Raw genomic sequence first — 57671 nt, 5'->3', positions numbered from 1 at the left:
AAATTTATCTAATTGTTCATCAAGTTTTTGCTCCATACTCTTAACATCTTTCACAATCTTAAGCTTGTTTAATAACTTGTTTAGTAAATTGAAAAACGAGTGTGTAAACTTTTTATATTTAGCAAATATAAGTAGTGCAATTATTACTCCAGTATTTACTATAAAACCTATCATGCTCAAATAAAATATATTTTTAAGCTTCCCCTGAAAAAATGGAGCTTTCCATACAATAAGCACAATAGAATATACTGTGAGCACAGATTGATAAACAATATATTTCATCATTAGAATTGATCCAGCTTCCCCAGCTCCTATGCCTTCCTTTGTTAAAGCAAAAAGCTGTGCTGGCTGTCCCCCACTGGCAAAAGGTGTTACAGAGTTGAAAAATTGTCCTATCATAGTCACCTTGAATGATTTCTTTAAACTATCTACTTTTGTCAAGGACTTCATTATGGTTTGTAAACTTTTACTCTCAAAAATCCAGTAAAGAAACATACATAAAAAAGCCCCAATTATCCATTCGTATTTTAAGGAAGTTAACTGTTTTATAAGATCGCCCCAACCTTTTGTTAGTGATATAAATATTAGCAATACAAGCCCAGATGCTCCTCCAATTATCAGGTTAAGTCTATCTTTCATTAATTTTCTCCTCTTAATGAGTTCATAGTCATGTCATAAAACTTTTTCCAAAGTTTAGTTACATTTTCCTCACTATAATAGTATGCCCCTTCCTTAGACTTTTCTACATAAAAATCATTAAACTCACAATCTTCTTTTAACCTATCAATAATTTCAATAAATTCATCATCTGAATCACCTTTAGCATAATAATCAAAAAGTATATTTTTATAAACATCAATATCTCTCAAAAGTATTGGTGTATTTGTGTTCATAGCTTCTAAAATAGCCATTGGGAATAATTCATTATAAGATGGCATGAAATATACATCACACATATTAAACAGGTCATTCATCTTTTCCCTACCAACTATTCCAGTGAAAAGAACGTTATCAGGTGGGTTATCAACTACAGCTTTTAACTCCTTATACCCAGCTGTTATATTACCGAAAGAAAATCCTCCAGCCCAAACAAATTGTATGTCTGGCCTTCTTTTTGCTATATTAACAAAATCCATTACTCCTTTTCTTGTTTGTACCTGTCCTGCAGATAGAACAACAAATTTATCTTTAGATATTTTATATTCAGCCTTTACTGCATCTTTTTTCTCTTGCTCAAACTCATAAAATCTTTCCTTTGAAACAAAATTCGGTATATATATTATTTTTTCTCTAGCTATTCCATGCTCCTCTAACTTAGCTATAAAATTCGGATTAACCGTTACTAGATAATCCATTTTCTTATAGAAATCAATCATATATTTAAAAAATACCTTTTCAGCAATCTTAGGTAATTTCAAACTACCTTTTATTGTTTCTGGAATAAAATGTACATACCCAACTGTTTTTCCACTGAATTTTGCAAAAGGAATACCCAAATAATACTTCAAATCTATTGTATGATAATGCGTTATATCTGCTTTTTTTAACTTATTAATATTTACATCATATTCTTTTAAATTATTCTTAACTAAATTCACCTGTTCTATATATGCAGATCCAACACCCTGTCCTTTTACCTTATCTGCTGATGAAAACATATTTATTGTAGGCATAAAATCACTCCAATCTTACCTAATATTATATTTCTATCTTTTATTATCCTATAAAAATTATAGTTCCTAAAGATGAATAGTTCTTTAATTAAACCTTAAAACTTCCTTAAATTTTTAATTATTCCAACAAATCAAGGTTTATATACTAATTTACCCATCCAAAAGAAAATTATAATTCTAAATTTTTCTTACGTGAATATATATTAATTAAAGTTTAAGGGTTTCAAGTTCACTATTAATACATACAAGTCTAAAAATCACAAACTCATTGATATTTCGGACAAGTATCTATTATGTTTCACTATGAAACTCTATTATTAGGGGGGAATTTATGTTTAAAAAAATTACTACTATTCTTTTATTAATGTTTGTTGTTTTCTCTTTTAGCTCTTTAACATCATGTGGTAAAGATAAAGCTGGAAATAATAACGGTAAAAAGAAAGCTTATAAAATTGGTATAATGACTGGTACTGTAACTCAAAATGAAGAAGAGTACAGAGCTGCACAAAGAGTAAAAGCAAAATATGGAGATATGATAATCCATCAGACATCTCCTGACGACTTCATGAAAGAACAGGAAGTTACCATTTCTAATGTCTTGTCTATGGCATCTGATCCAGATGTTAAAGCAATAATTATTTGTCAAGCTATACCTGGAAGCTCTGCTGCAATTGATAAAGCAAGAGAGATGAGAGATGATATCTTATTTATCGTAGGTGTTCCTGGTGAAGATCCTGATATGATAGCTTCTAAAGCTGATATCGTTCTTCAAGCAGATGAGCTTGGAATGGGTACAGCAATTATTGAACAAGCGAAAAAACAAGGTGCTAAAACTTTTGTTCACTATTCATTCCCAAGACATATGTCTTATCAACTTCTTTCAATGAGAAGAGATATATTTAAAGAACAATGTAAAGAATTAGGACTTGAGTTTGTAGATGCTACTGCTCCAGACCCAACAGGAGATGCTGGTGTTCCTGGTGCTCAACAATTCATACTTGAAGATGTCCCAAGAAAAGTTGCTGAATACGGTAAAGATACTGCATTCTTCTCTACAAACTGTTCAATGCAGGAACCACTTATAAAATCATGTCTTCTTGAAGGTGCTATTTATCCTCAACCTTGTTGTCCTAGCCCATATCATGGATTCCCAGGTGCTTTAGGAATTGCAATTCCAGAAGATAAACAAGGGGATATCCCATATGCAGTTGAACAAATCAAATCTAAAATCGCTGAATACGATGGTACAGGAAGATTCTCTACTTGGCCAGTACCTATAAACATGATGTTTATAGAAGCTGGTGCAGAGTATGCTATAGCATATCTTGATGGAAATACTGATGGAATGAATGATTCTGAAAAATTAGGAGAATTATTCAAGGATTATGCTGATAATGATATAACAATGACAACTTATACAAACAGTGAAGGAAATGAGTTAGATAACATGTATTTAATCCTTCTTGACTATCTTACATTCTAAAAAAGATCAGAATTATAATAACTTGAGGCAGGATAATATCCTGCCTCTTTAAAAAGGAGGTTAAATGACTCATGAGTGAATACGTATTGCAGATGGATAATATATCAAAATTCTATGGTGAAAATCAGGTTTTAAAAGATATAACTTTGAAAATAAAACCTGGAGAAATCCATGCACTTATAGGAGAAAATGGTGCGGGTAAATCTACTCTTATGAACATACTCTTTGGAATGCCCGTAATAAATTCAACTGGTGGTTTCAAAGGAAAAATTATATTAGATGGTGAGGAAATTAATATCTCTTCTCCTATGAAAGCAATGGATCATGGAATAGGTATGGTTCACCAAGAATTTATGTTAATCCCAGGCTTTACAGTTACTGAAAATATAAAACTTAATAGAGAACGAACAAAGGACAACCCTATAAGTAAATTATTAGGACCAAACCTTAAAACTTTGGACACTAAAAGAATGAAGGTTGAATCACAAAAAGCCTTAAATAAACTTGGAATGGATATTGACTGCTATTCCAAAATAGCTGGATTACCTGTAGGACATATGCAATTCGTTGAGATTGCCCGTGAAATTGATAAGGAGAACTTAAAACTTTTAGTATTTGATGAGCCTACAGCGGTATTGACAGAAACTGAAGCAGATATTTTATTGAAAGCCATGAAGAAGATAGCAAAATCAGGCATTGCAATAATTTTCATATCACATAGGTTAGATGAAATAAAAGAAATTGCAGATACAATAACGATACTTAGGGACGGTTCATTAGTTTGTAGTGATGTATCAACGAACTTTACTACCAAAGATATGGCTGAGAAAATGGTTGGTCGTTCTCTTGATATATCTTACTCTTCAAATGAGAAAAAAGAATTTAAGAATGATGGGGTTCTAATGACCATACGAGATTTAAAGGTTGATATGCCTGGAGAATATGTTAAAAAGGTTGATCTTGACATTTATAAAGGTGAAATTTTAGGAATTGGAGGTCTTGCTGGTCAAGGAAAGATAGGAATATCTAATGGCCTCATGGGATTATGCCATAGTTCCGGGGAAGTGAAATTTAAAGGGAAACCCTTCACATTAAATTCCCCACTATATTCACTTAAGAATAACCTTGCCTTTGTTTCAGAAGATAGACGTGGTGTGGGACTTCTTCTTGAGAGTTCTATCGAAAATAACATTGCTATGTCAGCAATGCAAATTAAGAATGAATTCTTGCTTGATTTAAAACTATTTAAATTAAATGACTGGTGGGGAATTAGAAGAAATTCTCTAAAGTACATTAAAGATTTAGATATTAGATGTAGTGGACCAACACAATTTAGTGGTCGATTAAGTGGTGGAAATCAACAGAAGGTTTGTATAGCCCGTGCTCTAACTCTAGCCCCTGATTTACTGCTTGTATCAGAACCAACTCGTGGAATAGATATAGGTGCTAAAAGATTAGTTCTGAATCTCTTAAAGGATCTTAACGAGAAATTTGGACTAACAATAATTATGACCTCCAGTGAACTTGCAGAACTGCGATCTATAAGTCATAGAATTGCAATTGTATCTGAAGGACAGGTCCAAGGTATACTCCATCCTGATTCAGATGACTATCAATTTGGACTGCTTATGTCTGGAAATTCCTTAGATGATCTTAAAGAGATTGCTCAAAAGGAGTGTGAAAAATAATGACTTCTACTATTAATTCTATTTATAAAAAACTAGGACTTCCAAGAATAATTATAATAAGTTTATTGGTTTTTGTTTATATATTAGCATACATCTTAAAGATACCCTTCTTCGGACTATTTGAAAGTCATCTAGTTCGTATGGGCATGAATGGTATATTAGTTCTTGCCATGGCTCCTACAATAATATCCGGCGTTGGAATGAACTTTGGACTACCTTTAGGCATTGTATGTGGACTTATTGGAGGGTTAGTATCCTTAGAGTTTAATTTTAAAGGCTTTGCAGCCTTGTTTGTGGCAATTATAATTGCCATTCCACTTGCTAGTCTTGCAGGTCTCTTATATGGAAAACTTCTTAACAAAGTTAAAGGATCAGAAATGATGGTTGCAACCTATACTGGATTTTCAATCACATCTTTAATGTGCATAGGTTGGCTTATACTTCCTTTCAATAATGATTTTTTAAGATGGCCTATTGGCAACGGTTTAAGAACAACAATATCACTTGTTGAATTTAACCTGGATAAATTATTAAATAATTGGTTATCCATATCAGTATTTGGTTGGTTTGATTTCCCTACGGGGTTGATATTATTCTTCCTAGTTATGTGCTTATTCATGTGGATCTTCTTCAATACTAAAACTGGAAGAGCAATGAAAGCTGCTGGAAGCAATCCAAAATTTGCAGCAGCAACAGGCATAAATGTAGATAAACAAAGAATTATAGGTACAATACTTTCAACTAGTCTTGGTGCTGTGGGTATTATCGTATATGCTCAAAGCTATGGATTTTTCCAACTTTATAAAGCGCCACTAATGATGGCATTCCCTGCTGTTGCAGCAATATTAATAGGAGGCGCATCTTCCTCTAAAGCAAACATAGCTAATGTTATCTTAGGGGTATTCCTTTTCCAAGGATTACTAGTTGTTGCTCTCCCTGTTGCAAATAAACTAATCCCTGAAGGAAACTTATCTGATGTTATGAGAGTTATTATTCAATATGGAATTATACTCTATGCCTTAACAAAAGCTGGAGGAGGTAAATAATTATGAAAAAAATATATGAAAAGATATCAAGTAATATAGTAACATTTATATTTATAATTATTTGTATTATAGGTATGATTTTCTCAAAACAGCCTCTCTCCTTTATATTTAGAGAACTAGTAAGTAGAGTTGGTCGTAACTCTTTCCTTGTTTTATCCCTAATCATTCCTGTTATATGTGGTATGGGATTAAATTTCGGAATTATTATTGGTGCTATGGCTGGTCAAATTTCAATAATAATTGTAACTAATTGGATTATAAAAGGAGCAGCTCTAGCCTCCCCTCTTGGATTGCTACTTACATTTGCTATAAGCACACCATTTGCTATAATATTTGGTATTCTATCTGGTATGCTTTTAAATAAAACAAAAGGTCAAGAAATGATTTCAAGCTTAATTTTAGGATTCTTTGCAAACGGGTTATACTATCTTTTATTCCTATTTCTTGTAGGTACTATAATTCCAGTTAATAATCCTGTAATAATAATGGCCAATGGTGTAGGTGTTAAAAACACATTAGATCTTAGCAATGGTTTGAAATATACATTAGATAACATAGCTTCCATAGGAGTATTTTCATTTGTAATACTCTTAAGTGCTCTTGCTATTCTATATTCAATATATAGATACTTAAAAAATAAAAATACAAAATTTCAAAAAAAATATATCCATCATATGATTATTTATTTAGTTGTTATAGTTGTTGCTGTTGTTATAATCGATCCTCTTGGGTTGCTAAGTGGAACCTCATCAACTTTTATTAAACAACTTAATATGATATCAAATATAAAGATTCCTCTTATTACATTGTTGGTTATACTGTGTCTGTGCCTATTCAATGTACTTATTGTTAAGACAAAAGCAGGGCAGGATTTCAGGTCAGTAGGACAAGATATTCACATAGCTGAAGTATCAGGAATCAAAGTTAATAAAGTTAGAATTAAAGCTATAGTAATCTCAACTGTTCTAGCCGCATGGGGTCAGATAATCTTCCTCCAGAATCTCGGAACACTAAATACTTACGGAAGTCATGAGCAAATTGCGATGTTCTCCATAGCAGCTATCTTAATAGGAGGTGCCTCTGTTTCTAAAGCTACGATAAAGCATGCTTTATTAGGAACTGTACTGTTCCATACACTATTTATAGTTTCTCCACAAGCAGGTAAGAACCTCTTTGGAGATGCTCAAATAGGAGAGCACTTCAGAGTGTTCATTGCTTACGGAGTAATAGGATTATCCCTTGGTCTCCATGCTTGGAAAAACCATTCAAAGAAGAATAAATCTTTAACTGAATAGTATTAACTTTATACAATAAATAATTATGAAGTGGGCCTTCTTGGTCCCCTTCTTTTTTATAGATACAGTTAATAAATAGTGATTAATCATTTTCCTAAAACTTTTTTTCAATTAAGAGTGAACAAAATTCAAACTCATACGTTAATAATATATGAGAGGAGGGTTATTTTGGAAGGTGTACACTTAAATTCAATAAAATCAAATATAAGCAATGTTAATTTCGAAGATTTTTTCTGTACAAATAAAGATTCACTATACAAACTTTGTTATAATCTTTGTAAAAATACTCCTGATTGTGATGACCTATTTCAAGAAACCTGGTTAAAAACCTACAGAAATTTCTCCTCATTCAAACCAGATAGTAATTTCAGAAGTTGGTTATTTTCAATCTGTTATAACACTTACAAAGATAAATATAGAAAAGATAAAAGATGGATAAACATTATCAATGATTTTTTATCATCAGAAGATAAAGAATGGGTAATGGATAACATTTGTGATAAGGATATGACACCTGAGGAAAAAGTTTGTTTAAATGATGAGAAAGCAATTCTTAAAGAGCACCTATCTCATTTAAAAGATAAGTATAGAGTTCCAGTTATAATGTTTTATTTTAATAATTTACAATACAAAGAGATTTCACAAATTCTTAGTATACCAGTAGGTACTGTGAAGTCCAGAATAAACAAAGGGAAAAAATTGCTTAAAGAAAAAATGGAGGGATGTGAATGACTTTGAAAAACGATAATATAGATGAACTATTATTTTCTATTTCTCAAGAAGAAAGGGTTCCGGATAAGCTTCTTGTAAAAAAAACTCTTAACAGAATACAATATTCTTCCCCTGAGAAGGAGGATAATTCAAAACTTATGTTGGGTGTAGCACTTATACTATTTACCTTGTTGACCTGTTTACTACCAATATCCCTACTCCCAATATTTAAGCATATTTCATTTAAATCACTAAGCATACTTTTAGCTTTAGCCTTTTCTTTTACATTAACACTAAATAGTATATTTGCACTTGTTATTGTTTATTTCAAAAAACCAACTATCCAGGAGGGATAATTATGAAAGAAAAAAACTTTCCTTTTAAAACCTTATTTATAGTATTAATGTCACTTATGGGACTTCTATTTTTTGTAATTTCTGCAATCTTTGTTTTTGCATCAATAAATGACCCATTCTTTCCACCATATGCGTATTTAGTCTTCGGTATAATGCTTCTTATAGTAATAGGATTATTATCAGTTATAAGTACTTTTATATATAAGGATGCACCTAAACACAATATGGAACCATGGATGTGGATGTGTATTGCTGTTTTCGTACCAAATCTTCTAGGTCTACTCATATATCTTATAATAAGAAGCGATAATAAAACTGTAAAAGTTAAATGTATCACTTGTGGAAATAATGTGAAAGAAGAGTATAATATCTGTCCTTATTGTGGGAACTCATTAGATTATAAATGTCGTGAGTGTGGAACAAAAATATCTCCTAATTGGATTTTATGTCCAAAATGTGGTACAAAAACTGAACAGGATGTGAAGTAAAATGAAAAAAAATTTTTCAGGCTTATTAATAATAATATGCTTAATTTTTGTAATCACAGGCTGTTCTACTAGAGTTATGAGTTTTAGTTCAGAATCATCCAGTTCTATGAAATCTTCATATCATAAATTCTCAGGGTCTGAATCAAAGAGAATTAACTGTAAAACTGGATATGAAGTTAAAGTAAGTTGCACCACTGAAGTTGAAGAAGGTTCTCTTACTGTTACATTAATAGAAAAAGGAAATGATGACCCTATTTATACCTTCAAAAATAATGAAGATGATAGTTACACATTTACAGCAGAAAAAGGTGAAAAATATTATGTAAAGATTATTGGAGATGACACTAAAGGAAGTTATGATATAAAATTTGATAAAATAAACTAATCTTCTTCAATGCATGTATAGGCTCTTTAATTAAGAGCTTTAGATTAATGTATAATTGAGAATGGATAATGTATAGCCTATAGTTTTGGTTTTGACTATAAATCTTAAATTTAAAAGAGAGGTCATCCTGATTTGCCAGGATGACCTCTCTTTAGAAAATTGTCAAACTATATTTAAGATATTTTGAAGAATGAAGAATATCCACCTTATTTGTTCTCTATTCTTTCTTCTCTATTACAATTTATTATATTTCAACTCTATCAGCTTCAGGTGTTTTGAATACAAATCCTAATACTACATTTAGTATAACTCCTACTAAAGCAGCAAGGCTTAATCCACCTATGCTAACAGACTCTGTTATTGGTATTGAAATGTTAAGTCCTATATACTTTTGAAAGTATGTTCCGTATAATCCTAAGAATAATATAACTCCCATAACTGTACAGTTCTTAACATTAAACTTAACTTTATTATTCTTGATTGTCTTAGCTCCTACCAGTGATATCATTGAGAATAATACTAAACTTATACCACCCATTACGAATACTGGTATACAGTTTAAAAATCCTCCAACCTTTCCTAAGAATCCAAGAAGTATTGCAAATACTGCCGCTAATCTTAATATTGATGGATCATAGTTCTTTGTAAGTGCAAGAACTCCTGTATTTTCCCCGTAAGTTGTGTTTGCAGGTCCACCCATGAAACCAGCGAATAGTGTTGCAAGTCCATCTCCTAATAGTGTTCTATTTAAACCTGGATCCTCGATAAAGTTCTTCCCTACTACTGATCCATTTGATGTTATATCTCCTAAATGCTCCATAAATACTGCAAGAACAACAGGTGCAATTACCATTATTGCTCCCATACTAAATTTAGGTAAATTAAAATGTGGTATTTGTACTATACTTGCTTGTGAAACTGTTGATAAATCTACTAATCCTAAGATTCCTGATACTGTACATCCCATTACAATTCCAATCATTATAGCTAACTGTTTTGAAAAACCTTTTCCAAACACCTTTACAATAATTACAGTTCCAAGTGTAATCCCAGCTATCATATAATTCACTGATGCCATGTCTAATGCAACTGGTACAAGATTTAATCCGATTACCATGATCATTGGTCCAACCACATGAGATGGTAATAACCTCTTAACCTTATCTACACCAACTTTGTTTACAATTAATGAAGCTAATACATATATAAGACCAGATACTACAATTCCTCCCTGTGCATATGACAAATCTCCATTATATGCTACCTTTACAGAATTAATTACCCCTATGAATGCAAATGATGATCCTAAAAATACTGGTACCTTTCCTTTTGTTACAGTGTGGAATATCAATGTTCCAACACCTGCACATACAAGTGCTACTGATGGATCAAACCCTGTTAACATTGGAACTAACACCGTTGCTCCGAACATTGCAACTAGATGTTGAAGTGCTAAAATCACCTTCTTAACTCCTGCTAATGAACTACTGCTTTCGCTGCTCTTACCTCTCTGTAATACGCTTTCACTCATTTAATTTACCTCCCTCTATTTTCTGGAGAGAGCCTCTCTCCTTCTCAGTCTCTCTGGACTGAATTAAAGACTTTAATAAAAAAACTTCTTACCTGTTGGCAAGAAGTATCAATTCGAAATTATATATTCATCCCTCTATTACACTATTAGCTATACATTATGTGGGTATGAAATATATTTACTCTTATATGATCACCTTGCCAATCTCTCGGACTGGATTAAAGATTAATTACTCTTATTGGACATAATATCATATTATCTTATGTAATACAAGCCCCTTTTTATATAAATTTTTCAAAAGAAAGAAAACTCCTTGAATCATGAAAAAGTTGAGAGTTGGAAACCTTGAAACAAATGTATAATGGATAATGATTGATTTTTCTGCTTGCGCACAAACTACATTTATTATTGGTTATGAAGCAACATATGTTTACTCGTTTCATTTAAAATGAAACATTGTATTCAAAGTACAATATTTTATCTAGAGATAAAATAAGTAAAAAACTCTTGTCCTAAAGAACAATATTAATGTAGGTTCTGACCTTAGTCAGAACCATCCTTCATTCTCCATTATCAATTATCCATTATCCATTTCTTTTTAATAAATCCTCTTAAAAGGATTTATTAGTAACGTTTCCTTCTGTATCAATTGTTACTTCTTCATATGGAATTATTGTTCCAGCTTGAAGAATGGCGCCTTTTACAGAATCAATAATTCCTCTACAACATGGTACTGACATTCTTACAACCTTAATGCTTTTAATGTTATTTTCTTTAATAATTTGAGCTAACTTATTCTTATAGAAGTCATTGTCATCAAGTTTTGGACATCCAATTAAAGTGATTCTCCCCTTGATGAAATCTCTGTGGAAATTAGCATATGCGTATGCAGTACAGTCAGCAGCAATTAGAATATCAGCATTCTCAAAGTATGGTGCATTAACATTAACAAGTTTTAATTGTACTGGCCATTGCATTAACTGTGATCCATCTATCTCAGTGTTAACTCTTGGTGTAATAGTCATTGCAGGTTTAACAAATTTACCATTATTAAGTCCATTAGCTGTAACATTAAGAAGTCCCTGTTCTTTTATTAATGATTTAATATCTTTCTTATCTCTGTTTATTGTTTTCCCCATTGTGCCTTGACAATTGCATCCTCCAGCTCCATGATCATGCCCATGTTTATGACCCTGTACAGGTACGTGCTTTTTCTCTTCAGTTTGCTTTTTCATCTCTCTCATATCCTTCATTCTCTTTTCTACAGCCTCTTCATCATATTCCACTGCTTCTCTCTCAATTATATTTATAGCATCTGTTGGGCACGCCGGTAAGCAGTCCCCTAATCCATCACAATAGTCATCTTTTATTAATTTGGCTTTACCATCTATCATCTCTATAGCACCCTCATGACAAGCCGTTACACATAATCCACACCCATTACATTTTTCTTCATTTATCTCAACAATCTTTCTTACAACACTCATGTTATTCACCTCTTATTAATTATAATTTTTCTATATTTCTATACAATATTCAAAGTTAACAAAAGCCTTATCAAACATTTTATCTTTTGTTTATGAATAAAGTATACTATAATAAAAACAAAATAATAGTAACCAAAGTTACTAAGGAGCGATTTTTTTGAAAAAAGATTTTTTGCCGTTAAAACAATGTGTTTTATTTAAGAATTTTGATGAGAACTCAATTGAAACTATATTGAGAAAAAGCAATTCACATATTGAATCTTTTGCAAAAGGTGAATCAATTGCACTAGAGGGGGATTCTATAAAATCTCTGGGAATTATTTTAGAAGGAAGCATAGAAGTACAGAAACTATTTCCATCTGGAAGATTCCTCACAATGAGTAAACTTTCATCAGGAGATATATTTGGTGAGGTAATTATATTCTCAAAACGAACTACCTACCCAGCTACCATAACATCAGTATCAAAGAGCAAAGTACTCTTTATTGAAAAAAGCGATATACTCAATCTCTGCAGTGAAGAAGATATGTTTTTAAAAGCATTCATGGGACTTCTTTCTAATAAGATACTCATGCTTAATAAGAAAGTAACTCTACTATCTCATCAATCCATCAGAGAGAAGATAGCAAACTTACTTCTATCTCTTTATTCTGAACAGAACAGCTCAACTATTACACTAAAGCAGAGCAAAAAAGAGATTGCTGAAAGTTTCGGAATTCCTAGACCTTCACTTTCAAGAGAATTCATTAAAATGAAGGATGAAGGAATTTTGGATGTTGATAAAAATAAAGTAACTATTATGGATATTGAGTTGCTTGAAAACATACTAATGTAAAAAAGCACGCGGCGCGTGCTGAGTTTGTTGACAAAGTTACAATATATTGTTTTCACTCTGTTTTTTGTCTTAAGAATTTCAGGCGTTGAAAAAGCCCAAGATCAAGGAACAAGATGAGCGAGCAGCGCAGTGTACAAACAGTACTCGAGCAGCACAGCGAGTCTTAGTGACGATGAGATTGGGCTTTTTCAACAGCCTGAGCACGCGGCGCGTGCTTTTAAATTCTATTTAATCATTCCCTTAACAAATTCCACAGCTTCTTCACAATCACTTCCAACGGCTTCAATAGTTACTGTATCTCCCATTTTTAAATTCATTGCCATAAGAGAAATTATACTCTTCATATTCCCATTCTTATTTTCATGTTTTAAAGATACATCGCTCATAAATCTTGATAGCTTTTCTGAAATTTCAATAAACTCTGTCATCTGTAAATCCTTTTCTATCTTCACTTCCATACATTTATTATTCATAATTACTCCTCCTAATCAGCCATAAAATAATCTTTTATAAATTTCAGTGCACTTCACAAAAATCTAATCGGTGATAATTATGTAACTTCTTTTGAAACTTTTGAATTTTTTTTCGATTCATAAACTTAATATCTTAAAGTTATCACATTAAAGTCCTGAATGCAATTATTAAGAGGTGAATACAACACAAAAGCATAATAAAAAAAATATTATTTAAAAAAATATTAAATATTTGAAAAATAACTCATTTAAAGCTCATTTTCTATATCCACCTCTCATTATATGTAATATAATATAAGTGTAATGTTTATATGTATGGCACATTCAAAAACTAACTAATCATCATGTATTTATAAAAATGTAACATTTGATTAGTTTATTTTTCCTACTTAATATGATATAATCATATATGTAATAAGTTAAACAAAACCATGTTCAGGAGGAAATTAAATGAATATAGCGTTCTTTCTTACCCCTAAAAAGGATGTAATCCATATTAAAGACAAAGCCACCATGAGGCAAGCTCTAGAAAAAATGGAATATCATAGATATACAGCAGTACCTATTATTGATGAAGAAGGTAAATATATTGGTACCCTAACGGAAGGTGATCTATTATGGAAAATGAAACATACTGATGATTTGACATTCAAAAACACCAGTAAAATATTCGTTAAGGATATACCAATGAATATGGTTAATAATCCAGTTAAAATCAACTCCGATATAGAAAGTCTTATACATCTAGCAAAATGTCAGAACTTTGTTCCTGTAGTTGATGACTCCGGAGTATTTATTGGCATTATTAAAAGAAGCGATATTATAAATTATTGCTACGATATAATCTATGCTAATAATCAGTTAAACAAAGTAGCACAATAATAAAGTTAAATAGAACATCCCTAAATACACTTATTGTGCACCTAGGGATGTTATTTTGTTGACAAAATTAAAATATATTGTTTTCACTCTGTTTTCTATCTTAAGAATTTCAGGCGTTGAAAAAGCCCAAGGTCAAGGAACAAGATGAGCGAGCAGCGCAGCGAGTCTTAGTGACGATGAGATTGGGCTTTTTCAACAGCCTGATATTATTTATAAAGGCTCATAAGTCTAGAAAATGCCTTTTCATCCTCTTTGAACGTCCCTTTTAGTGTTGTAGTAACAGTCTTCGTTCCTGTCTTCTTTATTCCTCTTGTGGTCATGCAACCATGCTCACCCTCAATTATAACAGCCACATCTTCACTATCCGTTATTTTGCTAACTATATATGCAATATCTTGTCCGATTCTCTCCTGAAGTTGCATACGTCTACCAACCATATCTGCAACACGAGCAATCTTACTAAGACCTATTATTTTTTTCTTGGGAATATACGCTACATTCACTTTCATATTATACATTAAAGCTAAATGATGCTCACAATAACTAAATATCTCAATATCTTTCATGAAAACCATATCATTATCATTTTCTGTGTACGTAAAGTCCTCTTCAAATGTCTTCCCATACATCTCCGCAATATCATCATTGCTATACTGTATACCCTCAAAAACCTCTTCGTACATATTAGCTACTCTCTTAGGCGTATCAATAAGTCCTTCCCTTTTTGGGTCTTCTCCTAAGGCTTCAATTATCCCTCTTACATGTTCCTCAATTTTCTTCTTATCAATCATTTATGTCGCCTCCCACTGTACCGGTTCCCCTTTGTTCTTAAAATACACTCTAGAGCATATTCAATTCATATGCCTAATTATAACACAATCCCTAAAAATTTAAATCACAATATGATAAGCAAATACAAAGAATTTATCAATTAATTTGAATTACTTATAATTCGTCACATTATATACATATTTTAATAAATAAGATAGTATAATGTTTCATAAGTAATTCAAATAAAGGAGTACAATTATATGTATAAATATATTTATGTGTCTGCAAATACATCTGGATTATTCAACAAATCAAATCATAGAGAAATGATTGATAAGTATAGTTCCGAAGGCTGGAGATTTATTGCTGCTATTCCTGTGATTTTTAGTAGTTATGGTGCAATTAAAGAGTTTGACTTGGTTTTTGAAAAGCAAGAATAAATTAATAAAAACCTATGCCAACTCATAGGTTTTAAACTTTTAAATACAATGCTAGGAATTTTTTATAAGTCTGAAAGTTCTACAAACACTTTATCAATATCAAATTTACTTTGCATAAATTCCTTACTCTCATCTTTATCTACAGTTTTGATAGGAAGATAAAATCTAATATCTGTCCCATCCCCCTCTTTGCTTCTAATCTCAATACTTCCACCATGCATATCAATCAATGATTTTACCAATGCTAGGCCAATACCACTCCCCGACAACCTTCCACTTATCTCATGTGCTTGTTCAAAACGTTCAAAGATGGTATTGAGTTTATTTTTAGGAATACCAATTCCAGTATCCTTTATCATCACGGATATCATATCATCTACTTTTGACACTGTAACCAGTATAACTCCACCATCCCCTGTAAATTTTATTGCATTTGATAATAAATTAAGCATAATACGCTCAATTTTCTCGTTATCAAAACAAATAAATTCTTCTTCAAATTCTGTATCAAAAAGAAGTTCTATGCCTTTATTTTTGGTATATTCCTTAACAGACATGGTTACATCTTCAATTAGGCTTACAATATTACCATTACGTAAAGAAATAGAGTAGAAACCCGAATCAATTCTACTAAGATCAAGCATATCATTTACAAGCTTGATTAATCTATAACAATTCTGTTGTATTATTTCAAAATATCTCATTCCTTGTTTATCCCTTTCAAGAATATCCCCAAAGGAATTTCTTAAGAGTTTCAATGAATTGGTTATCAAATTAAGTGGGGTTTTAAAATCATGAGATATATTATTAAAAAACTCTGTTGTGAGTTTATTAAGTTCTCGCTCTTCTTTAAGTGCTTTTTCACTATTCAATAGGTTCATTGAAGCACTCTTTTTATCATGAATATCTGTAATAGATCCTACTAGCTTGAACCTACCATTTATCTTTTCATGAATTGCATATGCAACTAAAGAAAACCATCTATACTTCCCTTCATAATCCTTTATTCTTATTTCTTTACAAATAATTTTATTATTTAATACACTAGCATTAAACTTATCTACAAGATCTATACCATCTTCTGGATGAATAACTTCCTCAACTCTTTCTTTAGTTGTTTCGCTGCTAAATGATTTATATCCTAAAAGATTATATATATCATATGATATCCAGAAATTTTTAAGTTCTCTATCATCTATTTCAAATATTCCTGAATTTGAACTTTCAATAACTGCATTTAGCCTTTGATTAACAGACACTAATTTCTTACTTGTAATTCTTTCTTTTGTTCTATCTTTACACAAAACCATTAGATGATTTTGTTTATCTTTATTAATCTTATTTATTTCAAAAGTAAAACATCTTAATTCATCATCAATATGAAACAGATTATTTGTAGTAATACTTTTACAACTATCTAATTCCATATTATTAATTTTATCTACAATGTCTTTCACAACCTGATTCTCTTCTATAGTACTGAATTTTGTAATATCATTTGAACTATTGGTCATTTTATAAAAAGCATTATTGCAATTTATTATTTTATTTCCGTTAAAAAATATTATACCGTCTTCACTAGATTTTATAGAATTCAGAAGTACATCATTATCTCTATCAACATGTTCTTCAATATGTATCAACATCTCATCATTTTCAAAAGTCTCTATTGGACTTTGGGCAAATAATTCATTTTTCATGAAGGAGAGTACATCATCACTACATTCTATTTTGTTGATTTTCTTTACAATAACACTATCTTTAATCCCCTTTTTAAACCCCACGCAAATTTCTATTTTGTTATTTTTAAAAATTCCACTAAACAAGAAATAATCTTCTAACACTTTACCCCCCCCAATTCATTCTACATTCATTTAATTATACCATATTTTTCAATTTACCTTCAATATTTTCCATGCAATTTTAATTTTATATAGTAAAAAAAAACACAAACAATTAGTGTTTGTGTTTTTTTAGGTCTAAAATAAATTGACTAATTACATTCTCTTGTAAATGGATTCATCATTAATGCACTATTAAATAAGAATGGAAAATGTCCTTTTAAATGTTTCATATATAAAAGCCACTGCCCTATTATGGAGCTATATACTCTTATAATATCTTCTTTGATATGTTCACTCTCCTCATGGGAAAGATTACTTATATCTCTAAAATTCAGTTCTTCTTCCAGATGGAATACAGCAGTAAGGAAATATGTAAAAGAATCATGTTCCAAGATATTTGGATTCTCCAGAAGCTTTAACAAGAAATCCCTCTTACTACATAAAAATCTCTTAATATCAAGAAGATCTTTTTCCTCAAAGGCTATTTGGAAATTATAGTTTTTACTCACTTCAATTGCTTCTTTAAAATCTCTATCAGTCCATTCCTTAGTGATTTTAAGATTAGACTTGAACTTGCACATTTTATAATCGCATAGTGTCAGCATTTCAAGAAGCTCTGTTCCAACCTCTGTGAAAAATACCCCTATAATCATATTTAATTTCTCAATTAAATGCGCCTTCTCTCTCTTCTCCATAATCTTTTCAAGTCCCAATCCTACAATAAATACTTCAAGAGGCAAAAATGCTAATTCTCCTAACATAAAAATAAATAAATGATGTGGATCATGAAAAATCACATAATGCAATGAGTATAATACAACCGAAAGCAAGACTAATCCTACTCCAAACTTCACATGCCAATCTATCTTTTTCATATAAATATCTCCTCCAAAACAGCACACTCTTTGCACTTTCTTTAGTAACTGAATATTCTCCTATTTTCACAGGAGAATACTTAAACTATCAATACTTATTATATTAATAAACCTAAACGGTTTCAACTTTTTCTATTTCCTCAGGTTCACCCTTAATAATTTTCTTTTGCCAATTCCCTGTCATAAATATTCCCAATCCAATCAAACATATAAAGAAATTACTCCCCACCATAGAGAACCAAATAGCCTTTTCTCCTAGCGCTTCAAACCTTGTTAATAATATTATCATAGGAATTCTTAATAACCACAATCTCCCCATCATAATTATCATGGCACTCAGTGTATGTCCTGATCCTTGGAATGTACCTATAAAAATCTGAAAATATCCAACCAAAGGTAATGACATGCAAATCAGTTTAAGATAATATGTCCCTGGTTCAATTATATCAGGATTATCAGCAAATATTTTAACAACATCATTGGAGAATATAAACACAATAATTCCACCAATAACCATGAATATAGTACAAATCTTAACACTTTCCCAAATAGCCTTCTTTGCCCTCTTTACATTATCTGCCCCTAAATTCTGTCCTACTATAGCTGCTAGAGAACTTCCTATCCCCATAGCAGGCATTAGAACAAGTGAATTTATTCTATTTCCTACAGTAAATGCAGCCATTATATTATCTCCGAAAGATATTATAAATCCATTCAGAACCATAAATCCAAGTGCCGACATTGACTGTCCTAAAGATGATGGTAGTCCTACTTTTACTATTTTTAATATAACTGCCCCGTCCTTCTTTAAATCACCTCGTTCTAATCTCAAGGGACCCTTACAAAAGAAAAGAGATGCTATTGAAATAAATGCGATTATCCCTCTTGAGATTACTGTAGCCCACGCTGCTCCCTCTATTCCCATATCAAACACAAAAATGAATATTGGATCTAGAATTATGTTCATAGCAACTGATATTCCCCCGAATATCATTGGTGAAACAGTATCTCCCTCCCCCTGCTTTATTGAGTTAAACACAAACATAAAGAACATGGTTGGTAATCCCATAAATATTATCTGAATATATCCTAATGCCCTTATATAAACTTCATTATTGAGATTATATAATTTCAATATAGTCGGTGCTGCAAAATATCCAACAGCTCCTAACACTATAGATAAAACTGCAGATATTATTAATAAATTACCTATTACTTTCTTTGCTTTCTCATAATTTTTTGCTCCAATATACTGAGATATTAAAGATGCTCCTGCCACACTAAATCCTACGCCAATTGCAATCATAAGAAAACTCATTGGCCATACTAAACTCATTGCAGCCAAATCCGTTCCACCTAATTTACTTACCCAATAAGTATCAATTAAATTGTAAAGTGTCTGTATAAGATTACTCACCATCACTGGAAGTGAAATGAGAATTATTGCTTTCTTTAGATTTCCTTTTAAAATCAATTCCCTTCTACCTTTTATCCCCATAAAACCCTCCATTATCAACTAATTTAATTCGATTCTCTAAATATTATACCATAATTACAAGATTTTTTCCACTTCAATAATAATTATTCTTTAACACTAAATATTTAAATTTATCAAACCTTCGGTTATAATTAATTCATGAAATATGTGTTTAGGGATAATTTCCCCCCTAAGTATTGTGCTTTTTATTTCATAATAATTGTTATTTAAAAATCTTTAGTTATATATTAAAATATACTCATATAGTTTTATATTTTACTTCTGATAATGGTATTATCTGAAAGGAGACTTTTTATGAAAAAGATATTGGATAAATTAATAAGTACTAATAACCTTACTAAAGATGAGTTGGTTTATGTACTTGATAACCTTAATGATGAATGGAGAAAATATATTTTCAAACATTCTAAAGAGGCTAAGGAAAGACACTACGGAAAGTCTGTTTACATGAGAGGTCTTATTGAAATCTCTAATTACTGTAAACAAAATTGTAATTACTGCGGAATTAGGCATGGTAATAAGAATGTAGATAGATACCGATTAAATCCTGATACAATACTTCAATGTACTGACCTAGGATATAAACTTGGTTATAGAACTTTTGTACTTCAAGGTGGAGAAGATAACTACTATACAGATGAACTTTTAGTAGATCTTATTAAAAACATAAAGGACAAACATCCTGATAGCGCTATAACCCTATCACTAGGTGAGAGAAGTTATGAAAGTTACAAAAAACTGTATGAAGCAGGAGCTGATAGATATCTTTTAAGACACGAAACAGCTACTCGAGAAATTTATGACTCACTTCATCCTGGAATGAGCTATGACAATAGAAGACAATGTTTAAATCAACTTAAAGAAATTGGTTACCAGACTGGTGCTGGATTCATGGTAGGACTTCCTAACCAAGATAACGCTGCATTAGCTGATGATCTTCTTTTCTTAAAAGAGTTAAAACCTCATATGATTGGAATCGGACCTTTCATTCCTCATCCTGAAACGCCTATTGGTGAATGTAAAGGAGGTACCGTAGAAGATACTATGGTTATGTTATCACTTACTAGATTACTTTTACCAGATGTTCTTCTACCTTCAACAACAGCCCTTGGTACTTTAGATCCAAAGGGTAGAGAAAAAGCACTTTCAGTAGGAGCAAATGTTGTTATGCCTAACCTATCTCCTGTCAGTGTGAGAGAAAAATATGAATTATACAAAGATAAAATCTGTACAGGTGATGAGGCAGCTCATTGCAGAAAATGTATAGAAGGAAGAATAAACTCTGTAGGTTATGTGGTTGATATGGGACGTGGCGATCACGTTTCTATGCAATAAGCTAAGGCTTATTGCAAATGTATAATGGATAATGAAGGATGGTTCTGCCCTTTTGGGCAGAACCTATATTTTTATTGGTCTAAAGAACAATGGTTTTTTACTCATTTTATCCATGTATAAAATATTATATTAAAGTTACAAAATATCATTCAAGATGAAATGAATATACCCCTTCATATTCTATAGTATCTTAGTCAATGCACCTTTGACTTCTTTTATAATCCGGTCTTGTTGCCAACTTATCATTTCCTGAAGCGTATATTTTTTATTTAACCATTCAACTATACAGTATCCAATAAAATATCCTATCCTTGTTGGAATTCCATCTTTAATTGAGTTATCCCCCATAAAATATTTTTTAAAATAAACAAAATCTGTACTTTGAATATTATGTATGATATCAGATTTTATATTATTAAATTGCTTATTGCACTCTGATAGCCACTCTTGACAATCAGAATCAAAACACAAATATTCTGATAGTGTAAATCCTGGATATAAATAATTTGAAACAAAACATGCTAATCCATCTATAAATATACTATCAGCAAGGGTTGATTCATAATTTTCACTAACTAACTGTGAAAAATGAAACAGATGAGTTATTTCATGTGCTAATAATATATCAATATATTCTTTTTTAAGCATTTTCTCTAAAAAATAAAATGCTGTTCTTCCATTGAACCCTGTTACAAAAGCATTTGCTGAGCACAATCCAATAATGGTAATAAAATTCAATTTTATATCATTTATCTCAAAAATCTCACTACACCTTTTGCAAACTTTATTAATATTATCAGATATATTTGTTAAGGATTTTATCTTTTCATATGACTTTTCATATTCTTGAAAACACTTTTCTAAATTGTCATCAATATTATAATTTTTGTCACTCATCTTAAATAAGAATTCAAAGTGTTGAAAAATTTCTTTGTTTGGTTCCTGGTATAATTCTTTCCATAGCTGTTTTTGTTGATCAAAGTTCATCCCTTGTCCCTTTTCCCAAAATTCACAAAACATATAAGAAATATCTTTAATGTTAACCTCCATATTTTCCTCCTTAATATCAAACTTCCAATAAATTAATATCAGTATCTAGATTAAATGACCCCAAATTCTAAACACCCTCAGTTCGTCCATTAGAAATTAGCATAATTATTCTTATTTGCGTTATGTTTAAATTTTACCATAAAACCACTTAATTCCAAATACCTGAAACCCACGAGTTTTTTACACTTTCATTATTGATGAAACATTGTGTTCTAAATACAATATTTTATCTCAGATAAAATCAGTAAAATCCTATTGTCATAATAACAATAAAATATAGTTTCTGACGAAAGGAAGAAACCTCCATCGTTCTCCACTCTCCACTGTCAACTACCAACTATATTTTTCCCCCCTCCCCCTCACCATTACAGTTACTACCAAGTATTATTACATTTTTATACTTTTTATTTTATTTTTTGATTTATATCCTCTAATCTCCCAGTATTAAATTCCCTATTTTCCAATTTTCCAATAAAACTTTATGATATCATATAAGGAGGGAGTATGAACGAAAGATAATTCTGGAGGGATTACATGATCAAAAAAATAGTCACTGGATTTCTAGCCTTCTGCTTTATATCGGCTGGTACTGCATTTGCTGATGTAAAACTGTCTTCAAACATATTTTTGAAGAAGGGTTATAGAAATTCTACAGTTACTTCACTTCAACAACGCCTTAATGAATTGGGTTATCTCACAGTTAATCCAACTGGTTACTATGGTAACTTAACTTTAAAAGCTGTTAAATCATTTCAGAGTGATTCTGGTTTATCAGCAGACGGTATTGTAGGGAGACGTACCGTTGCACAACTTAACACTTTTAATACTCAATCTAAACCTGCTTCAGCACCAGCTGAAAAAGCTCCTTCTACTGGAGCCTATAACACTTCAACACTTGATTGGACTTGGTTTGGTACAGTAAAAAACAAAGTGCCTCACGGAAGCACCATTAAAATCCTAGATATAAATTCTGGGACAACCTTTAATGCAAAAAAAACATATGGTTCAAACCACGCGGATTGTGAAACGTTGACAAAGGGAGATACAGCGACTCTTAAATCTATACTTGGTGGTTCATGGACATGGCAAAGAAGACCTATAGTTGTCTTCTATAATGGTTATGCTATTCCCGCTTCAATGGCTGCATATCCTCATGCTGGTAATGATGGAGCTAAAGCTACAGCATACACTAGTTGGAGAAGCGGTGGTTATCGTGGTGGAACTAATCTTGATGCTGTTAAAAACAATAATATGCATGGTGTAATTGATATACACTTCAAGGGCAGTAAAACCCATGGAAGTAACAGAGTTGATGCTAATCATCAAAATGCTGTAAAAAAAGCAGCAAACTATATTAAAAATAATTATTAAGTAGACAAGCCTGTAAATGTTTAATACATTTATGGGTTTGTTTTTTATTCTATAGGAAATTATTAATTCTTGAATCTAGCAAAGCGCATGAAACTCGTTTTTTTTTATAAATTCATATTTTTTCATAAACCTTAACCCATAAAAATCATCCTATTTTCACATTTTTACATTATCACACTAAAGTTTTTTCGAAATTTTTAAAATTTATTACGAATACCGTATTAATTTTTTCATAATATGCTCGATAAATATATATTAAGGATAAATAGTATGAAATTTATATATATTAGGAGGGGATTCAGTTGAAAAAAAACAAGGATAAATTTTATTACAGGGTTAAAATTAGTAATGTTCTTTTATTAATGGTTATTCTTTCTATATCTTTCTCAGCATTAATGAGTTTTTTTGGATTTACTAACATGAAAAGAATGCACGATAAGTCCGTTACTCTATATGAAGACAGAGCTAAACCACTTATCTACCTTAGCAAAGTTAGTAGTAGCTACAAATCTATTCACGCTATAGCTTTTACAGAAAGTAAGGACATAAAAAAATATAGCGGAGTAATTATGCAAAAAAATTCAATAGCTGTAGAAAATTTAGAAGCTTACAAAAATTCTTCGTTAACTAAAGAAGAAAGTGAAATCTTCAATTCTTTAGAAGAAAACTATCATAAATTTTATAACGTAGTAGATGGATTTGACATTAACCGTATTTCAAATAACAAATTTAAACTAATAGATTATAGTAAGGAAATAGATTCATGTATATTCAACCTTCTTGAAGTTAATGAAAATGCTATGAGTAGGATCAATAAAGATACGGAATCTATATGGCAAATTATTTCTATGCTTTTCATAATATTATTTGCAGTTACTTTCACTATTCAAGTAATAATCTCATATGTAATTATTAAAAGTTTAAGAGTAAATACTAAAGATATGAATTCATTGTTAGGAGAATTATCAAAGGGTAATTTCTCAATGGATATCTCTCATAATTCTAAAAGTGAATTTGGCCTTATGAAAGAAACACTGAAGGATAGTATTGAAAATATTTCATCTATGATGAAAATCCTTAAGGAAAAAACACATTCCATTGATGCTCAATCACAAAACCTATCTTCTATTTCAGAAGAAATGGCATCATCTTCTGAAAATGTTGCTAACTCAATAGGTAATGTGGCGCAAGGTGCTATTTCTCAAGCTCAGAACTTAACAAGCGTTTCTGACTCTATAGAAGATTTCGGCTACGCAATCGAGGGTATACACTCGTCACTTAACGATGTTAAGGATAACTCATTAGATATTCAAACTGAAGCCAATTCTAGCAATCAGAATATGTCTACCCTTAAAGCTTCCATGCAAAATGTTACTAGTACCTTTGATGATTTAATAATAAAAATTACAACCCTTAACGGTAATATCAATAATATCACTGAGATAACAAGCTTGATAAATGATATTGCAGATCAAACAAATCTACTTGCTCTTAATGCAGCGATTGAGGCCGCTAGAGCTGGAGAGGCTGGTAGAGGTTTTGCAGTTGTTTCGGATGAAATACGTCATCTAGCTGAACAAGTTAAAGAATTCTCTGAGAAAATAAATTCTATAATTTCAAATATCTCAGATGATACTGAAATTATGGTGTCTTCAACAGAGGCAGTAAAACTTGACCTTAATGAACAAGATAAAGATATTGATCATACTATTGAATCCTTCAATTCAATAAATGGGCTTATTCAAACTATAATTCCTAAGATAGTTTCAGTATCCGAATCTGCTTCAAAAATAAATAATGATAAAAATATAATTCTCATGAATGTAGGAGATGCTTCATCTGTATCAGAAGAGGTATCTGCATCCTCTCAAGAAATATCAGCAGCTTCTGAAGAGATGACTGCTTCTACTGAAGAAGTTGCTCAGTCTGCTCTTGAGTTAAACAATATGACGAAGCAAATGTTAACTGAAATTAAAAACTTTAAACTTAAATAGCTTTAACAATAAAGGAGACGTTACAAAGCGTCTCCTTCATTATATCCCTTCTTTCTTCAGAATATCTAATATTTCTTTGAAACTTTCAACCCCATAATGATCAACGTTTTTTTCCTTATAAATATCAATCAATCTTCCCTTTGCAAACCTTTTTTTGCACAAAAGGCTAGCTTCAAAATCAGGCATGCTATCTCCAGCATAATATAGAGTCTCATATTCCCTCTTAAATTTTTCAACCACTTTCTTCTTATCTATTCCGTATCTTTCAGAATAAAATTCATTAGTTGGATCAATATCATAATGTATTCCTCTATTCTTATACACAGCATTATTAGAGTATATTTTTATTCCTTCAATACTCCAATGTTCCAATAAAATATCGATGTAATATGTGCTTCCAGCACTTAATATTACAAACTCACCACCTTGACTCTTAATATATTTTATAAACTCCTCAAGATCTGGATCAATCTCTAAGGCAATAATATCCTTGTAAATTTCTTCTTCATCTGCATCAATATTTGTAAATACATAAGACAAGAACTCAATATCTAAAATCTCCTCATTTCTCCATCTAGCGTATTGCCGTTCCCCGTCTTCTTTAAGATATTTCTCTATCACATGCATATAGAAATCTTTATTACTAATTGTTCCATCAAAATCAGAAATAAAAACAAATTTTTTCATTTTACAAATATCCTCCAAAAATAGAGGGATGAAAACCATTAAATCTTATAGTTTTTCATCCCTCAGTTTAAACATGTCTTATATGTCCCATATAATTATTATAACCCTAAAGCTATATAATATTAGGCTACGCTTTTTACAAATGAAAATATTTCTATAATAGAAATATTTTTTTAATAATGTTATCATAATATATATATACCCTTTCAATAACTTGTTTAATAATATATAAAATCTTATAATTACGGAGGAATATACATATATGGATATGAGATGGAGTCTTAATGAAATCTACACATCTTTTGAAAGTGATGCTTTTAAAAATGACATGAGTAATTTAGATCAATCAATTAAAGAGAATATTTCATGGGTAGAGACTAATTGTAAAAACTATGATAACACTAAAGAAAAATTAGAAGAGTACCTTAAATCCGCTAATGTATTCGAACATCTTGTACACAGACTATATAGCTTTGCTAGTTTAAGCTCTAGCGTTGATGTTAAAAATGAAGTAGCAAATAAGACTATGGAACAACTATCAAATAAACTAGCTGAACTTGCGAAAACTGAAGCTTTATTTGAAAAATGGGTAGGTGGAATAGATGATTTAAACAATCTGATTGAACAGTCTAATGTATTAAAAGTTCACTCATTCTATCTTAATGAAATCAAAAGAAATGCATCTTATCTTCTTGATGATACACAAGAAGAAGTTCTCGCAAAAATGAAAACAACTGGTTCTACTGCTTGGTCAAAACTTCAAGGAAATTTAACATCTAACCTTTTAGTTGATATTGAAGTTGATGGTGAAAATAAACAACTACCACTTTCAGTTGTTAGAAACATGGCATATGATAAAGATAGTAAAAAGAGAAAAAAAGCTTATGAAGCTGAATTAGAATCATATAAAAAAATAGATGAATCAGTTGCTGCTTCACTAAATGGAATAAAAGGTGAAGTTATCACAGAAAGTAAACTTAGAGGATATTCTACCCCTCTAGCTGTTACACTTCAAAAATCTAGAATGAATGAAGCTACCCTAACTGCAATGATGGAAGCTATGAAAGAAAGTCTACCAACTTTCAGAAAATACTTTAAAAAGAAAGCTGAACTTCTTGGTCATAAAAATGGATTGCCATTCTACGAACTATTTGCTCCAATGGGTGAAGCAAACATGACTTATACTTATAAAGAAGCTAGAGATTTCATTGTTAAGAACTTCTCTACATTCAGTAAAAAACTAGGTGATTATTCAGCTCATGCATTTGATAGTAATTGGATAGATGCTGAACCTCGAAAAGGTAAGCGTGGTGGAGCTTTCTGTTCTAATCTTCATTATTTGAAACAGAGCAGAATATTATCAAACTTTAATGGAAGCTTCTCTAATGTAACTACATTAGCACATGAACTTGGACATGGATATCATGGTTCTTCTCTTGTTGATGAGATTTCACTTAATAGCCATTACCCAATGCCTATAGCTGAAACAGCTTCTATTTTCTGTGAAACTATCGTTACAAACGCGGCATTAAAAACAGCTTCAAAAGAAGAGTCCTTTGTAATATTAGAAAATGACATCCAAGGTAACGCTCAAGTAATTGTTGATATTATGAGTAGATTCTTATTCGAATCAAAAGTTTTTGAAGAGAGAAAAGAAGGTTCTGTATCAGTTGAAAGATTAAAAGAAATTATGCTTGAAGCACAAAAAGAAACATATGGTGATGGACTAGATCCTGAATACTTACATCCATACATGTGGATATGCAAACCACACTATTATTCAGCCGGATATAACTTCTATAACTTCCCATATGCATTCGGACTTCTATTCTCTAAAGGTCTTTATGCAGAGTATCTTAAACGTGGCGATGAGTTTGTTAAAGAATATGACAATCTATTGGCTGCTACAGGTAAGAATAATCTTATTGATGTTGCAAAAATGATGAATATCGATATTACATCAAAAGATTTTTGGAAAAGTTCATTGGATCTTATTGCTAAAGATATTGAAAAGTTTATGAATTTATAATTTCCTATAGAGTAAAAAAGTCAGTAGCCTCTGTTTTCTTTCTTAAGAATTTCAGGCGTTTAAAAAGCCCAAGTTCAAGGCACAAGACTAGCGAGCTGTACAGCGAGTCTTAGTGCTGATGAAGTTGGGCTTTTTTAACAACCTGAACCAAGTTGCTTGGTTCTTACTTATATAAAATTACCCCTTTAGCAAATTGTTCCTCCAGTTTTCTTAATATCTTCATCATTTTCCACAGCTGCTCTAATAGCACAGCTTAACCCTTTAACAATATCATCAAGTGCCATAGCTGCCATATTTCTCTTATTTACTACTTGCTCAGGTATAAAAGGCACGTGAATAAATCCGCCTTTCATATTAGGATATTTCTTATCAATTAAATAAAGCAATCCATACATCAAATGATTACATACGAATGTACCAGCAGAATTAGATACAGCTGCAGGAATTTTTTCCTCAATAATCTCGTTTACCATAGCTTTTATAGGTAATTTTGCAAAATAAGCATTTTCTCCATCTTCAAAAATCACTTCATCTATTGGAGCATTATTTTCATTGTCAGGAATTCTAGCATCATCTAGATTTATTGCAATTCTCTCAATAGAAATCTCAAATCTTCCACCAGCCTGACCAATACATATTGCAATATCAGGTTTTTCTTTTTCAATAATTTCTTCTAAACATTTTATAGACTCTCTAAAAACAGTAGGAATTTCAGCTTTTACAATCTCTGCTCCTGCAATTTCATTATTTAATAACTTCACAGCTTCATAAGCTGGATTTAAACTCTCTCCACCAAAGGGAGTGAATCCTGTAATTAATACCTTCATTTGCTTTCCTCCATATGGGTCATTACTGTTCCACAATATGCTGTACAGGTTTATCACAAGCATCATAGTAATAATCATTCTAAATTTTCTTTCTTTCTTCTTTTGTATAAAATTATTCCGAATCCAATAAACATAATCATTAGTGTTCCAAATAATATAAATGCGATTATATTTTTCTCTCTTGAAACAATTAGCCTCATAGTAATATTACTCAATGTATTATAATCCTCAAGCTCACTATTAAGTTCAAATTTAATTTCTTTTTTATCTTTCTCAAAAGAGAAAAGTTCCCCATCCTTAAATTCCCTTCCATTAAATTCTCCATATTCTACATAGAATCTTTCAGGAATACTTATTGTATATTCTATCCTATCTGTTGGCATGCTTGCTCCCATAAAATCGCTAATAAATGTACAATCATAAATATTTATAAGCTCCTTATTTATGTGTGCTCCTTTTCCATCCCAAACTTGAAGTAATTCATTATTCAACTCTACTGATTTCATGTTAACCTTATTGTTTAACTTCTTTTCTTCTATGATTCTAAATCCTATTACATCTCTACTCTCATACTTTTTACTACCTTTATTAATACTTTTAAAGAATTCTTCAATTTCCGTCTCAACCAGTTTTAAATCCTCTTTATTAAAAAGATAATTAGATCTTTTGGTTACATCACCCTTACTATTAAGATCTATATGATAATCAATACTCTTAAGTTTTATACTTTTATCAATATTTACATCAACAGCTACCTCATTGAAAAACTTTATATTTATCATATCATGCTTCTCATCGTATTCTTCTTTAGATATCTCCTCTTCGCCATTGCTACTCAACTCATATTCCTTTGGATAAATCAATGCATAATTTATTCTAACCTTAGTGCCTGGATTATTTGATATATTGCTCAAAGAAAAACTTTCCTTAAAATTATTCTGCTGAGCAAAAACATTCTCCTCTTCTCCCCTCTTTATGAGAAGCTTATGAGTATCCCCTGTAAGAGAATTCATCTGTTTGTATGTTTCATCTCTCTTTACCATATCTATTGTGTTCATATATATTACTTCTTCATCTGATGTATGCCTCTCAAATCCCGGGAGAATATTATTGAAATATTTTAATAGCTCTACCTCATCCATATTGTCATGTATCTCTTTATTAAATATTATCTCTATCCTTCTATTTAAATCCCCAATATCTTTATACTTAGTTATTACATTGATATTTTCAATATAATGCTCGGATTTTTCTGCTATCTTAATAGCTCCACTAAAGGTAAATTTCCCAAGCGGTGTTTCCACTGTTGTATCTCCCATCTCATAAAAATCCTTGGAATCCCCTTTTACTATTTCAGCCCTCTCAACTGCATCGATAGCCCATTTAATAAGGTCATAATTGATATTCTCCTCATACATTACAAAGTTTTTTCTAAAAGCATCTTCGTAATAATCATACTCAAACTCGTGCTCTTTTCCTATTATCTTTCGAACTTTTTTCCCATACTCTGTTTTTTCATTAAACTCCACTTCAAACTTCAATATAACATCAGACTCATCAGCTACCTTATATAGCTTTACATCATCAGGTTTACTCTCTTTGAGTACCTTCATGAGAGCTTCTTCTCCCCCTCTCACCTTCTTCATATCATCATGCGATATTTTGGCAGAAACAATTCTCTTTCCTCCACCATCTTCCTTTATTATAAAATTCGAACTCACTTTTGCACCACAGGAAGAAAATAAAAGTACTATACACATTAAACTTATTGCAAACTTTAGATTCTTAATCACTTCTTCCCCTCCTCATACTCAGCAAGCAAGAAGATAATATCCTGACTCACATTAATACCTTCCATGGTATTGGTGTTGAATATAAAATAACCTCCACCTTTCATATTCTCCACCAGCATAATCTCTCTCTTGTTATCAATTTGAACTATTCTAAAATTCTTCATTTCCTCATTATTCTCTGTAAATTTTTTAATCTCACTAAGCTGTTCTTCAGATTGTGATTTAAACATTTCACTATCACTAAATTCATTTACACTTCCATTTTTAATATTAATCTGTCTAAAAGCTTCTCCTCTAAACACTACAACCCCTTTGTCATAATCCCAACTAACTCTATCATCTAATTTATTATTCTTGATAAATTCATATTCCATTTTTACCTTATCAGAATAAATCTCTTTACCTTTTTTATTTATCAAAACCATATCTTCTGGAGCTTTAAGAATTAAAACATGCCCCTCTTCCCCTACAGATATATCTATAATATCACTGTATGTAGAATATATTATTTTCACCTTTCCCCCATTTACTGAGTACACAGTATTACCAGCTAAAACAATAAATTCATCATTGGATATTGCACTTATTTTTTCAAACTTTTTATATTCCCGTTGAGTTATTTTTTCTTGTGCAGTAGTATTATTAGCAAATACCTTATCCCCTCTCATTAAAAGTAAAACACCTACAGTTGCCAAAGCAATAACTATAACACTCCCCAATTTAATCATGGTAAATTTCTTTTTATGTTTTTTTAAATACTCTTCTTGCTTCAAGACCTTTGAAATCAATATATGCACACCAATTGCAATTCCACATAAGATAACTGTACTTACAAGTGCATACAATATATTGCTGCCTAAGTAGACCCCTCTACTTATAAGTCTTGTATCTTTTATCACCGACACCTTTTTAAAGATCTCAAGAAACTTATTAATATCTCCTGTAAATCTTCCATAGCTACTTGAGATATATGCTATGAATACATTTATCCCTGAAATAATCATCAAGAAAATACCATACTTTAAAAGACTTTTTTTCTTAGATAGCTTACTTAAATTCTTAATAAGACTTAAACCTATATAAATTGCTATTAGTATTGTTATTATCACAATATATTCACTTTTTATAGGTGATTCATTCAGAACCTTCTTTGTCACCTCAAGGTGGTTAACATTAAAGTGATTTCCAAATGCTTCACCCTTAAAGGGGATTCCAAACAAGAACAAAAATATATATGCTATTATATTTGGAATGAACACAACTAGCTCCATAAAATTTATGTTGTTCTCATTACTCCCTCCCATATATAATCCACCGAAAACAGATATGATTACTCCAAGTACAACCGCTAATAATAAAGTATCCTTCAATACCCCTTTAATAGCATCTATACTTTCTTTAACTGATTCTCTTTTGAATATGTTTCCTCTTTCTTTCTTTATAATCTTACTGTACACTAACTGTATTACTAATGAAACAATAAATACGTTAAGTATATTTCCCAAGAAATCATATGCAAATTTTGCTATAAAGTGTATATTCAAATATATATCATCTCTGAAAGATGCATTCTTAATTGAAAGAATAATAAATACAGTAGAAAAGACACTTACGAAAATCGATGTAGCAATGTAATATTTTAGATTCTCCCTTGTTGAATTTTTATTTCTATAAAGAGGTATATTACTAATACCAAAAGCTATAAATGGTATTAGTAGAAGCATCATAATAGATATTTTAATATCTACCTTTCCTCCTGAAACTGATCCACTACTGTCAAGTTTTTTAATAGAATAATCCAATTTTCCTCTGTTCATATAGCTCAAATTATAAATATCTAGAGATTTTATCCTAACATTACTCTTTATACTCATCTCCTGAAATGCTTTTTCTTCTCCTTCTAAAAATTCATTTACTCCTACCATGAAAAAATTAGATGTACAAAAACTGAGAACTAAGGATATCATTATTGCTACAATAGCGCTAATAATACTCTTTTTAATCACATCTCCTTTCACCAATAAACTAATATAGCTGAAAAAAGTGTGTTTTTCTGTATTCTCAATAATAATGAGTTCATTTTCAACCTTGACTATATCCTTCTTCTCTTCATCTTGTAAAGTTTCTTCTTGTATCGATTCATCATGTATTGATTCATTTTTTATCTCTTCATCTTTTCCGTTGGTATCTCTCTTATCAATATTATCTCCCATAACAAACACCTTCTTCCTTTTTTTACCTTATGATTATTATAACTTATCATTTTTATTGTATGCAATGCTTTTTCTTTATAAAACAACACCCTATGGAACCATAGGGTGTTGTTTTATAACTATCTCTTTAAATTTTTAACTGAATACATTTTCTCATCTGAAATTCTCAACAATTCTTCTCTTGTTGTTCCATCTTCTGGGTACTTTGCTCTTCCAACACTTACCCCTAACTCGATGGAATCCCCTTCAACATCAATATTCATCTTAACAGAGTTTATTATCTTTTGTACCAAATTAGAATTCTCATCCTTGTCACTATATTTTGCTAGAATAACGAATTCATCTCCTCCAACTCTGTATATTCTCTCCTCTACAAGTACTCCCTTAAGTCTCTCAACTATATTCTTTAGTATTTTATCACCAGTTTTATGACCGAGCTTATCATTTACACATTTAAATCCATCCAAATCCAGATATAAAAGTTCAAACTGTTGAAATTCTTCTCTGAAGCTTTGAAAATCCTTATTTAACATATATCTATTATATGTACCTGTAAGCTCATCATGATAAGCCTTGTACACAGAATCTTTATTATCCTTCATATACTTAGTAATGTCATTTACAAATCCCACAACTTCACTAACACAATGTCCTTCATTAGTCTTGTTTTTAATAGGTATCAATATTACATCTACAATTTTTTCATTCATAACATATTCAAAATTTTGTTTCTCACCTAGAATGTATGCTTTCATCAATTTAGTCTTATTCTTATTTATAAAATCCAAATCCATCTTATCTTCCATAGGTATAAGTTCCCCTTCTAAGGGCACATAATTCTCATCTGATATGGTTCTACCATCCTTATAAGTGAGATACATTTTATTATCTATAACTTTATATCTAAATATGCAATCTGGCACATTAGAAACAGCATCTTTGAACTCCTCAATAACCTCAAGCCTACTCTTCTCAACTTCAAGTAGATTTTCATACTTTTCAAGCTTATTTTTAACACATGCACCTATACTCAAGCTCATTATAAGGCATATCAATAAAAATATAGCCAGAACCTTGAAGTCATAATATGCGAAAAAGTTTTTTTTCAAAATTAGACTTATATATAACTCCTTACTTATGGGAATAAATACTGCACACACCTTTTTACCATATAATGATGTATTTATGAATTCCATATCTTTTTCAAGGTTTATATCATAGGGGGATATGTTCATAGCTAAAAAATCTCTAGGGATCATATTCCCATATAAAACAAAAGGATCATTTGATTTTTTATCACAAAAATCTTTCCAATACTCTGCATTAACAAGGCATATTTCATTAATACCATCCACTCTATTTGTAAATTCATCCAATAGATTATTTAATGCAGTTGTTCCGTATTCATTATACTTTTCCTCTTCAATTATCCCGTTTATTAAATATCCTTGTTCTTCATTATAGTAATAAGCAAATTTATAATACTTTTTCATCTTATTCTGCTTATAATTAACATAGGCATATGATTTGGGACCTATCCAATATCCACCTTTACTGTATCCTCTTCCTATTGAAACTTCCTTTTTATCAAATAGTTGAGTGAATGCATCAAACCAATATCCCCATTTTGATGTTTTAGTACCTTCTTCATCTTTTATAGATGATTTACTGATAATTATCTCGCCATCTTCCCTACTTTCAAGGAAAGCTAATTCTGCTAGTCCATATTTATCTTTCAATTCTAATATGAGTTCATCACTTATATGCTGAAACGGAATTTCCTTCAATTCTTCATTCATGTCTTTTAATACATAATATAGCTGCCTTTCAATTTCCATTTCCTTTTCAGAAGCAATATTATAATACTCTTCAATTGGTATTTTAAAGGAAGATGCAACAAAATTAAATTGTTCTTCCTGAGTCTTTCTTAATTTTATATGCATGAATCCATATGCTATGGTGAATGTTATTATTGCAATTAAAAAGCCAACTATAACTAAATGAATCCTTTTATTTCTGCTTTTATTTATACTCATAGTACCCCCAAAAACAAATAAACAATTTTTCCTTACACATAATACATTATACCCCAAGCATACCCATATATAAACATTTATTTTCAAAAATAGTATATATATTTAAATTTTTTTAAGTAATAAAAAACTAAATATATTTTTTATACTTTTTCATTAAACTTTTTCACTATTAAGAAATTGAACTGGTTTAATTTTATACAATCGTGTAATAAGTTGCTATACGCACAATTACATGTGATAATTTATTAAGAAATTTTTTTTAATTTCATTAATAATAAAAAACCTCATTTCAACATGAAATGAGGTTAAATAACAATAGTTTATATTCCCTATTTTGATTTATTCGAACTTGCCTTATTAGTTTTTTCAACTTTATTGAGATTACATTTGAAATTACCTTTAATAACACTAATGTAATATTTTCTTATCTCAGCCTGCTCTTTTTTTTCTTCTTCTGTTAGCCCTTCATTTTTACTTTTATTATATAAAGCATTTATTCTTTCAATAACTTTTTTGAATTCCATTTTGCTGTAATCCATCATCTCATCTCCTCAATTGTACATTAATTATCTTCAACTCATATCATTGTAACTTATGAGTATTGTTTTGTACACTGTTATCACGGATTTTGATCTTTTCTCTATACTTAAAATCACCTAAGCTCTTTAACGAGTTCAGCCAATTTTATAAATTCAGCTCTATACCCATTTACATCTATTCCCTTACCTTTTCTAGCTCGGTTTATAATATCATCTACTGATGACTTTCCTTTGTATTCTGAATCCTTCAGTATCAATCCAAGCTCCACCACAGCACTTGCGAAATTAAAATCAGTGCTATTATTATACTTCAGTTCCCCCTCTCCTATAGCTCTAGTTATAAGTTCACTGCTACTCTTTTCTGGATGTTTATATCTCAACTTAACATTTAACCATTCATTACTCTCATTACTTACATTCTTCTGATACTTTAATGAATCTACTCCCGGAACTTCTTCTTCTGAATCGTATGGTATTATTTCATAGAATGCAGTAACTGTGTGTCCAGCCCCCATCTCCCCTGCATCTTTAGTATCATCGTTAAAATCTTCATTATTTAATCGTCTATTATCATAACCTACCAATCTATACCCCTTCACTTTAGAAGGATTAAACTCAACCTGAAGCTTCACATCTTTAGCAACAGTATATAATGTAGCTCCCATCTCATTAACAAGAACTTTCTTTGCCTCCATTATTGAATCAATATATGCATAGTTTCCATTTCCTTTGTCTGCTAAAATTTCCATCTTTGAATCTTTAATATTTCCTTCTCCAAAGCCTAGCACACTAAGAAATATACCTTCTTTCCTTTTCTCTTCAATCAAATTTTCAAGTTCTATTTCACTGCTCATTCCTACATTGAAATCCCCATCCGTTGCTAATATAACCCTATTATTTCCATTCTCTATAAAGTTATTCTTAGCCATACTGTACGCAAGCTCTATCCCCTCTCCTCCAGCTGTTGATCCACCAGCATATAACTTATCAAGAACTTCTATTATTCTTTCCTTATTAGCTCCTGAGGTAGGCATAAGCGCAACCCCTGATGCTCCTGCATATACTACGATAGATACTCTGTCTTCCTCTCTTAAATTCTTCACAAGCATTTTAAAAGCATTCTTTAACAATGGTAACTTATCTTCATCTTCCATAGATCCTGAAACATCTATTAAAAATACCAAATTGTTCTCCTTCGTCTCCTCAATATGGATTTCCTTTGCCTTAAGTCCTATCTTAGCAAGATACCTATTAGAATTCCAAGGACATTCCCCAATCTCTCCATATATTTCAACAGGTTTATCTCCATATGGCTCATTGTAATCATATGTGAAATAATTTACCAGCTCTTCAATTCTAATGGAATCTTTAGGAGGTAACAATCCATCCATAAGAAATCTTCTCATATTACTGTATGATGCTGTGTCAACATCAATAGAGAATGTAGATAGTGGCTCTGTGGAGACACCCTTGATACCATTCTCCTCAAATATTCCATATTCTTCGCTATTTTGACTTATATAATTAACAACTGCTTTATTCTTTTCATTTGAACAATTAACATTTGCCATATTTTCATTTACTATGTTTTGACTTACTTCCAGTTCATCAATCTTATCATAGGCAATATTCTCCGTTGCACCATCATTATCATTCTCTTCCTTTTTTTCATTTGTTTTCCCTTGAGTACTTTCCTCACTAATAATGCTATTGCTTGCAACCTCATAATCATTAGTATCTTTTACACTATTTAATGCATTATTATTTCTAGAACTATTTCCACAAGAACTAACAATGAAAGTAACAGCCACCATAATAGCTAACAAAACCTTCTTTTTCATATCAAAACCTCCAAAATTTATTTTCATACACCTAATGTTAAATCAATACCCTTATATATCCATATATCATCTATACGTATATAAAAAGGAAAAGTTATCTAAATTGTAATTTTATCTTATTTCTGTTGATTTTATCCACATTTTGGTATATGATATATGTTGATGTATTATATAAGGGGGTATTTGAAATGAAAAGAATATTATGTTTTTCTATTGCTTTAATGATGACTTTAACCTTAATGGTTGGTTGTGGTCAAAAATCTTCAAGTGATGATCCATCATCTGCAGTAAAAACTACTCTAACTGCTTTAAAAGATTTTGATACAGATAAAATCTCTAAATCAATAACTGGTTCTACTGATATGTTTAATGAATCAGAAGGTGATGAAACATTCGCTCCAATATTTTCAGATATGAAATTCAAAATAACTGATACAGAGGTAGATGGTGATAAAGCTGTAGCTACGGTTGAACTCGAAATGATTGATTTCACTGAGTTCATAGGGTTTATGATGCAGGAAGCTATTGCATTAAGTTTCTCTGGTTTAGATGAAGATGCAGTACAAAAGGAACTTACAAAAAAAATCGAAGAAGCTATTAAAGACAATCAGTTCAATTCCGCTAAAAGAACAGTTGAAATAAACTGTAAAAAAGTTGATGGAGAGTGGAAAGTTGTTGCTGATGAAACCTTAACAAAAGCTATATTTGGCGATGCATTATCAAATCTTGGTGAGTCTTTTAATATGAATTAGATACATGAAAAAAATAAACAACGCTTATAAATAATTGAAGGATTATGAATACAATTGTACTCATAATCCTTTATTTAAGCATCAACTATTTTTTTCATATATACTCTTAATAATCTCCTCAACATTCATATCCTCAATAATAAGATCTTTTATCTCAACACCTTTTACTATTGAACTTATAATATGTGACATTTCTGTTTTTCTTCTATCAAAAGTAATGTTAAGATAGTTTCCATTTATTACTTTTTGTACAATAAAAAAATATGCTTTGATCTGTGTATTCCAAATTCTCTTAATCTAGCTTTTATTTGCTCTCCATCTCTTTTTAACTTGTCATATTCCGATAAAGTTGATATACTATGTACTCTTTCGTCTATTACTTTACTAACTCTTTCTATTTCCTCTTCATTTATAAAGTTTGTTTTATCTTCTTCATGTATACATTGTTCAATCAATTTTAAACTATTCCTATCAATCTCAAATAACCTTTTTACCTCTTTATCTGTATAGGCTGTAGAATTGCCCGACTCTCCAAAGAGCTTTCCAACTCTCATTGAAAAATCATGAAATTTTTTATGAGTTAATTGTGGTTCGGATAAATCATTAGACAACATTTCATTAATAAGTAATAAACCATTTGGCTTTAAAACTCTAATAGCTTCACTTATAATGCTGTCAACATTTTTAAAATGATGAAGTCCATTTGAAATAGTAACCAAATCAAATTCACCATCTAGAAAGAATAAAGCATCTTCCTTTCCTAATATAAGATGTACATTCTCATCTTCTAAATTATTTTTAGCAATTTCCAAATCTTCTTTTGAGATATCGCAGCCAAAAGCAACCTCATAAGAATTTATATTTTGAAGTAACGTTTTCAAAAAAACACCTTGTCCAGTTGCAATATCCAAAACCTTACCACCATTTATATTTTTTATTCTATTTTTTAATTCTGTCATTTGCTGATACATATAATGCCTCCAATTATTATAGCTATTTTTCATGCTCCTGTTGATTCCTACACTTAAACAAACCAGTCTCCTTAGTAATATGAAAATACCCTTCTTCTTCAATTACAGATTGAAACTTATTTCTTAAAGTTTTAAGCTCCTTTTTATTTAACACTTCATTAATATTGGCTGATGTGGAGAACATATAATTTAATATACTTTGAGTATCATCAACTCTAAGAGAACCTTCATATTTATCCATCTCTACTTTACAAAATACTTCTTTAATCTGTTCTTCAGCGTTCTCAATTACGAACCTAGTAGTAGTATCGCCTAGTGTGAGTTTCACATTCTCATTAACCTCTCTAAGTGTTTCACGCAGCTCTTTCATATGCTTCCTTGAAAATGTGCTAGTATAAAATGTTCCTTCTTTTTTAAGTGCTCTCTTAATTTCCTTAAATGCCTTAGTTCTATCCTCTACAAACTGAAGAACATAGTTCACCATTACTATATCAAACTCTTCATCCTTAAATGGCAAATTATTGACATTAGCTATTCTAAACTGGAATTCTCCATCTACTCCTTTTAGATTCTCTTTCGCCTTTTCAATCATTCCTTGAGACATATCGCTCAGTACTATGGTACATCCTTTAGGTATTCTATCCTTATTTTTCAACCAAATGCTTCCATCACCACAACCAATATCAAGTATTTTAATATTCTTATCTCCAAAATCTATTCTATCAAATATCCACTTGTGAAACCCTCTCTTGTCGTGGCCAAACCTCTCATGAAAGTCTATCCTACATTCAAGTCTAGATGAATTTATGAATTGATTCAAAATCTGTTCTTCTAAATTTATTGCCTTGATTACATCAGTGAATTTCTCCCACTGTATCTCATCAGTTTCTACCAATTCACCATTGAACATATCCTCTGCAGAATTTAAAGCCTTTAAAATACTTTCCATCTGTGAAATCTTCTGCTTAACAGCTTCCTTCTGAATATGAATTGCTCTATCAACCTTCATCTCTTGATCAACAAGATCTTTTATCTCATCTAGGGAAAAGCCTAGATATTTTAATGTTAGTATTCTTTGTAACCTCTCAAATTTCTCTCCATCATATAACCTGTATCCAGCTTCATTATAGCTTGTGGGTTTAAGTAACCCCTTCTCATCATAATATCTTACAGTCCTTAATGATACACCTGCCTTCTGCGCGAATCTCCCAGCAGTATATAACTGATTTTCATTGTACATATTATTTTCCCCCATTCCCTTCACCTTCCAATAATTATTTAATTCTACAAGTAGATGTTAAATTCCTACTCAAAATTATTGTAATGGGTTACGTAACGTAATGGTCAACAAAAAAAATTAAATAGTTCTCTTTTTTAAAAAGATGTTGAAAAATTTCATCAAGTATTTTCAACATTATTCTAAAAAAGCGAGCTATTTATCTATATAAACTATATAAAAGAATCACCCCTGAGGTATTCCTCCCAAGGGTGATTCCTTTATTTTAATCTAATTCTTTTTCTCTTCTTCTAACTTATCATTTTCATCAATAATATTTTGCTCATCTTCAGATTTAATCTGTGATAACTCAAGGTTATCAAAATTCACAAGGTCAATGCTAGAATTTTCATTCTTATAGTATGTGAATGTTATTTTATCTCCCTCTCTTGTAAGTGGTAATTCACTACTCATATTAAGAGATGTGATAAATATCTTATCCCCATTTTCAACTGTTACAATGTAGTAGTAAGTTGTGCCCTCAATTACAGATGTTCCAATTCTATGAACCGTACCAATTTCTGTTACCTCATCACTACTATTTTGAAGTGTCTGCCAATCACCACGATTTTTAAGTTTTTTAATGTAATTTGATTTAGTTTTATTAAGTGATTCACCTACACCAACTACACTATAATCTCTAACGTTAACCATAGCGTATAGTTTCACAAGACCTTTCTTATCCTTCAATGTCATAAAGTAAGTTGCTTGGCCATCTATATTTATTAGTATAGGGAATGTTGCTGAGTATTCCTTCTCCTGAACTTGCCCTTCAGCAGATTCCATTGCTGCGTATTCATGAGAACCAGAAACCTTATAAAAAGTTGTTTCCTTTGTTCTTGTATTTGTAAGCATAAATCCTATTGTTGACTCGTCTGCACCAGCAGATGTCATACCTGTGTAATAGAAACATTCTCCATCATTATATACAATATTGTATCCCTTTGTTGTCTGAACAACATCCTTATCTGATGGATTCCACCACCCATGAATATATCGACCCCAATCATCAAGTTGGTTCATAACGAAACCAACAGGGATAACTCTATCCACCCATGAAGGAATATTATCTAAATTATAATCATTGATTTCTCCTGTTTGAGCATCTACGCTGATAACACCTGTAACCTTAGCACCTGAGAATCCTATAGTATTTTCATACTTAGTAACTATCCAGTATGGTCTTCCTGTATCATCTAACTCAAAAGAATAATCTGTACGTCCAATATTCTTAAATCCTGCTGAATATATATGTCTTGCTAAATCATCTCCAAAATAAGCATTTGGTTGATATTTAATTTTAGTCTTCTCACCATTTACCTCTTGAACCAATTTCACATCCATCTGATTTGTTGCACTTATCATAATATAACCTGGTGTACCTTCTTTATTACTATTCCACTTAAAGAATCCTGAATGAAGTAACGGTGCTACCCAATATAGTTTATCATTCACATTCTGCTGTGTAAATTCACCTAATGTTACCTGACTTCCTAATGCCACCTGTTCACCTAATTTCTTATCTCCAAGATTTTTAGCTAAAGCTTGATCAATTGTTGGTAGCTGTGATAAATCTATCGGAGATATTTCAGTAGAGAATTCTTTATTTTTGATTTCTCCAATAATAGCTCTTTTCTTTCCTCCACTAACTATCCCAGTTGAAATAATTATGTTAAATACCATTAAAAGGATTAATATTCCTGGTAGTATAGCTGCTAAGAATCCCTTCTTTGTGTATAACCAAATTACTCCCCCTATAGGTATTGAAAGTATTATCAAACAAATTATACTTCCAAAATAGCTAATTGAGTATACTGGAAGAACTATATAATTAGCAATTAACGCCATTAGTACTACAGTTAATAGCAATATTATTGCTGTTACATGTTTATTACTCCCCTTACTCTTGGTTTTACTTTTCATAAAAACATCCTCCTCGTAATTCTTATCCCTTAATTAAGTCCATTATATCATATAATAAGGTTATTTTCACTACATTCACTCAAATTATTCATTTTTTATTTTTAAGTGTCACTTTTAACCATTAAAATGTCATATCCAATCTTCCATAATTTAATTATTGCATCTATTTTTATCATTACATTCCATGTAAGAAGCGGAATTCCATGATTATGAAATACATTAAGCTCTGTTCATATCCGATGTATATTATTTACAAAAAAGGTCCCCGCATTTCTGTGGAGATTCCTTTTCCTTGAACATTTACTATTCCAGTTGTTCAAGAATTTCTAATATTATTTCATTTACTTCATTTATTTCTCTTTTTCCATTGCATTGATTTATTACTCGAATCATAATATCCCTGAAATCATCATAAAAACATGAATATCCCTTTATAAAAATTTCTGACATAAAATCATCGTCATAATAATCATCGTAGTAGTCATAATAGTCATCGTCATCGTCGTCATAATAGTCATAATAGCCATCATAATCACTTTGTCCTAAAATTATTATCTTATAAGCTAATGACTCAAATTGTCTCCTATTTATTATAGGTATACTATATATACCTATAACTTCTACACCTTCATTTAAATCTGATTTACTTAATTCTTCTCCATTAATATCTATAATCTCAGTATTCTTATCAAGCTTTAATACAATATTATCATAGTATTTTTCTGCTTCTTCAATTTCAATCAATGTTCTATCATCGTTAGTATCACTGATTTCACCTTTTACAGATAAAGCATCTTTAATAATAATCTTTTCAGCTCTGTGGCTTGGTATAGTGTTCTTCGTTAACCTCTTTCCAAAGATAGCTTTAACAACATAATCCTCTTTAATATCCTCTAAATATAATCTGTCTCCATGTTCGTTTATAATCTCAGTACTATTATCAATATATAAATGAACATTGTTTGGAGTCTTTTCAGTTAAAGCTTCTCCTACAATTGATATTCGATTTTTATAGTAATCAGATACTTTGTAAACCATACCTTCAACTATATGCTCGATTTCCTCTTTTCCTTTCTCTAAAACAATAATCTTATATGCTACTGTTTGAGGTGGTATACTTCTTGTTGCAGATAAACTGTGTATTCCAATAACCTTTGTACCTTTACATAAATCAACTTTACTTAATTTTTTCCCTTCTAAATCTACAATCTCTGTATCATCATTTATTTTTAATATGATATTATCATAATGATTGTCTGATTTTTCTACCTCAATAAAGGTTGCCTTACAATTCATATTGATAATTTCGCCTTTTATCCCTAATGCTTTTTTGATAATTATTTTTTCAGCTTTGCCAGTGGGTATCTTATTATTTGATAACTTTTGTCCAAAAACAGCGTGAATAGCAGCACCCTCTTTTATTTCATTTAACCCTAACTTTTGTCCTTCTTCATTAACAATCTCTGTATTACTATTAATATATAAATCAATATAATTAGGTGCATTTTCTGTTAATGCCTCTCCTACAATTGATATCTTCTTTTTATTTGAATATGGAATATTATAAATCATACCTTCAACAGTTACTTTTGTATCTTTAACCTCACTAGTAACAATTATTGTATAGGCTAGTGATTGATGTTTTGACCTACTTGTGGAAACCTTACCATGAATACCTACTAACTGCATACCTTTATTAAGATCATGAATACTTAATTTTTTTCCTTTTATATCAAATATTTCAGTGTTCTTTTCTAGAATTAATTCCATTTGAGTATAATTATTGCCTTGATGATAACCACTAACTAATATGCTTGGCTTTTCTCCATATTCACTTATTTTAAGAATATTTCCTTTAATCCCATTTGAATTCTTAATAATAATTTTTTCCGCATTAGGAGTACCCTGTTTATTATCACTTGATTTTGTAGTATAAATTATTTCTACAACACTACCCTTTTTAATATTTTTTAAAGCTACTTTCACTCCATTTTCATTAGTAATATTAGTACTTTTAGTTATATATACATTTAGCTTTCCATTTATATCATCTGTTTTACATTTTCCTAATACCCTTAAATATGCTTCTCTATTAAGCTTTGACCCTGTTTTATTCTTAATATCTACAATATCATATACCATTCCTTCAAGTATATTTTTATTTTCCTTAATATCCTCCATGACAATTATCTTAAAAGGATAAGATTTTGATGGGATACTAGTTGTTGAATTCATATGGTGTATACCTACTATATTCATGTCCTTTTCAATATCATAAATAGATAATTTATTTCCATCTTTATCAATTAATTTTGTATTCTCTTTAATTATAAAAGTATACTTCTTTTTATTCTCTTGAATAGTTAAATAATAATAGCTGTTATTATCTGCTTTTCTTATATCTAAAACAGTTCCTTCTATTCCTACCCCATCTTTAATAATCACTTTTTTGGCAATTACACATGGTAAGAAGCTATTTGTTTCCTCTCCTTTATAAACCACTTCAACAGCTGATCTGTTTTTTATTTTATTCTTACTTAGTTTATTACCTTTAGTATCTATTATTTCTGTTTCATCATCAATAAATAATATTAACTCATTGTATGCCCCTTCCTCGCTCTCACCAACAACAATAATATAATCTCCACTCTTTTCTGCTACATATCCATCTGTTGATAATACTTTTTGAATTTGTCTTCTCGCTATTATTTTATTCATGTCAGACAAGTTTTTTGCTGTTAATGCCTCTGCATTAACCACCACTGAAGTTAAAAACACACAAAAACACGTAAGTAATAATAATATTTTGTTTTTAAACATATCTACACCTCTTTTCAAAATTATATATATTACCACTTGCATAAATATATACGATAGCACCCCTAATAAATTATGGTTTTTTTTGTTAAAACTTCATAAAAGCTAGAATTTTTTATATAATCTTCTAAAAAATCTTACTTTCAATACGATTTTGTTCTTTATATCAAAAAGGCGCTTCGCGCTTCGCTAGGGAACCCTATGGTTCCCCTCGACGCAACTGTCGTTGCTGAGCCCCCTCCTTAAACCAGCAGGGGAATACTTCCCCTACAACCCCTTCATTTTTTTACTCTATAAAGACTTCTTTTATTCGAATATTTATTTAATCAATAACTTATCCACAGTTTTAAAATTTTATAATTTCCTATAGAGTAAAAAAAATCCCCACGTTTCTGTGAGGATTCCTTAACTTTTATTTTTTCTTATTACCTTTGCCATTACCATTACCATGACCTTTACCAGGACTTACAGGTTTTCCTTGAACCACTATTTTCTTTGCTTTACCTTCCACAGTACCATTTCTTGATTCACTAGCTTTGAAATAAACTTTTACTTTTTTACCACTGCTTAATAATTGTTCAACTGTTACTTTATTTCCTTGAACATCTACTATTTCAGTACTTTTATCGATTTCTAATATAACTTCCTTTACTTTACCTTTTCCATTACTTTGATTTCTTACGCGAATCATCATATCTCCATGTTTCTCATAAGCAGAAGCATATCCCATTATATACATTTCTGACTTATAATCGTGATCGTCATCGTCGTAATCATCATCATCATCATCATCATCATCATCATCATCATCGTCGTCATCATCATGTTCATCATCACTTAGTTCTAAAACAATTATCTTATAAGCTAATGATTCAGATGTCCAGCTATTTGTTGTTATACTGTGTATACCTATAACAACTGCACCTTCATTTAAATCTGATTTACTTAATTCTTCTCCATTAATATCTATAATCTCTGTATTATCATTAACCTTTAATACTGTATTATAATAAACATCATCTGATTTTTCAATTTCAATTAATGTTCTATCATTGTTAGTATCAATAATTTCACCTTTTATCCCTACTGCATTTTTAACAATAATTTTCTCAGCTGTACCAATTGGTATAGTACTCTTTGTTAAACGCTGTCCAAAGATAGCTTTTACAACAGATTCTTCTTTAATTTCATCTAAGTCTAACTTCTTCCCTTGTTCATTTACAATCTCAGTATCATCATTAATATATAAATCAACAAAGTTTGGTGTATTTTTTGTTAAAGCTTCTCCCATTATTGATATTCTCGTTTTATAGTCATCTCTAACTTTATAAACCATACCTTCAACTATATGCTTATTTTGCACTTCAGCTTTTTCTAATACAATAATCCTATATGCTAATGTTTGAGGAGGCATACTTTCATTTATTGTTAAACTGTGTATTCCTATAACCTTCGCACCTTTAGTTAATTCTTTTTTACTTAATTCATTTCCATCTATATCTACAATCTCTGTATCATTATTTATTTTTAATACTATACTGTCATATAAATAATCTGATTTTTTTATTTCGATATAAGTTTTTTTATCGTTAGTCGAACTTATTTCACCTTTAACTCCTAATGCATTTTTAATGACAATCTTCTGAGCTGTACCAATTGGAATAGAGCTCTTTGTTAGTTTTCTTCCAAAGATAGCTTGAATAGCCATATCTTCTTTTAAATCGTCTAAATCTAACTTATCTCCTTCTTCATTTACAATCTCAGTATCATTATTAATATATAAATCAACAAAGTTTGGTGCATTTTCTGTTAAAGCTTCTCCAACAATTGAAATTCTCTTTTTACTATAATTTGAAATTTTATAAATCATACCTTCAACTATATACTTATCTTCCACTTCAGCTTTTTCTAAGACAATAATCTTATATGCTACTGTTTGAGCTGGTATGCTTTTTGTTGATACTAAACTGTGTATTCCTATAACCTTTGCACCTTTACTTAAATCATATTTACTTAATTTTTTTCCTTCTAAATCTACAATCTCTGTATTATCATTTATTTTTAATATTATATTATCTAAATACTTATCTGAATTTTTTATTTCTATAGAGTTTTTCCCAAGGTTAGTATTAATTATTTCACCTTTTACACCTACTGCTTTTTTAATAACAATCTTGGAAGCTGTACCTACTGGTATCGAACTCTTTGTTAATCTTTGTCCAAAAACAGCTTGAATAGCTGCCCCTTCTTTTATTTCTCTTAAATCTAACTCTTCTCCTTGTTCATTTACAATCTCAGTATTATTATTAATATATAAATCAACAAAGTTTGGTGCATTTCCTGTTAATGATTCTCCTACAACTGATATTCTCTTTTTATTAGAATTTGGAATATTATAAATCATACCTTCAACAGCTTGTTTTGTTTCTTTAACCTCACTAGTAACAATTACTGTGTATGCTTGTGATTGAGGAGGTATACTCTTTGTTGAAGTCCTACTATGAATACCTACTATTTCCATCCCCTGATTAAGATCATAAAGACTTAATTTATTTCCCTTTATATCTAATATCTCAGTATTTTCTCCAAATTTTAATACCATCTGTAAATCCGAGTTTGTATGCTCATTATCTTCTACTAATATAGATCCATTATCTTCATAATCATTTATTTCAAGAATGTCGCCTTTTATTCCAATTAAATTCTTAACAATTATTTTTTCGGCATCAAGAGCGACCTGATCATCATCAGTTGCTTTTGTACTATAAATAACCTCTACAACGCTGCCATGTTTTATTTTTTCTAAAGATACTTTTACTCCATATTCATTACGGATATCAGTTCTTTTAGTTATAAATATATTTAAATTTCCATCAGTATTATCTGTTTCACCTTTTCCTAATACCGTTAAAAATCTTTCTTTATCTGATTCAGTTTCATTGTCAAGATCTACAATAACATCTACCATTCCTTCTACTATATGTTTATTTTCTTTAATATCCTCCATAACAATTATTTTATAAGCTCGTGATTGCGGTGGTATACTCTTTGTTGAACTCGTACTGTGTATACCTACTATCTTCATACCCTCTTCAATATCATTAATGGTTAATTTATCTCCATCAATATCAACTAATTCTGTACTTTGTCCAATTATTAAAGTATACTCACTCTCATAATCTTCTTCGTTTTCTTCAATAGTTAAATAATAATTTCTATTACTACTTTCTCTAATTTCTAAAACAGTTCCTTCTCTTCCTATTCCATTTTTTACAATAACTTTTTTAGCAGTTACAAATGGTATTACACTATTTGTTTCCTTTTCTTCATAAACAACTTCAACAGCTGAACCTTTTTTTATTTTATCCTTACTTAATTTATTTCCTCTAGTATCTACTATTGCAGTTTTATCATCAATGTTTAATATTATCTTATTGTTTGCCCCTTCTACAGCTTCACCTATAACAGCAATATAATTGCCACTCTTTTGTGCCACATACCCGTCTGTTACTAACATTCCTTCAACTTCTCTACTCTCTATTGTTTGTTTTGTAGTAGCTAATTCTTTAGATTTTATTGCATACGCATTAGTTGCCATTGCAGTTGAAGCTACAAAAAAACACGTAAGTAATGCTACTATTTTCTTTTTAAACATAACTACACCTCTTTTCAAAATTATATATATTACCACTTCCATAAATATATACGATGGTACCCATAATAAGTCAGGGGGTTTTTTGCTAAAACTTTATAAAAAATAAAATCATTTATAAAATTTCCCAATTCAAATAATTTAATAGTATATTCTTAAAATAATATTTACCACTTTCTCATTCCATATTATACCATGCAAATCATCTAATCTTTTGCAAAATATAGAATTAATTTTATTTATTAAAACATAATATATATAAGGTTATTATTGAAAATACTAGAATATGGAGGCTTATATGAGAATTTATAACCAAATAGTTTTTTATATTTTTACCATGATATTATTAATTTGTATTCCTTCTATAAAAGTTTACGGTAAAGATCTTGATTACATAATAAAATATGATGATGTAGTTTTAGAAAAATCTATTTCAAATGATTACATATTAATTTTGCCTAATTCACCAAATAAGGATGTAAATTATTCTATATATTATAAAAAGGACTTAACTGATGATAATTGGAATTTTCTCAAATCAGATGGAATCTTGTGTAATTCTATGAAAGGAACTAAAATGGGTCCTAAAACCATGTTATTTATTAATAAGACTTCATTTAATATTGAAGATTACAATATCATGATATCCTGTGACAAAGTGAAGAGTCCTACAGATAATAATATTAATGACTATAAAAAATCTTTTTTCTATAGTCCTCAACTTGAATTTACAATAATTAACACTGATGCTACGATATTTAATTATAAAAGAATATTTGATAGCTCTTATAAATGGAATATTACTCTTGATGATTCTATTAAAGATATTGAAGATGTGAAAGTTAGTTTTAGAGATTCACAAAAATCTTATACTCTAGATTATGGTATAGATAAGGATAATAATAACATGTTAATTATCCTCCCTCCAAAGGATGGTTATAAACTTAATGAGAATTATAGTTTAAAAATTGATGTTAAATCTTCTAAAAAATCTTACTTTCAATCTTTTCGATATGTTAGTAAAAGAGATGAAAAATGGTTTGGAGAATACCTAAAAAACAATGTATCAGGTACTACTAAAAATATATTAAATAATCCAGATGATTATAAGCTTCAACTTCTTTACACAGAAGTAACTAGGGATACAAATGGAGTACCTTATTTTGATAGCTACTCTTATAACATGGTTGATGAGAATTATTTTTATCCTGCTAGTTCAATAAAATTATCATCTTGCCTTTTATCATTAGAGAAAATCAACAACCTGAATATTAAAAATTTAGATATGTATAGTACTATGGATTTTTCACAATCTAGAGAAGTTCCAACTAGGGAAACCATTAATTCTATTTATGGTTATATTAAAAATATTTTATTGTATAGTGATAACTACTCTTTTAATAAGTTGTATGAATTTTTGGGTCAAGAATACTATAATGAACATTTGAAAAAACATGGCTATAATAATACTAAAATAATTCATCGTTTAAGTAAAATATTTGATTATGAAGATAATAAATATTCCAGTGAAATAACTTTCTTAGATGAAAGTGGTAATCCCATTTATTCACAACCTGAAAAATATAATAGTAACAATTTATTTAACACCCATCCAACGGGCCTAACTTTAGGTTCTTGTGTGCAAAAAGATTTTTCAAAAAAGAATTCTAGTTCATTAAAGGATCTTCAAGGCATACTATCTGCTGTAATTTTTAATGATTATTTTAAAAATGAATATAAGTATAATCTAACACATGATGATTTGGTCTTTTTAAGAAAATATCTTGAAAAAACTGATCATAAATATTTATTGTATGGAGGAAATCCATACTCTTATAAAAAAAATATTCATATGCTAAATAAGTATGGAATGGCTTATGGTTTCTTCATTGATAATGGCTATTTCTACGACGACACATCAAAAAAAGAATTTCTATTAACAGCTGTAATTTATGCAAATAAAAATGGATATCTTGATGACATATATCAATATCATTCTAAGAGTATCCCTTTCCTAAAGGAGATTGGAGAAGTGGTATTAGATTATAAATAAGGCACATGAAAATCCCCACATAACAACCTGTGGGGATTTTGTTTCTCTATAAAAACTTTTCTTTTATTCTAGTCCAGAAGCTATAATTCTCAAGCCTCAACATTTTTATATATTTAGGTGACATCTTTGATTGTATTGTATCTACACATTTAAAAGTTCTAACCTCTCCATCGATACATATGGATATATCCTTCCTATTTAAAGGGGTAATATTAATAATTTTATCTGGGGGTACTAATATACTGTTTGTTATGCACCTATACGCGCCTGAGTTTAACGGTGCAAGTGGGGTCAATTGAAGAATATCCAGTGATGGGAATACTAGCCCTCCCCCTGCGGACATATTATATGCAGTGGAACCTATTGGTGTTGAGATAATTATTCCATCACCTGAGAATCTTTCAAAACTGTTCTCGTCAATATTTATCTCTATGTGAATCACCTTTAGGTTATCATCCCTTATTACCACCTCATTGAAAGTATGAAATTTCTCACTGTTTCCACTACAAGTAACCGTAGTCTCCTGTATCCTATGCCTTTCTATTTTATAATGAGAATTTTTCAAACAATTTATGAAGTAATCTATATCCTGTGTATTAACCTCTTGCAAAAAACCAAGGTGACCGGTGTGTATCCCAACATACACTGTTTCTGTATCAAAATTAAGGTTCTTCAGTGCATTAATAAAAGTTCCATCTCCTCCAATACATACCACAAGGTCAGGCGACTCCTCAACGATTTCAAATCCATAACCCCTAAGCTTTTCTGTCACCGTCTCACATACCTGAATAGATTTATTAAGTTTATTACTATAAACTCTTATTCTCCTAATATCTTTACTCATCTTTTCTTCTCCTATTTCATTGAATATTAAGCTAATACATATTCTAATAGTTTTATTCTTAGTATGATATATGTGTGGTTAATAAATTCAAACAGTATTAAATAATAAATCCCCACAGAAAATTCTGTAGGGATATTAATCTAATCTATTTTATCTTCTTTACCTCAGAAAGACCAGATACGCCTGAAGATTCAATTGTTCCATCTCCTTTATACTCTAACTTGGAGATTCCACTTGCTGCAACTTTAATTTTTCCATCAGCGTTTATTATAGCATTGCTACTTCCACTAATTTGTATATCAGCGTTATCTACTTGAAATTCCTCAAAATCAACACCACTCACACCAGATGCATGACAAGATAAATCTTTTCCAGAGCCTTCAAGCTTAACTTTACTACAACCACTAATGTCTATATCAACGTCTCCCATTTTTATCTTACCTGTGAGTTTACTAACTCCTGAAAGATCCACATAAAGATCGTGTTCAAATTCAAATCCTTCTTTTAGTTCAAAACTCGTTACTCCCGAACCATTTATTTCACATATGTCAGGCACTTTAACTGTAGCCTTTAGAGTTACATCATCATAATTGTGCTTATTATCAAGAGATAATCTTAGAGTATCATCCTTTAATTCAACCTCAAGATATTCAGATAAATTATCATCATAAGTGACCTCTACATCAAACTCATTTGATTTTTCAATTGTCACCTGAAATACATGAGATGCAGATATCTTATTGAAGTCTGTTAATTCAAATGTTTTTGTTTCTGAATTGTCAGACCCCTTTATTGTTGATCTGTTAAATAAAGTTTTCAAATTTAACCTTCCAGTTTTCTCTGCTGTTGTTGCACTGACTGAAGCACAGCAAGTTAATGTTAATGCAAGTGTAGTTATTATTGATATTATTTTTTTCATAGCCTTTCCCTCTCCCTTTTAATTATTTCTTTTCCTTCTATAAACATAATACCAATAACAAATATAGATATTATTTCCTATTTGTAAAGTAATTGTAAAATCATTCACTATAGAGGTTTACCTACTTGTTTAAAAATTTATTTACTATATCCTTATAAAACGATTGGTATAATGGCTGCTGCTCCCCTTGGATATTATTTTCCAACACACCTTTCAGCGACTCTACCAATTCACCAAACGCCTTAAACCCAACTTTATATGTTCTAAATCCTCCATAATATCCAGACTGCATGATTAAATGAGATTTCCCTTCACCTAGATAATATAATTGTACAGCCCACTCTAAATCTATCTTTCCAGTTCTTACCGACCATTGGAATTCTATTTGTTTTGATGCTTTCTCTAAGGAAGTACCCTCCTTATTTACTTTATTTTCCAGAGCCAAATCTTCACATTTCCAACTAGGACCACCATACATTTCTTGATCTTTAAGTACAATTGGTGAAGAAAATCCTCCTGATAATAATACATGATGTTCCCCCGGCAAAGGAGTGGGTCCAGAATATGGCTGTATATAAATCTGTTTTTTACCATGCTTGTTCAATATAAATACTTGCGCATAAGTAACTTTTAGTTTTCCACCAATGATTGATTTCACAGTATTATTTAGTGTTTCTTCATTTTTATGCTCTTCCTCAAAGTCCACATATATCACATCTATCAGTTCTATCCCTTGTTTTTTAACTTGTTTTATAATGCTCTTTTCCTGATGCTTATAATTTTTCGGTAAACGCTTCTCATTCATACTCTCTTCTCCTTACTATATCTAGTGCAGTATGTGCTACAACTCTCTTTATTTGATAATTTAATTTTATGTAAGATTCTAAATATATACAGTATTTCATTTTGATTGTATTATACCATATACAATCAAAATCCCCACAGAATAACTCTGTGAGGATTATTAATACTGTCTCAAATTTAATTTTGAATATCTCCATAAGTTCTTAGGAAATCTTCATCTATAAGTACCCTTGGTAATTCCCTTTCTCTTTTAATTTATTCACTAGATGTTTAACCTCTTGATCTCTATTTTTGTCCATTATAAGGATTACATCTCCGTCTTCAACGACAACTAAGTCCTTGACTCCAAATCCTATAATGAATTTATCTTTCGCAAACACAGAACAATTTTCTGATTGTTCTATAAACACGTTTCCTCTTACACCATTTCCATTGTGACTTTTCAGGAATCTGCTCAATGCTCCATAATTACCTACATCATCCCAAACAAACTCACATTTAACCACATATCCTTTGCGAGTCTTCTGCATTATTCCAAAGTCTACCGATATCCCATCTATGAGGTTATACTGATTCTCAACTATCTTATCTTCATTCTCTGTATCTAGGCTAACATATATATCCATAAGTCTTTTATATGTCTTTCCTAGATATTTTTCCATCTCTCTTAGGAATACATCTGCTCTCCATACAAACATTCCGCTATTCCAAAGATAATTCCCTTTCATCAGTAGATCTTTTGCTACCTCCAGGTTAGGTTTTTCTAGGAATCTTGAAATCTTATAAGTCGGTATTTCACCACTAACACGGTTTCCCATTTCTATATATCCATACCCTGTTTCAGGTCTTGTTGGTTTTACACCTATGGTTACTAATCCTCGTCTTCTCTGTGCTGTTTCAACTGCGTTTTCAATAGTGTCCCTAAATTGTTGTTCACCATCAATGTAGTGATCTGAAGGAAGTACAATCATTGTTGCATCCTTATCTTTTTTTAATAGTTTCACCGCTGAGAGACCTATGCATGTAGCGGTCTCCTTATTCGCAGGTTCAACAAAAACATTATCTTTATTCAATTCGGGAATCTCTTCACAGATCTTACCGTAGTAATCCTTATTAGTTACCATATATATATTCTCAAGAGCTACAACTTTCTTTATTCTGTCAATTGTGTTTCTTAAAAAACTCTTATTATTTATAATATCTAGAAATTGTTTGGGATTTTCCTCCCGTGATAATGGGTATAATCTTGTGCCTTTTCCACCTGCTAATATAAGTGCATATAACAACTATGTCACTCCGAATTCTTGATTCAATTTATAATATGTTTATTTTTGTGATTAGTGAAAACTTTAGTTGGTTTATTTTAAAAATATACACCAACATTATTTTCTGTTATATAACATGCTGAGACTTATGATATTTTTACATTATTAATATTACATATCTTATTTGTAATAAATCCATTTTCAATTATATATTGTAGTATTTTAAATAAGTGAAGCACATTTGGAGTATATGGGTAATAATCACTTGATAAGTTGTCATAGAATTAAGGGAATAAATTAAAAGTAATAGAGGCATATTCTTGATATGTCTCTATTACTTTTAGATACTTTAGAAATTATTAAAATCATTTTTTTCTCACTCTAACATCCCTCATAAGAACTTAAAATATGATTTAATCTAGAATCCATTAATTGATAAATATTAATTGAAATTCATCCTAAAATTCAGTTAAACACACAGGAGAGCATTGAGTAAATATTGAATCAATTGCTGAAAGATAACTTAAATCTGATATCCTTGCTCTACCATACTTCATCAATTGATTAAATGGTATTACACCCATAATAAGTGATGAGAAATCTGAAACATCAATTGAAACTTCAACATCATAAGCTCCATCTCTTATAATACCCTTACCATTTTCAAAGCTTAAAATTACACTTTGTTTGCCTTCTTCCATGAAATTATCATGTACATTTAACTTAAGTTTAAAATCAATCATTGATGCAAATACATCCTTTAATTCTTCCATTACTGACTTTAAATTTAGTACTCTATACATTTTTCCTATACCTGTAACACTAACCTCACAATGAGCAGTATTGAAACCTTCATATAATCCATTCGTTGGATCACTAAGTATGAATTCAATATATTCATTATTCATTTCCATAATAACTCTTTCTACCTGATCCAGTTGTGAATGAACAAATGTACACAGTTCTTCTAATCCTTCTTGATTTTCATATATAAATTCTTTTACAATCATGTTATTCAAATATGTATAGTTATCTTTCACTTGTTCGAAGGAAAAAGCCAAATATCCTAAGAGTTGATTATCCTTCATATACCCTATAATAATATTTTTCTCACTAAATAACTTATTTAAATCAAACTCTTGCCTCTCAATCAAACCGTGGGTATTCTTCTGTACTCTATTGTAACATTTTCTTACTAGCTCTCTATGTTCCTCTTTATTAAGATATAATAGATTTTTCTTCGAATCCCCTCTTGGAAAAGCATTTGGTTTAACCATGTATTTATATACCTTAGTTCCATATCCAAATCCCATATTCTTATAAAACTGAACATTGAAAGGATCTAATAACATCATTTTAACCCCTTCTTTTTCAGCATTTTTTAAAGTATACTCTAATAATTTCTTTGCTATTTTTTCCTTCTTGTGAAGAAGATCTACACATACTAAGCCAATTCCTTGAGTATCTATTATTTTTCCTCTAACATTCATCTTAAAATCTATTAACCTTAATCCCCCTATGAGTTTGCCACCATCAAAATACCCTATTAATCTTTCATTTGAGCACTCCTCTGTTATCTTCTCCAGCCATTTTTTCATTCCATCTACAAAAGAATCACCACTTCCAGCCCCTGGATATGCGTATGCAGCAACCTTTGCTAAATCTCTACATTCATTCTTAGTTATTTCCCTTATCATTTTCATACTCCCCCTATTTAACATATCGGGTCAGACCCCCAGACATTTTTTCCCATCTCATGATAAAAAAAAGCTATCCGTCTCCAGATAACTTCCACAATTTATACATATTTATAAAACAAATAATAGATTCCCTGCTAACTGTTCTTATATCTGGTTGTGACACTTCAGCGGAGCGCCACTATTGTTGAATAACCGAAGGATAGGTTTTTCATTCACACAATAGTGGCAGCGAAGCGAATTGCGCACAACCTGGTGATGTATGCTATGTAAATCTCCACCGCGGCGCAGCACCGAGGCATAAAGGCCAAGGAATCTATTATTAAATTTCAAATTTCTTTAGTTATTATACCAAATTTAAACTACAAATTCAATACTTAACAATTTATTATTTTATTAATTTCATAGCATCATCAATAATATCTTTATATCTTTCAGCATTAACGCTTTTTATCCATGCTGTCATACCTGATATTTCATTTATTACTTCAGATGGTACCTCTCCATTCATCTTCAATTTATTAGCATTGTAAATAGCAGCTCTTAATCTTTTTATCCATTTCTTTGGAACACCAATCTGCTCATTATTTATAACAACACCAGTAATACATTGACGATTATTCTTCTTTAAGAATCGTGTTTTGCTTTTATTAATTTTGAAACCTTCTTCACTAACTATTTTTAAAATCAAGCCACAAAATTTCCTAGTATCTAAATCAGAACTTTCTAGAGTATTCTCTTCTCTCAAACTAAAACTCATATCATCTGCATATCTTGTGTACACAAAACCCGACTTAGAAGCTAGTCCACTTAGTCTTTTGTCTAATTTCATACAAAGAATATTAGTTATCATAGGACTTGCAGGTGATCCTTGTGGCAGAATTCTCTCTGATGTTTTAACGTACTTTATTTTTTCTCTTACTTCTATAGGCATACGTTCACAATAAGTACAAATCATAGCCAACAATGAAGCAATATATCCTGAATATCCAAAGGCCTTAAACATTCCTCTAACTCTTTCAAATGTTATTGTAGGAAAGAAGTCTTCAAGATCCATATTAATCAGTAATTCAGGCTGCTTAATATGAGCTTCGGCTCCTGAAACAACAGACTTACCCTTTAAAAATCCATGTGCATGGTCTGAAATAGAAATCTTAGATAATATCTCTTCTAAAATTTTTCTTTGAGCAATTTTCATTGTTGATTTTGGAGCTGCAATCTT

45 protein-coding genes (2 of these 45 only partly in view) are annotated in these 57671 nt (G+C 30.5%); 17 read left to right on the top strand and 28 right to left on the bottom strand.

Annotated features, from left to right (window positions below; translation table 11 throughout):
- Both KDK92_RS09700 and KDK92_RS09695 read right to left on the bottom strand, forming a co-directional pair.
- A protein-coding gene (locus tag KDK92_RS09700) for a lysylphosphatidylglycerol synthase transmembrane domain-containing protein (RefSeq protein ID WP_250859065.1) crosses the window boundary here: on the bottom strand, nt 1–639 show its 5' portion. The gene continues 378 nt to the left of window position 1, outside the view; 639 of the gene's 1017 nt are visible here — the first part of the coding sequence; the start codon lies at nt 637–639; its stop codon lies off the left edge, out of view.
- Nucleotides 639–1673, bottom strand: a complete 1035-nt coding sequence (locus KDK92_RS09695) for a glycosyltransferase family 4 protein (protein ID WP_250859064.1) — start codon at nt 1671–1673, stop codon at nt 639–641. The genes KDK92_RS09700 and KDK92_RS09695 overlap by 1 nt, the downstream gene beginning before the upstream one ends.
- Nucleotides 1674–2004: 331 nt before the next feature.
- On the opposite strand from KDK92_RS09695, the gene KDK92_RS09690 reads away from it, so the two are divergent.
- From KDK92_RS09690 to KDK92_RS09655, 8 genes are all read left to right on the top strand, one after another.
- Nucleotides 2005–3156 carry a DUF3798 domain-containing protein gene (locus tag KDK92_RS09690; protein ID WP_250859063.1) on the top strand — a complete coding sequence of 384 codons (1152 nt, stop codon included), beginning with the start codon at nt 2005–2007 and terminating at the stop codon, nt 3154–3156.
- 71 nt (nt 3157–3227) lie between these two features.
- Nucleotides 3228–4844 carry a sugar ABC transporter ATP-binding protein gene (locus KDK92_RS09685; protein WP_250859062.1) on the top strand — a complete coding sequence of 539 codons (1617 nt, stop codon included), beginning with the start codon at nt 3228–3230 and terminating at the stop codon, nt 4842–4844.
- Nucleotides 4844–5890 (top strand): ABC transporter permease subunit, encoded by a 1047-nt coding sequence (locus KDK92_RS09680; protein ID WP_250859061.1) that lies wholly within the window; start codon nt 4844–4846, stop codon nt 5888–5890. Before KDK92_RS09685 ends, KDK92_RS09680 begins: the two co-directional genes overlap by 1 nt.
- Nucleotides 5891–5892: 2 nt before the next feature.
- Nucleotides 5893–7185 (top strand): ABC transporter permease subunit, encoded by a 1293-nt coding sequence (locus tag KDK92_RS09675; protein ID WP_250859060.1) that lies wholly within the window; start codon nt 5893–5895, stop codon nt 7183–7185.
- A 168-nt stretch (nt 7186–7353) separates the two neighbouring features.
- Complete coding sequence (locus KDK92_RS09670) at nt 7354–7917, top strand: sigma-70 family RNA polymerase sigma factor (RefSeq protein WP_250859059.1); 564 nt, start codon at nt 7354–7356, stop codon at nt 7915–7917.
- Nucleotides 7914–8252, top strand: a complete 339-nt coding sequence (locus tag KDK92_RS09665; protein WP_250859058.1) for a hypothetical protein — start codon at nt 7914–7916, stop codon at nt 8250–8252. The genes KDK92_RS09670 and KDK92_RS09665 overlap by 4 nt, the downstream gene beginning before the upstream one ends.
- Before the next feature lie 2 nt (nt 8253–8254).
- On the top strand, nt 8255–8740 hold the full coding sequence (locus KDK92_RS09660) for a zinc ribbon domain-containing protein (protein WP_250859057.1): 486 nt from the start codon (nt 8255–8257) through the stop codon (nt 8738–8740).
- A 1-nt stretch (nt 8741) separates the two neighbouring features.
- Nucleotides 8742–9125, top strand: a complete 384-nt coding sequence (locus tag KDK92_RS09655) for a hypothetical protein (RefSeq protein ID WP_250859056.1) — start codon at nt 8742–8744, stop codon at nt 9123–9125.
- 244 nt (nt 9126–9369) lie between these two features.
- Here KDK92_RS09655 and KDK92_RS09650 read toward each other — a convergent pair whose 3' ends face one another.
- On the bottom strand, nt 9370–10656 hold the full coding sequence (locus KDK92_RS09650; RefSeq protein ID WP_250859055.1) for a uracil-xanthine permease family protein: 1287 nt from the start codon (nt 10654–10656) through the stop codon (nt 9370–9372).
- A gap of 611 nt (nt 10657–11267) precedes the next feature.
- The gene (locus KDK92_RS09645) at nt 11268–12143 is read right to left on the bottom strand and encodes an ATP-binding protein (RefSeq protein WP_250859054.1); all 876 of its coding nucleotides are present in this window, start codon (nt 12141–12143) and stop codon (nt 11268–11270) included.
- 157 nt (nt 12144–12300) lie between these two features.
- Between KDK92_RS09645 and KDK92_RS09640 the strand changes: the two genes are divergently transcribed.
- Nucleotides 12301–12978: a Crp/Fnr family transcriptional regulator gene (locus KDK92_RS09640; RefSeq protein ID WP_250859053.1), complete on the top strand. Its 678-nt coding sequence runs from the start codon at nt 12301–12303 to the stop codon at nt 12976–12978.
- A 224-nt stretch (nt 12979–13202) separates the two neighbouring features.
- On the opposite strand, the gene KDK92_RS09635 is transcribed toward KDK92_RS09640, so the two are convergent.
- Nucleotides 13203–13451 carry an HPr family phosphocarrier protein gene (locus KDK92_RS09635; RefSeq protein ID WP_250859052.1) on the bottom strand — a complete coding sequence of 83 codons (249 nt, stop codon included), beginning with the start codon at nt 13449–13451 and terminating at the stop codon, nt 13203–13205.
- 450 nt (nt 13452–13901) lie between these two features.
- Here KDK92_RS09635 and KDK92_RS09630 point away from each other — a divergent pair, with 450 nt between their 5' ends.
- Nucleotides 13902–14333 (top strand): CBS domain-containing protein, encoded by a 432-nt coding sequence (locus KDK92_RS09630; protein WP_250859051.1) that lies wholly within the window; start codon nt 13902–13904, stop codon nt 14331–14333.
- A 206-nt stretch (nt 14334–14539) separates the two neighbouring features.
- On the opposite strand, the gene folE is transcribed toward KDK92_RS09630, so the two are convergent.
- On the bottom strand, nt 14540–15124 hold the full coding sequence (folE, locus tag KDK92_RS09625; protein WP_250859050.1) for a GTP cyclohydrolase I FolE: 585 nt from the start codon (nt 15122–15124) through the stop codon (nt 14540–14542).
- A gap of 240 nt (nt 15125–15364) precedes the next feature.
- Here folE and KDK92_RS09620 point away from each other — a divergent pair, with 240 nt between their 5' ends.
- Nucleotides 15365–15544, top strand: coding sequence for a DUF4177 domain-containing protein (locus KDK92_RS09620; RefSeq protein ID WP_250859049.1), 180 nt, complete (start codon nt 15365–15367; stop codon nt 15542–15544).
- A 62-nt stretch (nt 15545–15606) separates the two neighbouring features.
- Here the strand turns inward: KDK92_RS09620 and KDK92_RS09615 are convergent, their stop codons facing one another.
- The 3 genes from KDK92_RS09615 to KDK92_RS09605 form a co-directional block, all read right to left on the bottom strand.
- Nucleotides 15607–17388, bottom strand: coding sequence for a sensor histidine kinase (locus KDK92_RS09615; protein ID WP_250859048.1), 1782 nt, complete (start codon nt 17386–17388; stop codon nt 15607–15609).
- Between the two features lie 149 nt (nt 17389–17537).
- Complete coding sequence (locus tag KDK92_RS09610; protein ID WP_250859047.1) at nt 17538–18263, bottom strand: hypothetical protein; 726 nt, start codon at nt 18261–18263, stop codon at nt 17538–17540.
- 112 nt (nt 18264–18375) lie between these two features.
- A complete protein-coding gene (locus KDK92_RS09605; RefSeq protein ID WP_250859046.1) occupies nt 18376–19761 on the bottom strand; it encodes an MATE family efflux transporter in 1386 nt (461 codons plus the stop codon).
- A 294-nt stretch (nt 19762–20055) separates the two neighbouring features.
- On the opposite strand from KDK92_RS09605, the gene hydE reads away from it, so the two are divergent.
- Entirely contained in the window at nt 20056–21096 is a 1041-nt protein-coding gene (hydE, locus tag KDK92_RS09600; protein ID WP_250859045.1) for a [FeFe] hydrogenase H-cluster radical SAM maturase HydE, read from the top strand.
- A 180-nt stretch (nt 21097–21276) separates the two neighbouring features.
- Here the strand turns inward: hydE and KDK92_RS09595 are convergent, their stop codons facing one another.
- A complete protein-coding gene (locus KDK92_RS09595) occupies nt 21277–22146 on the bottom strand; it encodes a DUF2268 domain-containing putative Zn-dependent protease (RefSeq protein WP_250859044.1) in 870 nt (289 codons plus the stop codon).
- Between the two features lie 534 nt (nt 22147–22680).
- Here KDK92_RS09595 and KDK92_RS09590 point away from each other — a divergent pair.
- The gene (locus KDK92_RS09590; protein WP_250859043.1) at nt 22681–23517 is read left to right on the top strand and encodes a peptidoglycan-binding domain-containing protein; all 837 of its coding nucleotides are present in this window, start codon (nt 22681–22683) and stop codon (nt 23515–23517) included.
- A gap of 302 nt (nt 23518–23819) precedes the next feature.
- Nucleotides 23820–25511, top strand: a complete 1692-nt coding sequence (locus KDK92_RS09585; protein WP_250859042.1) for a HAMP domain-containing methyl-accepting chemotaxis protein — start codon at nt 23820–23822, stop codon at nt 25509–25511.
- Between the two features lie 39 nt (nt 25512–25550).
- On the opposite strand, the gene KDK92_RS09580 is transcribed toward KDK92_RS09585, so the two are convergent.
- Nucleotides 25551–26198, bottom strand: coding sequence for an MtnX-like HAD-IB family phosphatase (locus KDK92_RS09580; RefSeq protein WP_250859041.1), 648 nt, complete (start codon nt 26196–26198; stop codon nt 25551–25553).
- Between the two features lie 262 nt (nt 26199–26460).
- On the opposite strand from KDK92_RS09580, the gene KDK92_RS09575 reads away from it, so the two are divergent.
- A complete protein-coding gene (locus tag KDK92_RS09575) occupies nt 26461–28227 on the top strand; it encodes a M3 family oligoendopeptidase (RefSeq protein WP_250859040.1) in 1767 nt (588 codons plus the stop codon).
- Between the two features lie 185 nt (nt 28228–28412).
- Here KDK92_RS09575 and pcp read toward each other — a convergent pair whose 3' ends face one another.
- From pcp to KDK92_RS09545, 6 genes are all read right to left on the bottom strand, one after another.
- A complete protein-coding gene (gene pcp / locus KDK92_RS09570; protein ID WP_250859039.1) occupies nt 28413–29054 on the bottom strand; it encodes a pyroglutamyl-peptidase I in 642 nt (213 codons plus the stop codon).
- Nucleotides 29055–29128: 74 nt separating this feature from the next.
- A complete protein-coding gene (locus KDK92_RS09565; protein ID WP_250859038.1) occupies nt 29129–30847 on the bottom strand; it encodes a hypothetical protein in 1719 nt (572 codons plus the stop codon).
- Nucleotides 30844–33060 (bottom strand): hypothetical protein, encoded by a 2217-nt coding sequence (locus tag KDK92_RS09560; RefSeq protein ID WP_250859037.1) that lies wholly within the window; start codon nt 33058–33060, stop codon nt 30844–30846. The genes KDK92_RS09565 and KDK92_RS09560 overlap by 4 nt, the downstream gene beginning before the upstream one ends.
- A gap of 119 nt (nt 33061–33179) precedes the next feature.
- Nucleotides 33180–35096, bottom strand: coding sequence for a GGDEF domain-containing protein (locus KDK92_RS09555; protein ID WP_250859036.1), 1917 nt, complete (start codon nt 35094–35096; stop codon nt 33180–33182).
- Between the two features lie 329 nt (nt 35097–35425).
- The gene (locus tag KDK92_RS09550; protein WP_250859907.1) at nt 35426–35620 is read right to left on the bottom strand and encodes a DUF896 domain-containing protein; all 195 of its coding nucleotides are present in this window, start codon (nt 35618–35620) and stop codon (nt 35426–35428) included.
- A gap of 128 nt (nt 35621–35748) precedes the next feature.
- Nucleotides 35749–37476 carry a vWA domain-containing protein gene (locus tag KDK92_RS09545; RefSeq protein ID WP_250859035.1) on the bottom strand — a complete coding sequence of 576 codons (1728 nt, stop codon included), beginning with the start codon at nt 37474–37476 and terminating at the stop codon, nt 35749–35751.
- Between the two features lie 188 nt (nt 37477–37664).
- On the opposite strand from KDK92_RS09545, the gene KDK92_RS09540 reads away from it, so the two are divergent.
- Nucleotides 37665–38228: an LptM family lipoprotein gene (locus KDK92_RS09540; RefSeq protein WP_250859034.1), complete on the top strand. Its 564-nt coding sequence runs from the start codon at nt 37665–37667 to the stop codon at nt 38226–38228.
- Between the two features lie 239 nt (nt 38229–38467).
- Here the strand turns inward: KDK92_RS09540 and KDK92_RS09535 are convergent, their stop codons facing one another.
- The 5 genes from KDK92_RS09535 to KDK92_RS09515 all read right to left on the bottom strand — a co-directional run bounded on the left by KDK92_RS09535 (nt 38468) and on the right by KDK92_RS09515 (nt 48870).
- On the bottom strand, nt 38468–39199 hold the full coding sequence (locus tag KDK92_RS09535) for a class I SAM-dependent methyltransferase (RefSeq protein WP_250859033.1): 732 nt from the start codon (nt 39197–39199) through the stop codon (nt 38468–38470).
- A gap of 22 nt (nt 39200–39221) precedes the next feature.
- Nucleotides 39222–40439 (bottom strand): MerR family transcriptional regulator, encoded by a 1218-nt coding sequence (locus KDK92_RS09530; protein WP_250859032.1) that lies wholly within the window; start codon nt 40437–40439, stop codon nt 39222–39224.
- A gap of 267 nt (nt 40440–40706) precedes the next feature.
- The gene (locus tag KDK92_RS09525; RefSeq protein ID WP_250859031.1) at nt 40707–42398 is read right to left on the bottom strand and encodes a cell shape-determining protein; all 1692 of its coding nucleotides are present in this window, start codon (nt 42396–42398) and stop codon (nt 40707–40709) included.
- A gap of 303 nt (nt 42399–42701) precedes the next feature.
- Nucleotides 42702–45218: a hypothetical protein gene (locus tag KDK92_RS09520; RefSeq protein WP_250859030.1), complete on the bottom strand. Its 2517-nt coding sequence runs from the start codon at nt 45216–45218 to the stop codon at nt 42702–42704.
- Between the two features lie 409 nt (nt 45219–45627).
- Nucleotides 45628–48870 (bottom strand): hypothetical protein, encoded by a 3243-nt coding sequence (locus tag KDK92_RS09515; protein ID WP_250859927.1) that lies wholly within the window; start codon nt 48868–48870, stop codon nt 45628–45630.
- Between the two features lie 295 nt (nt 48871–49165).
- On the opposite strand from KDK92_RS09515, the gene KDK92_RS09510 reads away from it, so the two are divergent.
- Nucleotides 49166–50920, top strand: a complete 1755-nt coding sequence (locus tag KDK92_RS09510; protein WP_250859029.1) for a serine hydrolase — start codon at nt 49166–49168, stop codon at nt 50918–50920.
- A 46-nt stretch (nt 50921–50966) separates the two neighbouring features.
- Here the strand turns inward: KDK92_RS09510 and KDK92_RS24805 are convergent, their stop codons facing one another.
- The 6 genes from KDK92_RS24805 to KDK92_RS09480 form a co-directional block, all read right to left on the bottom strand.
- Entirely contained in the window at nt 50967–51791 is an 825-nt protein-coding gene (locus KDK92_RS24805; protein ID WP_338115265.1) for an NAD(+)/NADH kinase, read from the bottom strand.
- Between the two features lie 118 nt (nt 51792–51909).
- A complete protein-coding gene (locus KDK92_RS09500; RefSeq protein WP_250859027.1) occupies nt 51910–52683 on the bottom strand; it encodes a head GIN domain-containing protein in 774 nt (257 codons plus the stop codon).
- A 121-nt stretch (nt 52684–52804) separates the two neighbouring features.
- Entirely contained in the window at nt 52805–53488 is a 684-nt protein-coding gene (locus KDK92_RS09495; RefSeq protein ID WP_250859026.1) for a hypothetical protein, read from the bottom strand.
- A gap of 217 nt (nt 53489–53705) precedes the next feature.
- Complete coding sequence (locus tag KDK92_RS09490; RefSeq protein ID WP_250859025.1) at nt 53706–54773, bottom strand: mannose-1-phosphate guanylyltransferase; 1068 nt, start codon at nt 54771–54773, stop codon at nt 53706–53708.
- 437 nt (nt 54774–55210) lie between these two features.
- Complete coding sequence (locus KDK92_RS09485; RefSeq protein ID WP_250859024.1) at nt 55211–56449, bottom strand: GNAT family N-acetyltransferase; 1239 nt, start codon at nt 56447–56449, stop codon at nt 55211–55213.
- A 388-nt stretch (nt 56450–56837) separates the two neighbouring features.
- Nucleotides 56838–57671: the 3' portion of a reverse transcriptase family protein gene (locus KDK92_RS09480; protein WP_250859023.1), read on the bottom strand. It continues 660 nt past the right edge of the window; the window shows 834 of its 1494 coding nt (coding positions 661–1494); the start codon falls outside the window, past its right edge; its stop codon occupies nt 56838–56840.

The organism is Oceanirhabdus seepicola (assembly GCF_023684385.1).
Classification (GTDB): domain Bacteria; phylum Bacillota; class Clostridia; order Clostridiales; family Clostridiaceae; genus Oceanirhabdus; species Oceanirhabdus seepicola.
This window is presented reverse-complemented; position numbering and strand designations above follow the sequence as displayed.

Excerpts from the sequence above, each read along its gene's own strand:
- KDK92_RS09695 (WP_250859064.1), bottom strand. The coding sequence starts at position 1,673 with ATGCCTACAATAAATATGTTTTCATCAGCAGATAAGGTAAAAGGACAG.
- KDK92_RS09690 (WP_250859063.1), top strand. The coding sequence starts at position 2,005 with ATGTTTAAAAAAATTACTACTATTCTTTTATTAATGTTTGTTGTTTTC.
- KDK92_RS09685 (WP_250859062.1), top strand. The coding sequence starts at position 3,228 with ATGAGTGAATACGTATTGCAGATGGATAATATATCAAAATTCTATGGT.
- KDK92_RS09680 (WP_250859061.1), top strand. The coding sequence starts at position 4,844 with ATGACTTCTACTATTAATTCTATTTATAAAAAACTAGGACTTCCAAGA.
- KDK92_RS09675 (WP_250859060.1), top strand. The coding sequence starts at position 5,893 with ATGAAAAAAATATATGAAAAGATATCAAGTAATATAGTAACATTTATA.
- KDK92_RS09665 (WP_250859058.1), top strand. The coding sequence starts at position 7,914 with ATGACTTTGAAAAACGATAATATAGATGAACTATTATTTTCTATTTCT.
- KDK92_RS09660 (WP_250859057.1), top strand. The coding sequence starts at position 8,255 with ATGAAAGAAAAAAACTTTCCTTTTAAAACCTTATTTATAGTATTAATG.
- KDK92_RS09655 (WP_250859056.1), top strand. The coding sequence starts at position 8,742 with ATGAAAAAAAATTTTTCAGGCTTATTAATAATAATATGCTTAATTTTT.
- KDK92_RS09650 (WP_250859055.1), bottom strand. The coding sequence starts at position 10,656 with ATGAGTGAAAGCGTATTACAGAGAGGTAAGAGCAGCGAAAGCAGTAGT.
- KDK92_RS09645 (WP_250859054.1), bottom strand. The coding sequence starts at position 12,143 with ATGAGTGTTGTAAGAAAGATTGTTGAGATAAATGAAGAAAAATGTAAT.
- KDK92_RS09635 (WP_250859052.1), bottom strand. The coding sequence starts at position 13,451 with ATGAATAATAAATGTATGGAAGTGAAGATAGAAAAGGATTTACAGATG.
- KDK92_RS09630 (WP_250859051.1), top strand. The coding sequence starts at position 13,902 with ATGAATATAGCGTTCTTTCTTACCCCTAAAAAGGATGTAATCCATATT.
- folE (WP_250859050.1), bottom strand. The coding sequence starts at position 15,124 with ATGATTGATAAGAAGAAAATTGAGGAACATGTAAGAGGGATAATTGAA.
- KDK92_RS09620 (WP_250859049.1), top strand. The coding sequence starts at position 15,365 with ATGTATAAATATATTTATGTGTCTGCAAATACATCTGGATTATTCAAC.
- KDK92_RS09610 (WP_250859047.1), bottom strand. The coding sequence starts at position 18,263 with ATGAAAAAGATAGATTGGCATGTGAAGTTTGGAGTAGGATTAGTCTTG.
- KDK92_RS09605 (WP_250859046.1), bottom strand. The coding sequence starts at position 19,761 with ATGGGGATAAAAGGTAGAAGGGAATTGATTTTAAAAGGAAATCTAAAG.
- hydE (WP_250859045.1), top strand. The coding sequence starts at position 20,056 with ATGAAAAAGATATTGGATAAATTAATAAGTACTAATAACCTTACTAAA.
- KDK92_RS09595 (WP_250859044.1), bottom strand. The coding sequence starts at position 22,146 with ATGGAGGTTAACATTAAAGATATTTCTTATATGTTTTGTGAATTTTGG.
- KDK92_RS09590 (WP_250859043.1), top strand. The coding sequence starts at position 22,681 with ATGATCAAAAAAATAGTCACTGGATTTCTAGCCTTCTGCTTTATATCG.
- KDK92_RS09580 (WP_250859041.1), bottom strand. The coding sequence starts at position 26,198 with ATGAAAAAATTTGTTTTTATTTCTGATTTTGATGGAACAATTAGTAAT.
- KDK92_RS09575 (WP_250859040.1), top strand. The coding sequence starts at position 26,461 with ATGGATATGAGATGGAGTCTTAATGAAATCTACACATCTTTTGAAAGT.
- pcp (WP_250859039.1), bottom strand. The coding sequence starts at position 29,054 with ATGAAGGTATTAATTACAGGATTCACTCCCTTTGGTGGAGAGAGTTTA.
- KDK92_RS09560 (WP_250859037.1), bottom strand. The coding sequence starts at position 33,060 with ATGGGAGATAATATTGATAAGAGAGATACCAACGGAAAAGATGAAGAG.
- KDK92_RS09555 (WP_250859036.1), bottom strand. The coding sequence starts at position 35,096 with ATGAGTATAAATAAAAGCAGAAATAAAAGGATTCATTTAGTTATAGTT.
- KDK92_RS09550 (WP_250859907.1), bottom strand. The coding sequence starts at position 35,620 with ATGGAATTCAAAAAAGTTATTGAAAGAATAAATGCTTTATATAATAAA.
- KDK92_RS09545 (WP_250859035.1), bottom strand. The coding sequence starts at position 37,476 with ATGAAAAAGAAGGTTTTGTTAGCTATTATGGTGGCTGTTACTTTCATT.
- KDK92_RS09540 (WP_250859034.1), top strand. The coding sequence starts at position 37,665 with ATGAAAAGAATATTATGTTTTTCTATTGCTTTAATGATGACTTTAACC.
- KDK92_RS09535 (WP_250859033.1), bottom strand. The coding sequence starts at position 39,199 with ATGTATCAGCAAATGACAGAATTAAAAAATAGAATAAAAAATATAAAT.
- KDK92_RS09530 (WP_250859032.1), bottom strand. The coding sequence starts at position 40,439 with ATGTACAATGAAAATCAGTTATATACTGCTGGGAGATTCGCGCAGAAG.
- KDK92_RS09525 (WP_250859031.1), bottom strand. The coding sequence starts at position 42,398 with ATGAAAAGTAAAACCAAGAGTAAGGGGAGTAATAAACATGTAACAGCA.
- KDK92_RS09520 (WP_250859030.1), bottom strand. The coding sequence starts at position 45,218 with ATGTTTAAAAACAAAATATTATTATTACTTACGTGTTTTTGTGTGTTT.
- KDK92_RS09515 (WP_250859927.1), bottom strand. The coding sequence starts at position 48,870 with ATGTTTAAAAAGAAAATAGTAGCATTACTTACGTGTTTTTTTGTAGCT.
- KDK92_RS09510 (WP_250859029.1), top strand. The coding sequence starts at position 49,166 with ATGAGAATTTATAACCAAATAGTTTTTTATATTTTTACCATGATATTA.
- KDK92_RS09500 (WP_250859027.1), bottom strand. The coding sequence starts at position 52,683 with ATGAAAAAAATAATATCAATAATAACTACACTTGCATTAACATTAACT.
- KDK92_RS09495 (WP_250859026.1), bottom strand. The coding sequence starts at position 53,488 with ATGAATGAGAAGCGTTTACCGAAAAATTATAAGCATCAGGAAAAGAGC.
- KDK92_RS09485 (WP_250859024.1), bottom strand. The coding sequence starts at position 56,449 with ATGATAAGGGAAATAACTAAGAATGAATGTAGAGATTTAGCAAAGGTT.